Annotated in this window: 55 protein-coding genes (2 of these 55 running past the window's edge); 32 read left to right on the top strand and 23 right to left on the bottom strand. The window is 63.5% G+C overall.

Annotated features, from left to right (window positions below; all coding sequences use genetic code 11):
- The 3 genes from ssuD to VXM69_RS34510 form a co-directional block, all read left to right on the top strand.
- Positions 1–1,037: the 3' portion of an FMNH2-dependent alkanesulfonate monooxygenase gene (gene ssuD, locus VXM69_RS34500; RefSeq protein WP_069706455.1), read on the top strand. It extends 85 nt beyond the left edge of the window; the window shows 1,037 of its 1,122 coding nt (coding positions 86–1,122); the start codon falls outside the window, past its left edge; its stop codon occupies positions 1,035–1,037.
- 214 nt (positions 1,038–1,251) lie between these two features.
- Entirely contained in the window at positions 1,252–2,619 is a 1,368-nt protein-coding gene (locus tag VXM69_RS34505) for an MmgE/PrpD family protein (protein WP_226230203.1), read from the top strand.
- Positions 2,616–3,947 (top strand): LLM class flavin-dependent oxidoreductase, encoded by a 1,332-nt coding sequence (locus VXM69_RS34510; protein WP_367190608.1) that lies wholly within the window; start codon positions 2,616–2,618, stop codon positions 3,945–3,947. Before VXM69_RS34505 ends, VXM69_RS34510 begins: the two co-directional genes overlap by 4 nt.
- A 1-nt stretch (position 3,948) precedes the next feature.
- Here the strand turns inward: VXM69_RS34510 and VXM69_RS34515 are convergent, their stop codons facing one another.
- The 7 genes from VXM69_RS34515 to VXM69_RS34545 all read right to left on the bottom strand — a co-directional run bounded on the left by VXM69_RS34515 (position 3,949) and on the right by VXM69_RS34545 (position 9,762).
- Positions 3,949–4,788 (bottom strand): amino acid ABC transporter ATP-binding protein, encoded by an 840-nt coding sequence (locus VXM69_RS34515; RefSeq protein WP_367190609.1) that lies wholly within the window; start codon positions 4,786–4,788, stop codon positions 3,949–3,951.
- On the bottom strand, positions 4,775–5,560 hold the full coding sequence (locus VXM69_RS34520; protein ID WP_367190610.1) for an amino acid ABC transporter permease: 786 nt from the start codon (positions 5,558–5,560) through the stop codon (positions 4,775–4,777). Before VXM69_RS34520 ends, VXM69_RS34515 begins: the two co-directional genes overlap by 14 nt.
- Entirely contained in the window at positions 5,550–6,284 is a 735-nt protein-coding gene (locus VXM69_RS34525) for an amino acid ABC transporter permease (protein WP_367190611.1), read from the bottom strand. Before VXM69_RS34525 ends, VXM69_RS34520 begins: the two co-directional genes overlap by 11 nt.
- Positions 6,281–7,123, bottom strand: a complete 843-nt coding sequence (locus VXM69_RS34530) for a transporter substrate-binding domain-containing protein (protein WP_367190612.1) — start codon at positions 7,121–7,123, stop codon at positions 6,281–6,283. The genes VXM69_RS34525 and VXM69_RS34530 overlap by 4 nt, the downstream gene beginning before the upstream one ends.
- A 501-nt stretch (positions 7,124–7,624) precedes the next feature.
- The gene (locus tag VXM69_RS34535) at positions 7,625–8,221 is read right to left on the bottom strand and encodes an NAD(P)-binding domain-containing protein (RefSeq protein ID WP_059562196.1); all 597 of its coding nucleotides are present in this window, start codon (positions 8,219–8,221) and stop codon (positions 7,625–7,627) included.
- 27 nt (positions 8,222–8,248) lie between these two features.
- Positions 8,249–9,016 carry an SDR family oxidoreductase gene (locus tag VXM69_RS34540; RefSeq protein ID WP_034190409.1) on the bottom strand — a complete coding sequence of 256 codons (768 nt, stop codon included), beginning with the start codon at positions 9,014–9,016 and terminating at the stop codon, positions 8,249–8,251.
- Positions 9,017–9,027: 11 nt separating this feature from the next.
- Positions 9,028–9,762, bottom strand: a complete 735-nt coding sequence (locus VXM69_RS34545) for an SDR family NAD(P)-dependent oxidoreductase (RefSeq protein ID WP_367190613.1) — start codon at positions 9,760–9,762, stop codon at positions 9,028–9,030.
- A gap of 105 nt (positions 9,763–9,867) precedes the next feature.
- Between VXM69_RS34545 and VXM69_RS34550 the strand changes: the two genes are divergently transcribed.
- The 5 genes from VXM69_RS34550 to VXM69_RS34570 all read left to right on the top strand — a co-directional run bounded on the left by VXM69_RS34550 (position 9,868) and on the right by VXM69_RS34570 (position 13,872).
- A complete protein-coding gene (locus VXM69_RS34550) occupies positions 9,868–10,791 on the top strand; it encodes a LysR family transcriptional regulator (RefSeq protein WP_034190410.1) in 924 nt (307 codons plus the stop codon).
- Between the two features lie 383 nt (positions 10,792–11,174).
- A complete protein-coding gene (locus tag VXM69_RS34555) occupies positions 11,175–12,056 on the top strand; it encodes an NmrA family NAD(P)-binding protein (protein ID WP_059562193.1) in 882 nt (293 codons plus the stop codon).
- 33 nt (positions 12,057–12,089) lie between these two features.
- Positions 12,090–12,464, top strand: a complete 375-nt coding sequence (locus VXM69_RS34560; RefSeq protein ID WP_124609944.1) for a hypothetical protein — start codon at positions 12,090–12,092, stop codon at positions 12,462–12,464.
- Positions 12,465–12,536: 72 nt separating this feature from the next.
- Complete coding sequence (locus VXM69_RS34565; RefSeq protein ID WP_069706427.1) at positions 12,537–13,250, top strand: SDR family oxidoreductase; 714 nt, start codon at positions 12,537–12,539, stop codon at positions 13,248–13,250.
- A 160-nt stretch (positions 13,251–13,410) separates the two neighbouring features.
- The gene (locus VXM69_RS34570) at positions 13,411–13,872 is read left to right on the top strand and encodes a MarR family winged helix-turn-helix transcriptional regulator (protein ID WP_034190413.1); all 462 of its coding nucleotides are present in this window, start codon (positions 13,411–13,413) and stop codon (positions 13,870–13,872) included.
- Positions 13,873–13,909: 37 nt separating this feature from the next.
- Here VXM69_RS34570 and VXM69_RS34575 read toward each other — a convergent pair whose 3' ends face one another.
- Positions 13,910–14,965: an SDR family oxidoreductase gene (locus VXM69_RS34575; protein ID WP_367190614.1), complete on the bottom strand. Its 1,056-nt coding sequence runs from the start codon at positions 14,963–14,965 to the stop codon at positions 13,910–13,912.
- Positions 14,966–15,023: 58 nt separating this feature from the next.
- Between VXM69_RS34575 and VXM69_RS34580 the strand changes: the two genes are divergently transcribed.
- A complete protein-coding gene (locus tag VXM69_RS34580) occupies positions 15,024–16,025 on the top strand; it encodes an AraC family transcriptional regulator (protein ID WP_367190615.1) in 1,002 nt (333 codons plus the stop codon).
- A gap of 60 nt (positions 16,026–16,085) precedes the next feature.
- Here VXM69_RS34580 and VXM69_RS34585 read toward each other — a convergent pair whose 3' ends face one another.
- Positions 16,086–16,283 (bottom strand): hypothetical protein, encoded by a 198-nt coding sequence (locus tag VXM69_RS34585; RefSeq protein ID WP_367190616.1) that lies wholly within the window; start codon positions 16,281–16,283, stop codon positions 16,086–16,088.
- Between the two features lie 339 nt (positions 16,284–16,622).
- Between VXM69_RS34585 and VXM69_RS34590 the strand changes: the two genes are divergently transcribed.
- The 10 genes from VXM69_RS34590 (at position 16,623) to VXM69_RS34635 (ending at position 27,421) form a co-directional block, all read left to right on the top strand.
- Positions 16,623–17,930, top strand: coding sequence for an NtaA/DmoA family FMN-dependent monooxygenase (locus VXM69_RS34590; RefSeq protein ID WP_367190617.1), 1,308 nt, complete (start codon positions 16,623–16,625; stop codon positions 17,928–17,930).
- A gap of 175 nt (positions 17,931–18,105) precedes the next feature.
- A complete protein-coding gene (locus VXM69_RS34595; RefSeq protein ID WP_049036649.1) occupies positions 18,106–18,909 on the top strand; it encodes a transporter substrate-binding domain-containing protein in 804 nt (267 codons plus the stop codon).
- A gap of 4 nt (positions 18,910–18,913) precedes the next feature.
- Positions 18,914–19,648: an ABC transporter permease subunit gene (locus tag VXM69_RS34600; protein ID WP_059562182.1), complete on the top strand. Its 735-nt coding sequence runs from the start codon at positions 18,914–18,916 to the stop codon at positions 19,646–19,648.
- Entirely contained in the window at positions 19,645–20,412 is a 768-nt protein-coding gene (locus VXM69_RS34605; protein ID WP_034190419.1) for an ABC transporter permease subunit, read from the top strand. Before VXM69_RS34600 ends, VXM69_RS34605 begins: the two co-directional genes overlap by 4 nt.
- Before the next feature lie 26 nt (positions 20,413–20,438).
- The gene (locus VXM69_RS34610; protein ID WP_367190618.1) at positions 20,439–21,821 is read left to right on the top strand and encodes an LLM class flavin-dependent oxidoreductase; all 1,383 of its coding nucleotides are present in this window, start codon (positions 20,439–20,441) and stop codon (positions 21,819–21,821) included.
- 102 nt (positions 21,822–21,923) lie between these two features.
- Positions 21,924–23,474 (top strand): sugar ABC transporter ATP-binding protein, encoded by a 1,551-nt coding sequence (locus tag VXM69_RS34615; RefSeq protein ID WP_367190619.1) that lies wholly within the window; start codon positions 21,924–21,926, stop codon positions 23,472–23,474.
- Positions 23,474–24,529, top strand: a complete 1,056-nt coding sequence (locus VXM69_RS34620; protein ID WP_367190620.1) for an ABC transporter permease — start codon at positions 23,474–23,476, stop codon at positions 24,527–24,529. The genes VXM69_RS34615 and VXM69_RS34620 overlap by 1 nt, the downstream gene beginning before the upstream one ends.
- 166 nt (positions 24,530–24,695) lie before the next feature.
- Positions 24,696–25,766, top strand: a complete 1,071-nt coding sequence (locus VXM69_RS34625) for a substrate-binding domain-containing protein (RefSeq protein ID WP_367190621.1) — start codon at positions 24,696–24,698, stop codon at positions 25,764–25,766.
- A 50-nt stretch (positions 25,767–25,816) separates the two neighbouring features.
- The gene (locus VXM69_RS34630; RefSeq protein WP_049036658.1) at positions 25,817–26,347 is read left to right on the top strand and encodes an OsmC family protein; all 531 of its coding nucleotides are present in this window, start codon (positions 25,817–25,819) and stop codon (positions 26,345–26,347) included.
- A 342-nt stretch (positions 26,348–26,689) separates the two neighbouring features.
- A complete protein-coding gene (locus VXM69_RS34635; RefSeq protein WP_200088044.1) occupies positions 26,690–27,421 on the top strand; it encodes a transporter substrate-binding domain-containing protein in 732 nt (243 codons plus the stop codon).
- Positions 27,422–27,775: 354 nt separating this feature from the next.
- Here the strand turns inward: VXM69_RS34635 and VXM69_RS34640 are convergent, their stop codons facing one another.
- Positions 27,776–28,207 (bottom strand): GNAT family N-acetyltransferase, encoded by a 432-nt coding sequence (locus tag VXM69_RS34640; RefSeq protein ID WP_034190424.1) that lies wholly within the window; start codon positions 28,205–28,207, stop codon positions 27,776–27,778.
- 217 nt (positions 28,208–28,424) lie between these two features.
- The gene (locus VXM69_RS34645) at positions 28,425–28,658 is read right to left on the bottom strand and encodes a hypothetical protein (protein WP_011549124.1); all 234 of its coding nucleotides are present in this window, start codon (positions 28,656–28,658) and stop codon (positions 28,425–28,427) included.
- 749 nt (positions 28,659–29,407) lie between these two features.
- On the opposite strand from VXM69_RS34645, the gene VXM69_RS34650 reads away from it, so the two are divergent.
- A complete protein-coding gene (locus VXM69_RS34650; RefSeq protein ID WP_367190622.1) occupies positions 29,408–30,076 on the top strand; it encodes a Type 1 glutamine amidotransferase-like domain-containing protein in 669 nt (222 codons plus the stop codon).
- A 210-nt stretch (positions 30,077–30,286) separates the two neighbouring features.
- Entirely contained in the window at positions 30,287–30,856 is a 570-nt protein-coding gene (locus VXM69_RS34655; protein ID WP_367190623.1) for a GNAT family N-acetyltransferase, read from the top strand.
- A 160-nt stretch (positions 30,857–31,016) separates the two neighbouring features.
- Here the strand turns inward: VXM69_RS34655 and VXM69_RS34660 are convergent, their stop codons facing one another.
- Both VXM69_RS34660 and VXM69_RS34665 read right to left on the bottom strand, forming a co-directional pair.
- Positions 31,017–31,511, bottom strand: coding sequence for an N-acetyltransferase (locus VXM69_RS34660; protein ID WP_049036459.1), 495 nt, complete (start codon positions 31,509–31,511; stop codon positions 31,017–31,019).
- Between the two features lie 479 nt (positions 31,512–31,990).
- On the bottom strand, positions 31,991–32,890 hold the full coding sequence (locus tag VXM69_RS34665) for a LysR family transcriptional regulator (RefSeq protein WP_367190624.1): 900 nt from the start codon (positions 32,888–32,890) through the stop codon (positions 31,991–31,993).
- A 180-nt stretch (positions 32,891–33,070) separates the two neighbouring features.
- Between VXM69_RS34665 and VXM69_RS34670 the strand changes: the two genes are divergently transcribed.
- The 5 genes from VXM69_RS34670 (at position 33,071) to VXM69_RS34690 (ending at position 38,036) form a co-directional block, all read left to right on the top strand.
- The gene (locus VXM69_RS34670) at positions 33,071–33,907 is read left to right on the top strand and encodes an alpha/beta fold hydrolase (protein ID WP_367190625.1); all 837 of its coding nucleotides are present in this window, start codon (positions 33,071–33,073) and stop codon (positions 33,905–33,907) included.
- A gap of 56 nt (positions 33,908–33,963) precedes the next feature.
- The gene (locus VXM69_RS34675; RefSeq protein ID WP_367190626.1) at positions 33,964–35,310 is read left to right on the top strand and encodes an LLM class flavin-dependent oxidoreductase; all 1,347 of its coding nucleotides are present in this window, start codon (positions 33,964–33,966) and stop codon (positions 35,308–35,310) included.
- Positions 35,311–35,339: 29 nt separating this feature from the next.
- Positions 35,340–36,329, top strand: coding sequence for a zinc-dependent alcohol dehydrogenase family protein (locus VXM69_RS34680; protein ID WP_059562154.1), 990 nt, complete (start codon positions 35,340–35,342; stop codon positions 36,327–36,329).
- Between the two features lie 124 nt (positions 36,330–36,453).
- Entirely contained in the window at positions 36,454–37,200 is a 747-nt protein-coding gene (locus tag VXM69_RS34685; protein ID WP_059562228.1) for an SDR family oxidoreductase, read from the top strand.
- An 86-nt stretch (positions 37,201–37,286) separates the two neighbouring features.
- On the top strand, positions 37,287–38,036 hold the full coding sequence (locus VXM69_RS34690; protein ID WP_367190627.1) for an SDR family NAD(P)-dependent oxidoreductase: 750 nt from the start codon (positions 37,287–37,289) through the stop codon (positions 38,034–38,036).
- Positions 38,037–38,149: 113 nt separating this feature from the next.
- On the opposite strand, the gene VXM69_RS34695 is transcribed toward VXM69_RS34690, so the two are convergent.
- The 3 genes from VXM69_RS34695 to VXM69_RS34705 form a co-directional block, all read right to left on the bottom strand.
- Positions 38,150–39,331, bottom strand: coding sequence for an alpha/beta fold hydrolase (locus tag VXM69_RS34695; RefSeq protein WP_367190628.1), 1,182 nt, complete (start codon positions 39,329–39,331; stop codon positions 38,150–38,152).
- Between the two features lie 43 nt (positions 39,332–39,374).
- Entirely contained in the window at positions 39,375–40,004 is a 630-nt protein-coding gene (locus tag VXM69_RS34700; RefSeq protein ID WP_367190629.1) for a hypothetical protein, read from the bottom strand.
- A 72-nt stretch (positions 40,005–40,076) separates the two neighbouring features.
- The gene (locus VXM69_RS34705; protein ID WP_367190630.1) at positions 40,077–41,171 is read right to left on the bottom strand and encodes an NmrA family NAD(P)-binding protein; all 1,095 of its coding nucleotides are present in this window, start codon (positions 41,169–41,171) and stop codon (positions 40,077–40,079) included.
- 228 nt (positions 41,172–41,399) lie between these two features.
- On the opposite strand from VXM69_RS34705, the gene VXM69_RS34710 reads away from it, so the two are divergent.
- Positions 41,400–41,906 (top strand): helix-turn-helix domain-containing protein, encoded by a 507-nt coding sequence (locus tag VXM69_RS34710; protein WP_034190431.1) that lies wholly within the window; start codon positions 41,400–41,402, stop codon positions 41,904–41,906.
- 768 nt (positions 41,907–42,674) lie between these two features.
- Here VXM69_RS34710 and VXM69_RS34715 read toward each other — a convergent pair.
- Together VXM69_RS34715 and VXM69_RS34720 are read right to left on the bottom strand one after the other, a co-directional pair.
- Complete coding sequence (locus tag VXM69_RS34715; RefSeq protein ID WP_367190631.1) at positions 42,675–43,163, bottom strand: DUF3592 domain-containing protein; 489 nt, start codon at positions 43,161–43,163, stop codon at positions 42,675–42,677.
- Between the two features lie 163 nt (positions 43,164–43,326).
- A protein-coding gene (locus VXM69_RS34720) for an IS3 family transposase (RefSeq protein WP_088578745.1) occupies positions 43,327–44,468 on the bottom strand; the annotation gives its coding sequence in 2 pieces (ribosomal slippage) (positions 43,327–44,216 and positions 44,216–44,468; 1,143 coding nt in all).
- Between the two features lie 1,041 nt (positions 44,469–45,509).
- Here VXM69_RS34720 and VXM69_RS34725 point away from each other — a divergent pair.
- From VXM69_RS34725 to VXM69_RS34735, 3 genes are all read left to right on the top strand, one after another.
- On the top strand, positions 45,510–45,956 hold the full coding sequence (locus VXM69_RS34725) for a GNAT family N-acetyltransferase (RefSeq protein WP_367190811.1): 447 nt from the start codon (positions 45,510–45,512) through the stop codon (positions 45,954–45,956).
- A complete protein-coding gene (locus tag VXM69_RS34730; protein ID WP_124671143.1) occupies positions 45,943–46,440 on the top strand; it encodes an adenylate kinase in 498 nt (165 codons plus the stop codon). Before VXM69_RS34725 ends, VXM69_RS34730 begins: the two co-directional genes overlap by 14 nt.
- Positions 46,441–46,624: 184 nt before the next feature.
- Positions 46,625–47,272, top strand: coding sequence for a hypothetical protein (locus tag VXM69_RS34735; RefSeq protein ID WP_367190632.1), 648 nt, complete (start codon positions 46,625–46,627; stop codon positions 47,270–47,272).
- Positions 47,273–47,455: 183 nt separating this feature from the next.
- On the opposite strand, the gene VXM69_RS34740 is transcribed toward VXM69_RS34735, so the two are convergent.
- The 5 genes from VXM69_RS34740 to VXM69_RS34760 all read right to left on the bottom strand — a co-directional run bounded on the left by VXM69_RS34740 (position 47,456) and on the right by VXM69_RS34760 (position 54,531).
- The gene (locus VXM69_RS34740; RefSeq protein WP_011549124.1) at positions 47,456–47,689 is read right to left on the bottom strand and encodes a hypothetical protein; all 234 of its coding nucleotides are present in this window, start codon (positions 47,687–47,689) and stop codon (positions 47,456–47,458) included.
- A 243-nt stretch (positions 47,690–47,932) separates the two neighbouring features.
- Positions 47,933–48,337: a hypothetical protein gene (locus VXM69_RS34745; protein WP_049036671.1), complete on the bottom strand. Its 405-nt coding sequence runs from the start codon at positions 48,335–48,337 to the stop codon at positions 47,933–47,935.
- A gap of 315 nt (positions 48,338–48,652) precedes the next feature.
- Entirely contained in the window at positions 48,653–50,080 is a 1,428-nt protein-coding gene (locus VXM69_RS34750; RefSeq protein ID WP_226253903.1) for an efflux transporter outer membrane subunit, read from the bottom strand.
- Positions 50,077–53,274: an efflux RND transporter permease subunit gene (locus VXM69_RS34755; RefSeq protein WP_367190633.1), complete on the bottom strand. Its 3,198-nt coding sequence runs from the start codon at positions 53,272–53,274 to the stop codon at positions 50,077–50,079. Before VXM69_RS34755 ends, VXM69_RS34750 begins: the two co-directional genes overlap by 4 nt.
- 12 nt (positions 53,275–53,286) lie before the next feature.
- The gene (locus VXM69_RS34760) at positions 53,287–54,531 is read right to left on the bottom strand and encodes an efflux RND transporter periplasmic adaptor subunit (RefSeq protein WP_367190634.1); all 1,245 of its coding nucleotides are present in this window, start codon (positions 54,529–54,531) and stop codon (positions 53,287–53,289) included.
- 313 nt (positions 54,532–54,844) lie between these two features.
- On the opposite strand from VXM69_RS34760, the gene VXM69_RS34765 reads away from it, so the two are divergent.
- A complete protein-coding gene (locus tag VXM69_RS34765) occupies positions 54,845–55,594 on the top strand; it encodes a response regulator (RefSeq protein ID WP_175027779.1) in 750 nt (249 codons plus the stop codon).
- Positions 55,578–56,049 carry the 5' end (the start) of an ATP-binding protein gene (locus VXM69_RS34770; RefSeq protein WP_200088039.1) on the top strand. Its footprint extends 806 nt past the window's final position, so the window shows 472 of its 1,278 coding nt (coding positions 1–472); its start codon is at positions 55,578–55,580; the stop codon falls past the right edge of the window. Before VXM69_RS34765 ends, VXM69_RS34770 begins: the two co-directional genes overlap by 17 nt.

Here is a 56,049-nt window from a genome sequence, read left to right on the forward strand (position 1 = left end):
ACGCTTACCTGCGCAGGATTGCGGTCACGGCCGACGAACTCGGTTACGACGGTCTGCTGATTCCGACGGGCGCTTCCTGTCTCGATCCGTGGGTGACGGCGGCCAGCCTCATTCCGGTCACGCAGCGTATCAAGCTGCTGGTGGCGCTGCGGACATCACTTGGCAATCCGACGGCTTCCGCACGCCAGGCGGCCTCGCTGGACCAGGCCCTCGGCGCGGGGCGGCTGTTGCTGAATGTCGTGCCGGGCGGCGACGCAACCGAGCTTGCTGCCGATGGCGTGTTTTACAGCCACGACGAGCGATACGAGGCCAGCGACGAATTTCTCACGATCTGGCGTCGTCTGTTGCTGGGCGAGAAAGTCGATTTCGACGGCAAGCACCTGAAGGTGCAGGGCGCGCAGAACTTCTTCCCACCGGCGAGCCAGCCTTATCCGCCGCTGTATTTCGGCGGTTCCTCGCCAGCGGCGCACGAGTTGGCCGCGAAGCATGTCGATGCCTATTTGACCTGGGGTGAACCGCCCGATGCCGTGGCGGAGAAGATCGCCGACGTGCGTCGGCGCGCCCGGCAGTATGGTCGCGAGATTCGTTTTGGCGTGCGGCTGCATGTCATCGTGCGCGAAACCAGCGAGGAGGCATGGGCGGACGCAGATCGACTGATCAGTCACCTGACCGATGAGGAAATCGCGGCGGCACAGCGCAACTATGCGAGCATGGATTCAGTCGGGCAGAAACGGATGGCGGCGTTGCACGGCGGCAGCCGTGAAACACTGATGGTCGGTCCCAATTTGTGGGCCGGCGTCGGCCTCGTGCGCGGAGGGGCGGGCACGGCGCTGGTCGGAAGCGCGGAAGAGGTGGTCGCGCGACTCAACGAGTATGCGGACCTCGGTGTGGACAGTTTCGTGTTGTCCGGCTATCCGCATCTGGAAGAGGCGATTCGTTTCGCGGAATTGGTGTTTCCGCTGCTGCCCGGCAAAACACCGGTCACGTTGCGCGATCGGACGCTCACCGGTGGCGCGTTCGATATCCGTGCCAACTGACCCGCTTGGGGAAGCCCGGACGGATGCGATCGCGCGTTTTGCGACAGCCTGCCTCCGTCCAGGCAACGCTGATTACGCGATATAGAAAGCTCGAATACTTGGTTGGGCGCGCACGGATGCTTCGCTAGTATCCAACGCTCCCATTCGAGCGGGAACCGGACGGTTCCCGGTTGCGCCGCCCGTTGCGGCGATTCGCGACTTTCCAACTGCCGACATGTCTTCCCACTTGATTCCCGACGGCACGGCCGGCGACATCACGCGCCGGCTGGCCGAGGCGATCGCGTGCGCCGAACCCGCGCGTGATCCGTCCGCGATCGCTGCCGCGCGGCGCGGCCTGCTCGACTTTCTTGCCGCCGCGTTCGCCGGCGCTCGCGACAACGGTTACCGCAAGCTGCTGGCGGTGTGCGCTCGAGAATCGACCGGCGCGGCAGCGGTGATCGGCAGTGCGATTCCGGCATCGTCGCAACATGCCGCGCTGCTCAACGGTTATGCTGGCCACGCGCTCGACTACGACGACGTGCACAGCAGCGTGCGCGGCCATCCAGGCACCGTGCTGCTGCCGGCGCTGCTCGCGCTCGCGCAGGTGCGCGCCCGCAGCGCGCTCGAACTGCTCGATGCATACGTCGTCGGCGTCGAGACGATGGCGCGAATCGGTCTCGCGCTCGGCAGCCGCCACTACGAACTCGGCTTCCACAACACCGCGACGCTCGGCACGCTCGGCGCGGCGGCGGCCGCCGCACGTCTGCTCGGGCTCGATGCGGCGGCCACCGAAAACGCGCTCGGCATCGCCGCGACGCAATCGGCCGGGCTGCGGCTGCAGTTCGGTAGCGAGGTCAAGCCGTTGCACGCGGGCCTGGCGGCACGCGCGGGGCTGCTCGCCGCGGAACTTGCCGAGGCCGGCTTGGCCGGCGCACCGGGCGCACTCGACGGCCCGGAGGGATTCTTCGCCGTGTTCGGCGGCGGTGCGTCGCAACCGGCGCGCGTGCTGGCCGACTGGGGCGCGCCGTGGCAGATCGTGGCGCCGGGGCTGTACTTCAAGCCGTGGCCGTGCTGCACGGCAACTCATTACGCCGTGCAGGCCGCGCTCGATTTGCGCGCCCGCCATCGCATCGCGCCGGCGGACATCGACGGCATCGCGGTCACGTTCCCGCCCGGCGGCGATACGCCGCTGTCGAACCGACTGCCGGCCACCGGCCTCGAAGCGCGCTTCAGCGTGGAATACGCGGTGGCCGCCGCACTGACGGACGGGCCGCCCGGTGTCGCGACGTTCGCCGACGTGCCCGTGCGCGGCGACCTGATCGCGCTCGCCGCACGCGTGACGCGGCGCCACGATGCCGCGGCGCCGCGCGCGTCGACCGATCCTGCGACGCGTTTCTCGGTCGTCGAGATTGCGCTGCGCAACGGCGACACGCTGCGGCAACGCACCGAACGCCTCGTCGGTGCCGACGACCTTGCCGCGAAGTTCGCGGACGCGACCGCTCACGATCCCGCACTCGCGTTCGTCCCGGCACTGATCGACACGATGCGAAGCACGGCCGATCTCGCCCGGCTTTTCCACACCTTTACGCCGCTTCAATCATGAGCACCGATCGCAGCACACTTTCCCGCCGCCAGATGCGTCTCGGGTTGTTCCTCCAGGGCGCTGGACACCACGTCGCCGGTTGGCGCCACCCCGATGCCGAATCCGGCAGCGAGAACTTCGATCTCATGCGCCGCGTCGTGCAGACCGCCGAGCGCGCGAAGTTCGACATGGTCTTCCTGGCCGACGGCCTGACGAGCGGCCCCGACGCGCATCCGTCGATGGCCATGCGCTTCGAGCCGCTGAGCCTGCTATCGGCGCTCGCGATGCATACGCGGCGCATCGGCCTGGCGGCGACCGCGTCGACGACGTACAGCGAGCCTTACCATATCGCGCGCGTGTTCGCCTCGCTCGACCACCTGAGCGGCGGGCGCGCGGCATGGAACGTCGTGACGACTTCATACGACCGCACCGCCGCGAATTTCACGCGCGGCAATCATCCGGATCACGCGCAGCGCTACGAGATGGCCGGCGAATTCGTCGATGTCGTGAAGGGGCTGTGGGACAGCTGGGACGACGACGCGGTCGTCAGGGACAAGGCGCGCGGCGTGTATTTCGACCCGGCGAAGGTGCACACGCTCGATCACGTCGGACACTTCTTCAACGTGAAGGGGCCGCTCAACGCGTCGCGTCCGCCACAGGGCCATCCGGTCGTGATCCAGGCCGGCTCGTCGGGCCCCGGCCAGGAGCTAGCCGCGCGCACCGCGGAAGTCGTGTTCACCGCGCAGCAGACGCTCGAGGAAGCGCAGGCTTTCTATCGCGACCTGAAGGGGCGGCTCGCGGCATACGGCCGCGCCCGGGACGCAATTGCCGTGATGCCGGGCGTGTTCCCGGTGATCGGCCGCACCGAGCAGGAAGCCAAGGACAAATATGCGCAGCTCCAGCAATGGACCGATACGTCGGGTGCGCTGACGCTGCTGTCGGACCGTCTCGGCCACGACGTGTCGAAGTATCCGCTCGACGGCCCGCTGCCCGACCTGCCCGAATCCGACCAGTTGAAGAGCCGCGCGAAGCTGCTGACCGATCTCGCGCGCCGCGAGAACCTCACGCTGCGCGAACTCTATTATCTCGTCGCCGGCGCACGCGGGCATCGGATCGTGTGGGGCACGCCGACGCAGGTCGCGGACGCGCTCGAGGAGTGGTTCGATGGCGGCGCCGCAGACGGCTTCAACATCATGCCGCCCTATTTCCCGGGCGGACTCGACGATTTCGTCGAGCAGGTCGTGCCGGAACTGCAACGGCGCGGCCTGTTCCGCACCGAATACGGGGGAACGACGCTGCGCGACCATCTCGGGCTCGCGCGCCCGCCGAGCCGCTACGCCGCGCGTTGAGTCAGACCGCGAAGCGCGTCAGGTCCAGGGCGATCGGCGCGTCGTCGCGGCTTGCGTGGGCGCGGCCGGCCGGGCCGAGCGCATGGGCGAGGAAGGCCCGCGTGCGCGGGCTTTGCGGCGCGCGGAACAGTTGCGCGGCCGGCCCGTGCTCGACGATCACGCCCGCCTCGGTGAAGTAGACGACGTCGCTGATTTCCTCGGCGAACCGCATCTCGTGCGTGACGAGCACGCAGGTCATGCCGTCGCGCACGAGATCGCGAATCACCGCCAGCACGTCGCCGACGGTTTCCGGATCGAGCGCGGACGTCACCTCGTCGAACAGGATCAGGTCGGGCTGCATCGCGAGCGCGCGGGCGATCGCGACGCGCTGCTGCTGGCCGCCCGACAGCTCGCCGGGGTAGGCATGCGCCTTGTCCGCGAGACGCACGCGTTCGAGCAGTGCGTGTGCGGTGCGCACCGCGTCGGTGCGATCGCGGCCGAGAATCCGTACCGGCGCGACGACGAGATTGTCGATCACGCTCAGGTGCGGAAACAGGTTGTATTGCTGGAACACGAAACCGACCCGCTTGCGCAGCGCGATTTCGTCGCGCTCCGATGCGAGCCGGTCGACGCGCGTGCCGTCGACGTCGATCAGGCCGCGCCGCGGCCGCAACAGCCCGGTGATGCAACGCAGGATCGTGGATTTGCCGGAGCCGGACGGACCGATGATGGACACGGCCTGACCGCGGTGCACGTCGAGATCGATGCCGCGCAGCACGGGCGTCGTACCGTAGGACAGATGCACGTCGCGCAGGCGGACGAGCGGCTCGTCCGCGCCGCGCGGAGTTTCAGTGGAATGCATGACGTCGTTCGAGAAGGCGGGTGAAACGGGCGATCGGGTAGCAGTACGCGAAAAACAGGCCGAGTACCGTGAAATAGACGACGACGGTGAAGTCGGCACGCGCGACGGTGTTGCTCGCGACCTGCGCGGTGTCGAGGAGGTCGTGCACGCCGACCAGCGACGCGAGCGCGGTCGCCATCGCAATGCTCGCATACAGGTTCATCCACGGCGGCAGCATGCGGCGTACGCATTGCGGCAGGATGATCCAGCGGAACACCTGCACGCGGCTGAACGCGAGCGAGCGGGCGGCGTCCCACTGCGCACGCGGAATCGACTGGATCGCGCCGCGGAAGATTTCCGCGAAGTTCGCGCTCGCGGGCAGCGCGAGGCCGAGCGTCACCTTGAACCAGTCCGGAAACGGCAGCGCCGCATGGCCGAACCTGATCTCGAACGGGAATACGTAGGTCGAAAAATAGATCAGCACGAGAAGCGGCGCGTTGCGGAACACCTGCACGTACGCGCGCGCCATGACGCGTGCGATGCCGAGCCGCGACAGCGTCAGCGGGCCGAGCACGAGGCCGGCGAGCGTGCCGATCGCGATCGCGATCGCGCTGATGCCGATGTTGACCAGCATCGCCTTGCCGAGCGCCGGCAGCCACGTGGCGAGCGCGACGAGGGTCGGGTGATGGCGGGCCGCGACGGCCAGCGCGACGACGGCCAGCGCAGCCAGTGTCGCCGCGACGGCGGGCCATCGCACGACGCGCACGGGCTGTGCGCGCAAGTCAATGGCCATAGCCGGGTATCCTCAGGCGGTGTTCCAGCCAGCGTCCCGCGAGGTTGACCGCGAACGTGAGCACGCCGAAGAAGAGCAGGATCAGGATCATCAGCTCGAGCACGTTGTCGCGCTGCGTCCAGATCATGATCGACGCATAGGTGACGTCGCCGACGGCGATCGCCGAGGCGACCGTCGTCATCTTCACGAGGTCGACCAGGTTGTTGACGAGCGCGGGCAGCGCGAAGCGCACCGCGAGCGGCAGTTGCACGTGCCAGAGCCGCTGGCGGCGGCTGTAGCCGAGCGATTGCGCTGCCTCGAGCGTTGCGCGCGGGACCGCGTCGAGGCCGGCGCGCAGCGCTTCAGCATGGAACGCGCCCTTGTGCAGCGAGATCACGATGACGCTCCAGAGGAACGGCGTCAGCGGATTGCCGCCCAGATCGCGCAGTGCGGCGCTGATCAGCATGTTGACGACGAGGAATGCGCAGAACAATTGCACGAGCGTCGGTGTGTTGCGGGTGACTTCGACGAAGGCACGCGCAGGGCGCGCGAGCGCCGCGCTCGGCGATACCAGCAGCGCGGCGAGCACGATGCCGCAGGCGAGGCTGCCGAACGCGGTCGCGATCGACAGTTCGAGCGTCACGCCCATCCCGTGCACGAACGACGCGCGTTCGTCCGGGGCGAGCACGAAGCTGTAATCGAGGCCGAACGTGCGGAGTGCATCGACGGCGGCGGCCACCGTCATGTGCGCTGCGCCTTGAGCTTCGCGTGCAGGTCGAGCACGGCTTGCGACGGCGTCATTCCGTTCTTCCGCTCGACGTCGAGCAGCCAGCCGCTGCGGTGCCAGTCCTGGACGATCCGGTCGAGCGCGTTTTGGGTATCGGTCTCGCCCTTGCGGACCCAAATCACGGCCGGCGACGGAATCAGGTCGCTCGACAGCGGGGTCGTATAGTCCTTCCAGTCGAGGTTGCGCGCGACGAGCATGCGCAACGTCGGTGCGACGTGCACGGCGGCCACGCAGTTGTTGCCGCGCAGTGCGAGCAGCGATTCCGGCTGACCGCGGAAGGCCTTCACCTGCGCGCCGTATTCCGTCGCGAGCGGCTTCGTGTAGTTGCTGCCTTGCGACACGCAGACCGGCTTGCCGCGCAAGTCGGCCCAGGACTTGATAACGCTGTCCTTGCGCGCGATCAGCGCGCCGCCGATGGATTCGAACGGCGTCGGCGCATACGACAGTATCTCCGCGCGCTCCGTCGTCAGCTCCATGTTGGCGATCAGCGCGTCGACCTTGCCCTGCTGCAGGAACTGCACGCGGTTCGACGGCTGCACCGGTGTCAGCTCGGCGTCGACACCGAGCCGCTTCGCGACGTCGTTCGCCAGATCGACGTTGAAGCCGACCGGTTTTTGCGTCGCGGGATCGAGCGAGCCGAACGGCGGGCCCGACAGGATCACGCCGATCGAGATCTTGTGACGTTGATGGATGCGATCGAGCGTGCTGTCCGCGCGAGCGACACCGGAAAAAGCGGAAAGGAGGGCGGCGAGGAAAAGCGCGTGGCCCGACGTAGTGCGAAACGATCTGCTGAACATGGGAAAGAGGAACGTTGTTGGAGCGACGCGGGGCGGAGCGTCGCGCGCCCGGTTGTCGGGAGCCTGTATTTTCGGGATGTGGAACGCATCCAAGAACCAACAAATTCTCATACCGTTATCTGATCCTCCGATTTACGCAGAGGAACGCGACGTTTTCGCGGCCAAAATGGCGGTGTAGCGGAGGGCTCGCGCGAGCGGATGCTGAACGGATCTGCGCGAACCGGTCGGCCGGCCGCGCCATGCGGCGCGGCGCCAGCGATCACGCACGCGCATGCGGCCCCGTGGCTCGGGGCGATGCCCGCTGGAAGACGACTCGAGCGTGTGGCGGACAACCGTTTGAACTCGCGGTGGTTTCACTTCCCTGGGTCGACGACGACCGGCGAAACGGCGTCGTCGACCCGGAATCGGTGGAGGAGGTGATTCGTCATGCGAATCAAAATAATTCTGTCGTGGGTGCCCTCCGACTCGTCGGCTCAGGGAACATCCGGAAACCGTTGACCGTCAGTCAAACGTGATCAAGTCCTTGAAGATCAGTTTTCCCCAGTTGTTTCCGCGCGCGTGAACAAGCAGTCCACCGTCCGAAAGTCCGCCGAGTGATATCGGCGCGAAACCCAGTTTTTCCGCAAGCGCGCCGATCTCCGCCGCGGCACCGTCATCATCGCTCGCGAGGAACACGACTCTCCTGCCGCCCTGTACGGCCGGGTCCTGGCCGAGAATGGCCGCCGCCAGATGATTGAAGCCTTTCACCAGCCTGGCTCCGGTGAACGCGTGCGCGACGAACGCAGAGGAGGGAAGACCGTCCAGTTCCTCGGGCGGGGCGAAGGTGTTCGTCACGTCGACGATGATCTTGCCCGTCCAGTCCGGCAGCGCTTTCGCGACCGCCGGGTGCGACTCGAAACGGACCGCCAGAAAGATGATGTCCGCCTTGACCGCTTCCGCCAGCGTGGCGGGAATGATCGAACGCCCGATCGCTGCCGCATCGGACGCGAAGCTTGCCGGATCGCGCGTGCTTGCAACGGCCACGTCGATGCCGTTGCGGGCGAACGCCCTGGCCAATGCGTGGCCGATCTTGCCGAAGCCGACGATTGCGTAACGCATGGGTTTCTCCTTCGTTTCTCGGTGTGCTCAGAGCTTGTAACCGCCGCTCGCTTCAATCGTTTGGCCGGTGACCCAATGGCCCTCATCGGACGCCAGGAACGCCACGACAGCGGCGATTTCCGCAGGCTCGCCGAAGCGGCCCAGCGCGATCTGGGCCTCGGCCGCCTTGACGAGTTCGGGATTCTCCCGAAAGGCGGCGTTCGCATCCGTTCGCGTGAAGCCCGGCGCCACGGCGTTCGCGGTGATGCCACGCGGCCCCAGCTCGATTGCGAGCGTATGGGTCAGGGTATTGATGGCTGCTTTCGCCATCGAGTAGACGGGCGCGGCCGTCACGGGCTTCGTGGCGGCCGCGGAAGATATGTTGATGATGCGCCCGCCGTCGGCGAGGCGATCCAGTGCGGCTTGAATGATGAAGAAGGGCGCGCGGGCGTAGACCGCCATCAGGGTGTCCCAACTCTCAGGCGTCGCTTCCTTGAAGCCGAGCCAGCCGGAATTGCCGGCGTTGTTGACCAGAATGTCGAGAGTCTTGCTTCCGTTCCGCCTCGTGAACTCGTCGTCGAGTCTTTCGAACAATGCCGGGACGGTCGTCGGATCAACGAGATCGGCGTGGACGGCGAACGCCTTGCCTCCCGCTTTCTCGATGGCCACGATCGTTTCGTCCGCGCCGGATGTGCTGGCGTTGTAGGTCAGTGCGACGGTCGCCCCGTCCTTTGCCAGACGTTCGGCGATGGCGCGGCCAATGCCTCGTGATGCCCCGGTCACGAGCGCGGTCTTGCCCTTCAGTGATTGCGTCATCTTTTTTCTCCTCAGAGCTGTGCCAGGCCGCCGTCAACGGCGACCTCGCTGGCGGTCATGAAGCTGCTGTCCGACGACGCAAGAAAGGCCGCCACCGCGCCGATCTCGGCCGGATCGGCCATACGCTGGAGCGGCGTCATCGCACCGTAGGCCTTCTGGCCCGCTTCGCCCAGCGCCTCCTTGGCGAGTTCGGTCGCCGTCGCCCCGGGCGACAGCACGTTGACCCGGATGCCGGTGCCCTTCAGGTCCGCCGCCCAGGTCCGCGCGAGGTTGCGCACCGCGGCCTTGCTCGCGCTGTAGGCCGTGAATCCCGGGGCTCCCGTGGTGCCGGCGCTCGATCCGGTCAGGATGATCGAACCACCCGGGCCCATCAGCGGCAGCGCCTTCTGGACCGTGAAGATCGAACCCTTCACGTTGGTGTCGAAGATTTCGTCGATGTGCTCGGCGGTGAGCTGGCCGAGCGGAAGCGGGCTTCCCGCTCCGGCGTTGGCAAAGACGATGTCGAGGGTGCCGCGCTCCGCCTTGACCGCCGCGTAGAGCCGGTCGAGGTCGGCCGGATCGGCGACCGAGCCCTTCACCGCGCGGGCATTGGGCCCCAGCTCGGCCACCGCGGCGTCGAGTGCCGCCTGCCGGCGGCCGAACAGGTAGACGAAAGCGCCTTCCTCGATGAAGCGCTGCGCCGCGGCGCGGCCGATGCCGGTTGCGCCGCCGGTGATCACGGCAGTCTTGCCATTCAGTCTGTTCATGTCGTGCATCCTTCGAAACAAAAGTGACACGCCGATTCTGGAGCACTTGATTCATGAAGCCAATTGACTGAATATCTATAAGTACCATCTACTTTATAGATAGATATGCTGGACAACGTCACCATCAATCAACTTCGGGCGTTCGTTGCCGTGTGTGACCAGGGAAGCTTTTCCGGCGCCGCGAGGGAGCTGAGGCGTGCACAGTCGGCGGTCAGTCATGCGATCAGCGCGCTCGAGAGCGCGTTCGACGTGGTGCTGTTCGAGCGCAACACGCGCAAAGCGACGCTCACGGCCGCGGGCCGCAGCCTCCTGCCTGATGCACGCGGGGTGATCTCGCGCACCGAGGAAATGAAGATGCGTGCGGTGGCGATTGCCGAGACCGGCGTCCCGCAGGTCTCGATCGCCGTGGACACCTATTTTTCGCGGGCGCACCTGATTGAATGCCTGCACACCGTGCAGGCGGACTTTCCGACGGTTGCAATCAATCTGCGCATGACAACCATGCAGGGCGGCGAGCGTCTGGTTCTCGACGGGACGTGCGCATTGGCGGTCACGATCACGGACGTGCCCGAGCTGAGCCCGGGCACCGTGGAACGGCATCATTTATGCGATGCGCAGATGGTGACCGTCTGCGGGCCATCGCACCCGCTGGCCGCGATGGCGATGCCGATCCCGCGCGAGGAATTCGGCCGGCACATCCAGCTCGTCGTCACCGACAACCAGCCCGATGCGGAAAAGACCCAGCAGGGAGTCGCCAGTGAACGCCAATGGTGGGTGAACGACCTCGGCGCGAAGCACGACTTGCTCAAAGGCAGCCTGTGCTGGGGGCACATGCCGCGCCACATGGTCGAGGCGGACCTCGCCAACGGCGCCCTTGTCGAGCTCAAGCGGCGTGCCTGGCACATGCGTCCCCTGACGTTCATGATCTCGCAGCGGCGCGGGTACGCGCTTTCCGGATGCGAGGCGCGGCTGGTCGAACTGCTCGGCAATCGGGCGCCACAAAAGGCGGGAAGAGGGAAGTCGACGTAACGTGCGGCCGCTGACGGGTTGAATTCGCAATCGAAAGTCGCCAGTCGGAGGGCGGCTGTCGGTTGATTCCTGCCATTTTCATTTGTTCGCTCGCGCCCGCCGGATGCGCACTCAACTGTCGGCTCCAGAGATGGTGCGATCCCTTGGCCATCCCGCTGATGAGTCGCATCGTCGCTGAGCGAATCGTTGGCGAGGGCCAGCGCGAACGGCGATTTGCGGTTTGCAGCCCGGCCGAATCGGCGGGCAGGTCGAATACTCGGGCTCCTGACTGATGAACTCCAGCGCCGTCGCCCCGCCAACCAAAAAGCTTGACTGTGAGAGCATATGCTCCTATTCTTTGTCTGAAGGGAGCATATGCTCTCATTTTCGAACGGAGCGAAGCGATGAACGAGCCTGAGATTCTTGTGAGCGGTGCAACCGGACGCACCGGAGGTATGGCGATTGACGAACTGCTCAAGATGCACAAACGCGTGCGTGCCTACGTGCGCACCGATGACGATCGGGCGGCAGCCCTGAGGCGGCGCGGTGTCGATGTCGCGGTCGGCGACTTCACCGGCATCGACGACATTCGGGCAGCGATGGAAGGCATCCGATCGGCGTATTTCCTTCATCCGATCGCGCCGGGGATCATCGGGGCCGCAGCCTATTTCGCACAGGCGGCAAAGGAGGCGGGGGTCACGGCGATCGTCAACATGTCGCAGATTTCCGCGCGCCGGGCGTCGCTGAGCCACGCGGCACAGGATCACTGGGTCTCCGAGCAGGTCTTCGATTGGTCGGGCGTCGCGACGACGCATTTGCGCCCGACGTTCTTTGCCGACTGGCTCGTCTATCCGCATTTTGCGCGGGAGATATGGGCCACGAAGAAGATCGAATTTCCGTTTGGCAACGGCCGTCACGCGCCCATCTCCAGCGACGACCAGGGACGCGTGATCGCCCACCTCCTCGCCAAACCCGAAGGCCACGGGGGCAAGACCTACACGCTGCACGGCCCCGTCGAGATGAACCACGTCGAGATCGCGGACGCGATGAGCGAGGTTCTCGGCGCCCGGATCGAATACGCGCCGATTTCCATCGAGGCATTCCGAATCAAGATGGAGACCCTTTACAAGTTTCCGCCGTTCCTCACGCAGCATCTGGTCGAAGTCGCGCAGAACTACCGAGACGGCATCTTCTCGGGCACCAACGACGCCGTCGAGAAGATCACCGGAACGCCGCCGCTGTCGGTCCAGCAGTTCGTCGAGAAATATCGGGCCGCATTCGTGTGAACACGTCCCTGAAACGAATCGAGGGGTTTGAACATGTCACCCATCCAGCCTGATCGTCACCCGTTTCTCGATGATCTGACGGCCGATGCCGAACTGGTCAGCTCGGTGTTGCGCACGCCCGTGACCGGGCGCGACGAAATCCGGCTCGCCGTCGACGCCGTCGGGACCTTTTACGTCTCGCAGACGCCCACGTTCGTTCAGGCCGTCGGCTCGCGGCTCTTTCTCGAATACGAGGCCGTACTGACGAGCGGCGAGATGCTGAGCGCGGTCGTGGTCGTCGATCGCAACGCCGACGGCTCGGTGCCGCGAGTCAGCGTGCGAATGAGCCCGCTTGGCGCCGTACTGACTCTCGCGACCCATCTGCGGGAGTCGCTTTCGAAACAGTTGCCGGAACACGTCTTTCTCTGAGCCAGGCACCCGCGTGCTCATGGCGGGCGTCGACACGCCCCCGGCACGCGGCTTTTGAAACAGGAGCTTGTCATGGATATCAAGAACGCCACCGTCTTCATCACCGGCGCCAATCGCGGCCTGGGCCTCGCTTTTGCACGCGAGGCGCTGCGGCGCGGGGCGGCGAAAGTGTACGCCGGTATGCGCAACACGAGCGGTTTCGACGAGCCGGGCATCGTGCCGGTCAGGATCGATGTCACGGATCCGGCGTCGATCGCCGAGGCCGCGAAACGGGCGGCCGACACGACGCTGCTGATCAACAACGCGGGCATCGCCGCGCTGATCGACGGGCCTTTGGCGGCCGACATGCAAGCGCAGTCCGCCCGCTTGTTCGATACCAACTACTACGGCGTGGTGCGCGTCACACAGGCCTTCGAACAGATCCTCGCGGCCCAGCCGCATGCCGCGATCATCAACGTGCTCTCCGATATCGTGTGGCTCCCTCGGCCCTATCTGACGCCGTATGCCGCGTCGAAAGCCGCCGCCTGGAGCTACACGAACCAGCTTCGCTTTCACCTGCGCGAGCGCGGCATCCAGGTTCTCGGCCTGCACGTCGGGTTCGTGGATACCGATCTGACCAACGGCATCGACGTGCCCAAAGCCAGTCCCGGCGACGTCGTACGACGGACCTACGACGCGCTCGCCGCCGGCAAGAGCGAGGTCATGGCCGACGAGGGGACCGCGGTGCTGAAGAGCACGCTCGCGGCCGAGATACCCGGCTACATCACGCCGCCGGCAGGGCTTTGAACACCGCGGTCGACACGGGCCGGATTGGGCGGCGAGACACGAGGTGCGCGGATCGTGCGCCAGCGTTGTCGCTCCCGGCTATCATCGATGGATACGACCATACCCTTGCGCGACGTGTGCGTCGCGTTCGCGCAAGGAACCGAAATCAGGAGTGCCCCCGATGTTGCCCGTCAACCAGCCGCTTGGCATCGATCAATGCAACTGCTTCACCGTAAGGAAGGCGAGCAGGCAGATCTCCCGACTCTACGATAGTCATCTCGAGCCCTCGGGCTTGCGCATCACGCAATTCCTCACGCTGGCCGCCCTGCGCGAAGTGGGAAGTACGCCGGTCAACGCCCTTGCCGAACGGCTCGATATCGAACGAACGGCGATGGGGAAGATGGTTGGCTTCCTGGAGCGCGACGGCTTCGTCACGATCAAGCCGTCGCCCACCGACGGCCGCAGCCGCCTCGTTGAACTTACAGAGGAGGGACGGCGCCTGCACGAAAGAGCCTCCCCGCTCTGGCAGGAAGCGCAACGGGAGTTCGAGCAACTGAACGGTGTGGCCAATGTGACGGCGTTGCGAGAAGGGTTGAGAGGCGTGCAGATCGGCGACGTATCGATGCGCTCGTCGCAAGACTGAGCAGTCATTCGACGAAGGGCGATGAAATCCGCTGTCGTTATCGCTGGCCTGCATCGCGCAGCAGTCCGAGGCGCACGAGGCTTTCGGCGGTAGCAACAAGGGCGTCCTCGCGCGGGCGGGGCGACCAGCCGAGCAAGCCGATGGCCTTCTGGCTGGTGGCGTTCAGGTTGCGGCCGAGCAGCGGCAGCGATCCTCGCAGCGCCGGATCCCTGAGCGCGCCGATGCGCACCAGCCAGTCGGGCAGCACCCGGGTGGACACATGGCGCGCGGCATCGCCCATGCGCGTCTTGAGCACCTGCGCGACTTCGGCGAGCCACATGCTTTCGCCGGCAATGGCAATGAAGCGCTCTCCGTTCGCGGCGTCGTGGATCATCGCCCGCACATGCAGGTCGGCGACGTCGCGCACGTCGACGAAGCCGGAATTGATGCGCGGATTGCCGGGCTGGCCGTTCAGCATGCCCCTGATCAGGCGGATGGAGTGCGAATAGTCGTCGCCGAGCACGGGCCCGACAACCGTCACCGGGTTGATCGCGGACAGTTGCATGCCGTGCCCTTCTCGCGCGACGAAGTCCCATGCCGCGCGTTCCGACAACGTCTTCGACTTCTGATAAGGCCAGACATCGGCGGCCGTCAGGTTGCTCCAGTCGGTTTCGTCGAAGGGGCGGTTCATTGGCCCGTGTCCGGCGCAAATCGCACCGAAAGCGGAGGTCAGCACGACGCGCCGGACACCCGCGTCCCGCGCCGCACGCAGCACGCGCAGCGTGCCTGCCACGGCGGGCTTGACCCAATCGTCTTCACTCGACTGCGTGCCGGTGGGCGTGGGCGACGCGCCATGCACGACGTAGGCGCAGCCGGCGGTTGCCCGTTGCCAGCCGTCGTCGGCGAGGAGATCCGCCTCGACGAATGACAGACGATCTCCGGGTTCCGCGCCGCCTCTTTCGAGCTGGGCGCGCACCTGCGTTTCGCGCGCGAGCGAGCGGACGGTGGTTCGTACCTGATAGCCGCGATGCAGCAGCGCCAGGATGCAGTGTTGTGCAATGAAGCCGGTGCCGCCCGTTACGAGAACCGATTCGAGGCTGGTATTGCTGTTCATGTCGTTGAATGTCAGGGACGAAGAACCGGAAGGTTAAGGGCCGGTCTGCCGCTTGTTAATGCTTTATAGTGCGATTTACTTGCGCGACAGTACGATGATGAGCGACGATCCCTTCTCCGACATCCTGAGATTCGCGAACGCCGAATCGCTGGCAACGGGAGGCTTCTCGGCCGGCGGCGCCTGGGCCATTCGCTTTCCGGCACCCGACAAGATCAAATTCTTTGCGGTGGTGAAGGGCACGTGCTGGGTTTGCATCGACGAAGAGGAAACGCCGATCCGCTTTGAAAGCGGTGATGTCGGTCTGCTGACGGCAAAACGATCCTTTGTCCTCGCCAGTGATCCTGGCGTTCCACCCGTCGATGCGATGGCGTTGTTCTCGGGCGCCGGCAAGTCGTCGGCGACACTGGGCAACGGCGATGATTTCGCCCACATCGGAGGACACGTCCTGCTCGATCCGGTAACCGGCAACTTGCTGTCGGACGTACTGCCGCCCTGGATTCACGTACCGGCCGCATCGCCGCAGGCAGTGAGGGTGCGCTGGCTTCTCGAGCAACTCGTGGAAGAGCGTGCGGCCGATCTGCCCGGCGCGCAGCTCGTATCGGCCCAGCTCTCGCAACTGCTTTTCATTCAGATACTGCGCGCCCATCTGAACGCGTCCGCGCCGTTGGCGGGATGGTTGCGTGCGTTGAGCAACCCACGCATCGCACCGGCACTGCGATTGATGCACGGTGATCCCGCACGCACGTGGCATCTGGACGAGCTTGCCGCCGCGTGCGCGATGTCACGAACCACGTTCGCTGCGCACTTCAGGGCGAGCGCTGGCGTCGCGCCGCTGACCTATCTCGGCCAGTGGCGCATGCGGGTTGCGGAACGCCGTTTGCGCGACGAGAGCATCCCGGTCGCCCTGCTTGCGCAGTCGCTCGGCTATTCGTCCGAAAGCGCATTCAGTAACGCGTTCAAGCGCATGTCCGGACATGCGCCGACGGCCTATCGTCATATCGCTCGAACGGCTGCCGAAAACATCGGCAGTGAACGCGGCGGCGTTCGCGGGGAAAGCTGACGCTGCCGGTTCGGCACTGCCGCCGTCTCATGGCGGCGCTTCAATGAGAACCGTCGAGGTTCATGCCGGCACGGCGGGCGGCGCCGCGGCATGCACGCCAGGCAGCGCCGGCAGCGCATCGAGCAGCGACGCGGTGTACGGGTGCGCCAGCGCGTCGGCGGGCGTGTCCCTCGATGCTACCGGGCTCTTGTCGAGCACGCTCACGCGGAACGGCAGCGCAGACAAATCGGAGTGGGAGCGGATGGCGTCGAACGTCATGATGAGGCGATCGGCGCGGGTCGAAGCGGCCTGATCAACGGGTTTGGCATGCCGAATTATTTTGCGGCGCCGTTCGCACGGTCAAACAATCAAGAAGAATATCGAAAGCCGAAAATATTCGTTCCTGCCGCCCCGGGCGCTTGCGTTATGGTCAGTGGCTGCGCCCCCCGCAGCGCGTTCCCAGCGCATGCTGGACGGCCCGGCGCGAGCGTGCTCGCCGTCGCGATGCCGGCATGCCGCCACCGATCGAACGGAATCACGAGGAATGCAGATGAACGATCCACGCGAACGATACGCGACGCGCAGCGCACGCCGTGGCGCGACGAACGGAGCCGCGTCATGAGCGGCGCGCGCAGACGACTGAAGACGCTCGTCGGTGCGGCGAGCGTGCTGTACGCGCCCGGCGACCCGGACGTCGTGCACGGTGTGCGCCGCGCGGCGTCGCTCGCACGCAAGGCGGAAGCCGAGAAGATCACTGGCCTCTTTACCGCCGACCTGCTGCAGGCCGACGCGGCTGGCCTGGCCGGCACCACGGGCAGCCAGGAGCCGATCGTCGCGCTGGCGGCATTGAGCCAGGCGACCTCGTCGATCGGGCTCGTCGCGACGGTGTCGACCACGTATCACCATCCGTACAACCTCGCGCGACTGATCGGCACGCTCGATCACGTCAGCGGCGGGCGGGCCGCGTGGAATGCGGTCACGTCGTCGGTCGGCGAGGAGAATTTCGGCGACGCGGCGTTGCCCGACCCCGAACGGCGTTACGCCCGTGCGGCCGAATTCGTCGAAGTCGTCAACGCGCTGTTCGATGCGAACGATCCGCGTGCGACGCGGCGCGCGCAGGGCGGCGGCCTCTCGGTCGACCCGCGCAAGCTCGGTGCGATCGACTACCACGGCGAGCACTTCCAGGTGCGGGGGCCGCTGAACGTGCCGCCGTCGCCGCAGCGCCGGCCGGTGCTGTTTCAGGCCGGGCAGTCGGCCAGCGGCGTATCGCTCGGCGCGAGGTACGCGGAGGTCGTCTACACGTCTCAGCCGACGCAGGACGATGCGCGCGCGTTCGTCGCCGAGCTGCGCCGGCAGGACGCCGCCTTCGGTCGCGGCGACCGGCCGCCGCTCGTGATGAACTCGTTTCATTCGGTGATCGGCGAGTCCGATGCCGACGTCGCGCGACGATTGCGCGACAAGCATGAGCGCATCGATTACGAACAAGGCAGGCTGAAGCTCGCCGACATGCTCGGCGGCAGTGTCGACTTGCGCGACCTGCCGCTCGATCAGCCGCTGCCGGCGGCGTTGCTGCCTGCTATCGACAGCGTCCATCGCCGGCGAGGGCGTGTCGCCATCTTCGTCGCCTATGCGCGCCAGCGGCTGACGCTGCGCGAACTGATCATCCGCGCACAGGAGACCGGCCACTGGTTCGTCGCCGGTACGCCCGAGCAGCTCGCCGATGCGATCGAGGCGCGCTATCGCGAGGGGCTCGTCGACGTGCTGTCGCTGCACGGGCTCGGCCAGCCGGACCAGGAAGACCTGCTGCTCAACGGCCTGCTGCCCGAATTGCGGCGTCGCGGCCTGCTCGATACCGACTACGTGGGCGGCGATTTCCGCGCGAATCTGGAGCTGCCGGCGCTGCGGCGCGAAACAGCGGAGGCGTGAGCGGGCGAACGATGCACCGTGCGTCGCGTTCGGCGGTGCGCCATTCCGCCATATCGCGCGATCAGATATTCATCGAAAAAATAACCATTTGGTACACGCTTCGGCACGCATTACAGTCTCGCCTCCTGCCGGCTGCGACGCCGGTCGTTCCGACGTTATTTCAGAAATTCGCCACATGAATCGTTTGATGCGTTCCAGGGTCCGCCGTGCCGCGGCCGCGCTGTTCGTGCTCGGCCTCGTGCCGGCTTCCCATGCGGCCCAGCCGACGTTGCGCGTCGGCATCGACGCCGAGTCGTATCCGCCGTTCTTTTCGAAGGACGCGGGCGGCAAGTGGAAGGGCTGGGAAATCGACGTGCTCGATGCCGCGTGCGGCAAACTGAACGTGCGGTGCGAGCTCACCGACATTGCGTGGGACGGCCTGATTCCGGCACTGCAGAACCGCAAGATCGACGTGATCTGGTCGTCGATGACGATCACCGGCGAGCGGCAGAAAGCGATCGATTTCAGCCGTGCCTATTACGAATCGCCGACGGTGTTCGTCGGCGCGAAAAGCGACCGGCGCCGCGTCGACTGCGCGGTGCCCGCGAGCGTCAAGGGCAGCGTGATCGGTGTCGAGGCCGGCACGAACTTCTCGGCGTTCCTCGATGCCCGCTTCAAGCAGGACGCGCAGATCAAGGCATTCGACAAGTTCGACAACGCGCTCGCGGATCTGGTGTCCGGCCGTGTCGACTACGTGCAGGAAGGCAAGGGGCTGTTCACGGCCTTCCTCGCGTCGCGCGACGGCAAGGACTTCGAGGTCAAGGCGACCTGCGCGGACAATCCGCTGCTGGGCCTTGGGGTCGGCGCGGGCGTGCGCCGCGGCGATGCGCTGCGCGGCAAGCTGTCGACCGCGATCGCGCAGCTGCAGCAGGACGGTACGTGGGATGCGATCACCGCCCGCTATCCGAACCTGAAGGGCACGATCGAGAAGGGCCGCTGACCCGATGGCCGCGGACGACTCGCTGCTCGCGCTGCTTGCATTCGACGACGGTGGATATGGCCACGTGTTCGCGGGCGCGTTCGCGCTGACGTTCGGCGTCGCGGCGGCGTCGTTCTGCACCGGCGTGCTGCTCGGCATCGCCGGCGCGCTCGGCAAGCTGTCGCGCCACGCGCCGCTCGCATGGCTCGCGCGGCTCTACACGACGCTGGTGCGTGCGCTGCCCGAGCTGTTGTGCCTGCTGCTCGCGTTCTATGCGCTCGCGCCTGCCGTCGAGGTCGCGCTGCACCGCGGCGGCCTGGTGCCCGACGGCTTCGCGTTCCCGCCGTTCCTCGTTGCTGCGCTGTCGCTCGGTTTCATCCAGGGCGCGTATCTGACCGACATTTTCCGCGCGGCGCTCGTCAACGTGCCGATCGGGGAGATCGAAGCCGCGCATGCATACGGGATGACGCCATGGCAGACGTTCACGCGCATCCGGCTGCCGGCCGCCGCGCGGCTCGCATTGCCGGGCGTCGGCAACGTGTGGCTGAACGCGACCAAGGACGCGTCGTTCATCAGCGTGCTCGGCTCGTTCACGGACTTGCTGAAGGCGAGCCAGCTCGCGGCCGGCGCGACCCGTCACTACGTATTCTTCTATCTCGTCACGGCCGCGTTGTTCCTGCTGCTGAGCATCGCGTCGACGGGCATCTTCGCGGTGCTCGAGCGGCACGCGAACCGTGGCACGAGGCGCGCAACCGCATGATCTTCTCGCTGCCGTTCCTGTTCGATACGGTGATGCCGAAGCTGCTCGCCGCGGTGCCGACGACGCTCGCGCTGACGCTGCTGTCGGGCACGGCCAGCGTGCTGCTCGGCGTGCCGCTCGCGCTTGCCGCTGGTGCGCGCCATGCGCCGCTGCGCTGGTCCGCGCGCGGCTGGATCATGCTCGTTCGCGGCACGCCGCTGCTCGTTCAGCTGTATTTGCTGTACTACGGATTCGGGCAGATCGTCCCGCGCGAATGGATGCGCGACAGCTGGGCATCGCCGCTGCTGCGCGACGCGTTCTGGTACGCAATCGTCGCGTTGAGCGTGAACGAGAGCGCGTATGTCGCGACGATTCTGCGCGGCGCGATCGCCGGCGTGCCGGCCGGCGAGATCGAGGCCGGGTACGCATACGGCATGACGCGCGTGCAGGTGCTGCGCCGCATCGTCGGCCCGCGCGCGTGGCGGCTCGCGCTGCCCGCGCTCATCGGCGAGGCGATCCTGCTGCTGAAATCGACCGTCCTCGCGTCGACCGTGACGGTGTTCGACGTGATGGGAACGGCCAATACGCTGCGCTTCGAGACGTTGCGCGTCTACGAGCCGCTGGCCGGCGCGGCCGTCGTCTATGTCGTGCTGGTCGCGCTCCTCACCATTCCGGCCTCTCGTCTCGAGAGGCATGTCAATCGCCATCTGGCGCGCGCCCCCCACGCTCGCGTGCCTGCACGCCGTCGCCGCGCGTCGCCCAACGCGTGGGCGGCACCCAACTGATTCCTGCCCTGGTAACGAACCCCACGATGTCCGATCCTCGCCCCTTGCTGTTTTCCCTGTACGAACAAGCCAGCGTCGGCTGCGGCGGCGCGCCGAGCCTGTGGACCCATCCGGCCGACGAACGGCTGCGCGCGAATACGCTCGCGTTCTGGTCGGATCTCGCACGCACGGCCGAGCAGGCCGATCTCGACATGCTGTTCTTCGCGGACGTGCTCGGCCTGTACGACGTCTATGGCGGGTCGGCCGACGCGGCACTGCGATGGGCGGTCGAGGCGCCCGCGAACGATCCGATGATGCTGATTCCGGCACTTGTCGCGCAGACCGAGCGGCTCGCGTTTGGCGTGACGGCGAGCACGACCTACGAGCATCCGTTCGCGCTCGCGCGCCGCTTCAGCACGCTCGATCATCTGAGCAACGGCCGGATCGGCTGGAACATCGTGACGTCCTACCTGACGAGTGCGGCGCGCAACTTCGGGCTCGACCGGATGGTCGGCCACGACGAACGCTACGCGCGCGCGGAGGAATTTCTCGACGTCGTGTACAAACTGTGGGAAGGGAGCTGGGCGGACGACGCGGTCGTGGCCGACAAGCACGCGCCGCGCTATGCGCGTGGCGACCGCGTGCGGCCGATCGCGCACGAGGGCACGCACTATCGCGTGCAGGGGCCGCACGTCTGTGCGCCGTCGCCGCAGCGCTCGCCCGTGCTGATCCAGGCCGGCTGGTCCGGGCGCGGGCGCGAGTTCGCGGCGAAGCACGCGGAGGTGGTATTCGTCGCGAAGTCGAATCCGCACGAGATCCGCGCCGGCCTCGACGAGATTCGCCGGCTGGCGGCCGAACGCGGCCGGGCGGCGGACGACGTGAAGTCGCTGACCGTGCTGCGGATCGTGACCGCGCGCTCCTCGAGCGACGCGAAGGAGAAATACCACGCGCTGCAGCAGCACTACCATCAGCACGCACAGCTCGTCAGCTATGCGGGCGACACCGGTATCGACATCGACCGCTACGCGGACGACGAACCGCTGACGACGCGCACGGAAGGGCTCACGTCCTACGTCGTGCGGCCCGACGGCGGCGGCAAGCCGCTCACGGCCGGCGACGTGCGGCGCAAGTTCGCGAGCGTTACGCGCGGCACCGACCTGATCCTCGTCGGCGCGCCGGACGAAGTCGCGGATCAGCTCGCCGAGCATGCACGGCAGTCGACCACGAGCGGCTACATGCTCAATCCGCTGATCAGCCCGGGCACGCTGGACGATTTCGCCGAACTGATCGTGCCCGAACTGAAAAAGCGCGGCCTGTACCGGACGACTTCGCCGGCCGGTACCTTCCGCTCGCGGCTGAGCGGCCGCGACCGTCTGCCGGACACCGCGCATGGCGCGTCGTTCCGGCAATCCGCATCCGACGAACGGTGACGAGCCGGGCGATACCGAGCTGCTACCAGGGGAGGTACGTGACGTGAATCACGACGTGCTGTTCCGGTTTCAACCACGCCGTGCCCGACAGGGGTATCCGGCATGAATGCGACGGCGAACGGGATTGCCGGTGCGACGCGCGAAAGTCGATCACATCGATCGGCATCGCCACCGGTCCTGCGCGCGGCTGGCATCGCGAAGCGTTTCGACGCGACCGTCGCGCTGTCGGCGTTGAATCTGTCGATCGACGCGGGCGAAGTCGTCGCGCTGATGGGCGCGAACGGCGCGGGCAAGTCGACCTTCGTCAAGATCCTGAGCGGCGCGCTGCGCCCGGACGGCGGCACGCTGACACTGCGCGGCGAACCGTATCGACCGGCGTCGCCGCACGCCGCCAAGCGGCTCGGTGTCGCGACCGTCCACCAGTCGGTCGTCGACGCGGTCGTGCCGACGCTGTCGATCGCCGACAACCTGCTGCTCGACCGGCTGTGCGATCGGGCGTCACCGTGGCGTGCGACGCCGGCCGCACGGCGTGCCGCGGCGCGACCGCTCGCCGAGCGGGTCGGGCTCGACGTCGACCTGGCCGCGCCGCTGGCGTCGCTGTCGCTGGCGGACCAGCAGCGCGTGACGCTGGCGCGCGCGCTTGGCGGACAGCCGTCGCTGCTGATACTCGACGAGCCGACCGCCAGCTTGTCCGCACCGGAGGCCGAGCGGCTCTTCGCGCTGCTGGACGCGTTGCGCCGCGATGGCGTGGCGATCCTGCTGGTGTCGCATCGGCTCGGCGATTTGCGCCGCATGGCCGACCGCGTGGCGATCGTCCGCGATGGCCGGATCGTCGCGGATCTGCCCGCGCCCGTCGATTTCGATGCGGCGGTGGAAACGATGATCGGACGGCCGTTGCCGAAAACGCGTGAGCTGGCACCGGCCCGCGCCGCGGCGCGCGAGTCGGACGCCGCGTTCAGCATGCGGCGTATTCGGCTGACGCCGGCCAGCACGCCGTTCGACCTCGATGTCCGGCACGGCGAGATCGTCGCGATCGCGGGCCCGGTCGGCGGCGGCAAGTCGCGTCTTGCCAACACGATCTTCGGCGCCGCGCGGGCGGTGTCCGGCGACATGACGCTCGACGGCCGCCCGTGGCGCCCGCGTTCGCCGGCCGATGCGATTCGCGCCGGCGTCTTCCTGGCCGGCGAGGACCGTTGGCGCACGTCGCTGTTTCCCGACAGCGTGCCGTTCGCGTCGATCGCGGGCACGATCGGTTTTCCGTTTCTGGCGCGCTGGTTCGCGCGCGGCCCGGTGGGCAGGGCGCGTGAACGCGCGGCCGCCGCGGAGGCGATCGCACGGTTCGGCATCCGCTGCACCGGCCCGGACGATCGCGTGGTCCGCCTGTCGGGCGGCAATCAGCAGAAGGTCGTGCTCGCACGCTGGCATGCCGAACCCGCGCGGCTGTTGCTGCTCGACGAGCCGTTTCAGGGCATCGATGCCGGCGCGCGGGCCGATATCGTCGATACGCTGCGGCGTCACGCGCATGCCCGTGCGACGATCGTGTTCGTCAGCGATGTGGAAGAAGCTGCCGAGATCGCCGACCGTATCGTGCGGTTCGATCGCGCGACGCTCGATGACCTGCCTTCGACATCCTCCACCCTGAGCGCCCCCTGATGAAAACCGTGACTTCTTCCGCCGAGCACGATGCCGCACCCGTCGAACGGCCGCGCGCCGCGCCGGCCCGCATCCGCGACGCTCTCGAGCGCACCGGCATCCTGCTCGTGCTGGTCCTGCTGGTGATCGGCTTCGCGCTCAGGGAACCCGCGTTCCTGAACGTCGACAATCTGTTCAGTATCCTGCAGTCGGTGTCGATCGTCGCGTTGCTCGGCGTCGGCGTGACGATCACGCTCGCGGCCGGCGGTTTCGACCTGTCGGTCGGCAGCGTGGCCGCGACCGCGCAGATGGCCGCCAGCTATGTGCTGGTCGTGTGGCACGGCAGCACGCTGGCGGCGGTCATCGCCTGCGTGACGCTCGGCATGGCCGCCGGGTGGTTCAACGGCGTGTTGATCACGCGCCTGCGCGTGCCCGACCAGCTCGCGACGCTCGGCACCTTGTTCCTGATGGCCGGCCTGCAATTGATTCCGACCGGTGGCCGTTCGCTCGCGACCGGCTCGGTGCTGCCCGACGGTACGGATGCAACCGGCGTGTTCCCCGACGCGTTTCTCGCGCTCGGCCGGTTGCGCGTGTTCGACGTGGTGCCGTTGCCGGTGCTGCTGCTCGTCGCTATCACGGCAGTCGCATGTGTCGCGATGGAGGCGACCCGATGGGGCCGCGTGATCTATGCGATCGGCGGCAACGAAACGGCCGCGCGGCTTGCCGGTGCGCCCGCCGCGTGCTACCGCGTGGCCGCGTATGTCGTATCGGGTGCGATCGCGTCGCTGGGCGGCGTATTGATCGCCGCGCGGGTCGGTCGAGGCGACGTGAGCGCCGGCCACTCGCTGCTGCTCGATGCGGTAGCCGCCGCGCTGATCGGCTACGCGGTATGGGGCGCGAAGCGGCCCAACGTGTTCGGGACCGTCGTCGGCGCGGTATTCGTCGGTGTGCTGCTCAACGGGCTGACGATGCTGAATGCCCCGTACTACATGCAGGATTTCATCAAGGGGGCGCTGCTCGTGCTCGCGCTGGCGTTCACGTTCGGCATCGGGCGTCGGACGGATGCGCGCGCGTGACGCACGTGCCGTCATGCGTCGCAGCGGCTCGCATGGATCGGCCGGCTCGCGGAACGGTAACGGTTTGCCATCCGAAGTGATATCCATTTTCGAATCGCTCGGTTTGAGTTTGCATGCGGCGCTGATAGATTGAGCCGATATTGTCCAATGTGGAGACAGGCTCGCCATGCGCTCGTTGCTTCGCCGGAAATCGCGCGTCGATCTGAAGATCGGTGCGCTCGTGCTGTGTTTCGCGACTGCGCTGGGCGTACCCGCCGTGCAGGCCGGTCCGCTCAAGGGGGCGCCCGCGCCGTTCGACAAGGGCGGCGTGAAGATCGCGCTGGTCAACTATCTGTCCACCGGCGACTTCTTCCAGGCGTACGAGGCCGGCGCGCAGAAGCAGGCGCGTGCGCTCGGCATCGACCTGCGCATCTACGAGGGCCGGCAGGATGCGGCCGAGCAGCGCGAGCAGATCCAGCAGGCGATCAGCGTCGGGGTGTCCGCGATCATCGTCAATCACGGCCTGCCGGAGTCGCTGAAGGACGTCGTGCAGCGTGCGCTGGACAAGGGCATCAAGGTCGTCGCGTTCGACGTTGATCTCGGCAACCCGAAGGTGCCGCAGATCGAGCAGAACGATAGCGACCTCGCGAACCTGCTGCTCGGGCAGGCCGTCAAGGACAACGGCGACGCGTTTTCGGCCGGGTACGTCTACGTTGCCGGTTTTGCGCCGCTCGACCGGCGCGACGCCGCGTGGCGCGACTTCAAGCGCGCGCACCCGAAGGTGCAGGAGAAGGCGCGCTGGGGCACCGTCGACACGCCGATCGCGCAATCGGTCGCGAATCAGGCGGCCGCGGCGTACCGAGCGAATCCGGATATCCGCGTCGTCTTTGCGCCTTACGACGAGTTCGCGCGCGGCGCGAAGCTCGCCGCGGACGAAGCGAAGCTGTCGTCGAAGATCCGCATCTACAGTGCCGACATCTCGACGGCCGACATCGAGGCGATTCGTGCGCCCAACAGCGCGTGGGTCGCGACGGCCGCGACCAATCCCGCGGTCGTCGGCGCCGTGTCGGTGCGCGCGGCCGCACTGCTGGTCGCCGGCCAGAACCCGGGCGCGCGCATCGCGGTCAAGCCGACGCTGATCACGCGCGACGATCTCGTGAAAAACGACATTCGCACCGTGGCCGAGCTCGGCGCGAAGTTCCCTGCATTCCGGGCAAGCGACGCGGCGACTGCCGCATGGATTCCGGCGGTCGACTGATCGCGTGCGAATGCAGCGAGCGATCCGCGCAATCTACCCATGATTCGACCATGACGACTCTCAACGACTATCTCGTACAAAAGCGCGATGCGTGGCACGCGAAGCAGCAGGCGGCCCGCAACGATCCGGAATTCAAGGCGACGCCGCTGAAGGCGACCGTGCGCGCGCTCGGTCGCAGCGGCGTGCGCGAGATCCGGATTCGCGACTTCCAGGTGATCAGCGACAGTCCGCCGGACTTCGCGGGCTATAACCTCGGGCCCGCATCGCCGGAGCTGCAGCTTGGCGTGCTCGGCAGTTGCCTCACGCATATCACGTTGATTCAGGCCGCGGAGCGTGGCCTGAAGGTCGACTCGATCGCGGTCGAGGTCACCGGCGACCAGCATCCACTCGCACAGCAGCCGGGGTTCGAGCATGTTCCGGTATTCCCGCACAACATCCGCTATACGCTCGACATCGTGTCGCCCGAGCCGCCTGAAGCCATTCGCGCGTTGCACCAGGCGGTCGAGGCGGTCTGTCCGATCTTCAACTTGCTGAGGCTGCCGCAAGATATCGGCGGCGAATTGAGGCATACGCAAGGTTGACGCGCCGGACTGACGATTCGTTCATGCAGCTTCGCGGCATTCGCATGCGGGTTTCATTGTGGTTTCGCGTTTCGTCGTGCCGGGCGCGGCAAACATGGTGCGGATCGAGTCGGTGTGTCGGCCTTCGATAGGCAACCGTCGAGGCATGATCCATATACGATTCGGTATGCGAATCGTTAAGGAGAAGCGTCGCAATCCGACCCACCTGGGAGGACTGTCGGGCAGTATTGGCTTGGCTTTTACTGATGGATTCCGCTCAGGAACGAACATCCGTGTGTATGGGTAGAATCATGACCAATCGGCGCCAGATGCGGTGGCCGTCCCATTTCGCGAGACATGGCGATGAAGGTAACGATTGCGTACATTGACGAACCCCCTTTTGGATGGACGGAACCCGGAGGAACTGCTTCGGGTGCCGATATTGAACTGGCCGGTGTCGTTCTTCGGGCGATTGGCGTCACGCGGATCGAGCATCGCCTGACGACATTCAGTGAACTGCTGCCCGGCGTTGCAACTGGACGCTGGGATATGAACGTTCCGCTCTTCATTACGCCTGAACGCGCCAGATCGGTCGCATTCAGCGAACCTGTATGGGGGATCGGCGACGGCTTTCTGGTTCGGGCCGGTAACCCGAAGGGCCTCAACAATTACACGTCACTCGCCAAACGCTCCGACGCCCGCCTTGGCATCATTGCCGGACAGGTTCAGCACGACTCGGCAAAAGAGGCGGGCATAAGCGATGACCAGATAGCCGTCTTCGCGCACCAAGCCGACGCGATTGATGCGGTTCTCTCCGGCACGATCGACGCGTACGCGAGTACGGCGCTGGGAAATCGCATTGTTGCGGATCGGATTGGAGCCTCAGCGCTTGAGGCCGTGCCGCACGAGCCGGAAGCGAATGGCAAGCAACAGAGGCCCCCACTCGGCGCATTCTCGTTCGACCCGCAAAACAGCGAGTTGCGCAATGCGGTAAACCGGCAACTCCGTTCTTATTTGGGTTCACCGGACCATCGGGCCAGAATGGCGGTATTCGGCTTGTCGTCCAACGAGATCGATCCTGCTCTCGAGCGGTGAGCATGGCGGCTGTCAACCGATAATCGCCAGTCGGGAGAGCTTGATGGATTGCCGTCAATTCTCGGGCGCCCGTCCAACAATCGATCTCGAACCGATCGAATTGAATGGCTGCCCGGGAGGAAACCGCATGGCCGCTTCGGGTTGCGGATTCAATCGGTCATGATGGGCTGCAGCCGGCGCCACAAGCGGCCGTTCGGCACGAGCAGCCAGATTGTTGACAATCAGCGCGTGTTGTTTCGCTGGGGGGCGGGTTTCGAGCGGATCGTTTGCGGAAGTTCGACGACGCGGGACGAACGACGACCGACTGCGGCGGTCGGAGGCCCGGGTTCGACATTCCTGCGTCTCGTCGCTCGACTAGAGCACTTTTTTCATCGACGGTGCGGTGTGAAGCACAAAGTTCTGACGCTCATAGAAGGAAACAGCTTCTGGTCTCGCGTCGAGAAACACGGCACTCATGTCGCGAGCCCGTGCGTCGGCTTCTGCATATGCCATCAACGCGTGACCTGTACCGCTTCCCCGAGCTTTGGCAGTTACGACAAGATCATCGATGTGCAGATGCGCTCCGCGCGCCAGCGTGTGGACCGGCCTCATCCCCATGACGCCGAGAAGCTCGCCGTTCTCGAACGCTCCCACGAGCTCGAAACCAGAATGCGATTGCCGCTGCACTCGCTTCAAGAACTCCGCTTCGTCCAGTGAGCGCAATTGGGAAATGACTGGAAAGGCTTGCGCCCATTCTGCCGGGGTAAGCCGTCGAACGTTGACATTGGTGCGACGACTCTGACTCATGGCGTGTGACCCGGGTTTAAAGGATGTGAATTCTTACACACAAATCCGCCTTATCTCACAGCCCGATATCCGCTAGCGAGAAAGACGAAGGACTGTTGTGGGTCGATCTCCGCCGGTCGCGTATCACAAGGCGTCGGCCGGCCACGTTCGGCCACGAACGGCCGTTCGACACAGCTTTTTAGATCGTCGACAATCGGTGCAGGTAAGGGCGTAGCTTTTAGCGGTTACCGTCGATCAGATCGTTCAGCAGCGCATCGAACGCGGCCTGTGCGTCTTCAAGTTCCTGCAGGGCGGCATCGAAGGTTTGCAGCGCGAACGGCGAAGGCTCGCCGCTGCCTTGCGGCGGAAATTGCTTCTGCATCGAGGCGAACGTACTCTGCACGCGCAGCGTGGCGGCCACCATGCGCTCCATCGCCTGGGTTTCTTCGGCTCGGGCCTGTTCCGGATTCATTCCACTCTCCTTGGATGGTTTTCTTGAAGACCAGATCGTACACGCTGTGTTCGTTCTTGCCGCCCTTGGCAGAACGACTCCGTTGAAGGTTCCAACGGCACGCTGCGCGAGAAGCGATTTAATCGGGAATGGTTCCGCAGTCGCGTACTCATCGAGCGTGGCTACAAAATCCCGCCTCAGGTCAGCGCCGCCTTGCGTCGAAGTGACGCTCTGAGCAACGTCTTGCGACCGGGTGGCATGATCGGGTCGCAAGACGTGTGCTGACCACGGAGCCACTAACACCCCGACGAACCAGAGGTTTTGAACGACCGCTTTGGCGTAGAGCAAAATAATTCCGTCACTCCAGAATTCTCATGGATCAAGGCCTCCGTCCCGCGAATTGACGACTTTATTGACGGTCGCATCAAAATAATGCCGTCAACTCGCCTACGTCCGCATTAAATTTGTCAATTCGCGTAGTGGAGCAAGGGTTCCGGTGGTAACGTCCTGATTTCTGGACCGATTCCCGGCCCACCGCGCGGCCGGTCGAAGCGCTGACTTCAGACAGGACGCTCTCTGTCTCAAGCTCGGTCATCTATGCTGGAAAAGCGGTGTTGCGGGACATTCGGGGTCAACTGCGTCCGCCTGCTCCCGGCCACTAAGAGCCATTCGACCGAAGTGTTAGGATGAACGACACTTCACGGTGACGTGAGCGCGCCGCGTGCCTCGGCAACAAAATCCAACCAGTTCGAAACGAATTCGGGAACCGCATGTCCTTTTATCGAAAACTGGCGTTATACAGTGACCAGGAGATTCCAGCTAATGAAGAAATGGATGATCGCCTTCTACGGTTGATCGGGCGACCGCAGCCAAGGATTGGGTATATCCCTGCGACCAGTGATCTCGAGCGCGCTTACTTCCAGCGTAAAGCTGACTACTATGCTGGGATCGGTGCGAATTTGGCTGTGTACGTAGACCCTAGTCAAGAGACATCGGAAGCAGAATGGAAAACTCTGTTGTCATGTGATGCGATCCATCTCTCAGGCGGAAATACGTTCTCGTTCTTATCGTGGCTACAGCGAAAAAACGTACTGCCGATCCTGACCCGATACGTATCGGAAGGAGGCGTGCTGGTCGGTGTAAGCGCGGGTGCTATCTTGATGACACCAAGCGTGGATTCGGCGTTACTGTGTGGCGACGTTCGGGATGAGCCGTTAATCGATCATGCGGGACTTGGCCTTGTTGATTTCCATTTTTGGCCACACTTCAATTCTGACAGTGTTACCCAAGATCAGTTGAGATTGTCTTCTACAATCCCGGATCTCTATGCATGTCCTGACGGTGCAGGGATTGTCATCGATGGCAATGAAGTCGAGCTATTCGGACAGGTTCATCGATGCGATTTCGGAGAAATTCGTCCTACGTCGCATGAGGATTGAAGTTGCCCCTTCTCTCGCATCAATTGTGCGGATGGACCGTGTTCGGTTTTTGAATGTTTGCTTCGTAGAAAAGCGACTGTTCCTTGCGGGTCGATCTCCGCCGGTCGCGTATCACAGGGTGTCGGCCGGCCACGTTCGACCATTTTGAGACGCCCGCCGCCGCCGATTAAACTGTCGACAATCATCTTTCCCAGACACGCACCGATCAGCATGAGCACAATCAAACTGTTGAGACCGACGACCGCTTTGCTGCCGAGCTACGTTTCGGCGCTTGAGGCCGGATGGTCGCCCGACAACGTGCGTAAGGAGATCGCTGCGCGTGAACAATTGGATGCGATTGACATAGATGCTGAGCGATTCGTGGACGGACTGGACGATCCAGCTGCATCGGGTGGTCCAATTCCTTTACCTGATGGCTCGATTGTCGCGCGGCTCCCGAGCATTGTCCGTTGGATATGGGACGGTGATTTCAGCGGTGCAATCGGATTTCGTTGGCAGGTCGGAACCGCCGAATTGCCATCATACGTACTCGGACATATCGGCTTTTCGGTTGTGCCATGGAAGAGGGGTAACGGCTACGCCAAGCAGGCGCTCAATTTGATGCTGGGCGAAGCAAAGGGGGAAGGTCTCCCCTATGTCGAACTAACAGTTGATCCGGAGAATATCGCCTCGCAGAAGGTAATCGCTGCGTGCAATGGCGTATTGATCGAGCGTTTCAGAAAACCGTCGGCCTACGGATTCGCCGAGACGCTTCGCTATCGCATCGAATTGGACGACTGAGCAAGCTGTCAGACCCTTTTCGGCCGGGAGCGGCCGGTCGAGGCCGCCTCCACTTTGGCTAACCAAGGCCACGTCAGCCCTCGCTCAATAGTCGTTGTTCGGCAGCTAATTGCCGCCTGCACTGCCTCAAACCGCCACCCGTTTGAGCCATTCGACGCAGCTACCGAATGGGGCGCTCCATGACGATCAACTCTCCGAGAAATCGCGGATTGGTCGTCCGTCGGATTTCCTCAAATCCCTCGCGCTGCCAAAATGCGAACGCACGCGGATTCGTCGAAACGGCCGCGAGTTGCGCCCTGCGGAAGCCCCACTCACGCGCCAGGGCATCGAGCAACGCTAACGCGGTCTTTCCGTAACCACGACTCCGGTAGGCATCGGAAAATAACAGCAGTCCGATCCAGATGCAGTCGTCAGTTGGATATGCGCGAATCACGTCGGCACAGCCAACCATGTCTGGCCCGACATAAAACCCGAAGACTGATTTATCTCCCCCATCTTTACCTGCAGGCTTGCCGTGGAAGAAATCATCAACATCTTCTTTGGAGGGCGACCGTCCTTCGACCAGTTGAGTATAAGAGGCGGCTTCGATAAAGACGCGCGATACATTCGCGTAATCGCTATCCGAATCGATGCTGAGAGGGCGGACTGTGACCATCTGGCGCTTGTTCGAAGTGTGAGGCGCAATTCTAAGTCGATTTACCCATGAACACACGCAGCACAACATGGCGCTAGCATCCGCTTCATGGGAAGTTGAAGGTCGCTTCCGGGTCGGATAGCGGCCGCCGGTAGAGGCGCACACTCAATCTCCCTTTGCGTGAAAGGAGATTGTCATGGAAATCGAGCGTGTTTTCGTTGGCCACCAGATAACCGGGGTATCGATGTCTCATGTGCCGCCGAGGTTTGAGCCGCGAGCTGACTAAAACTTGGGCGCCGTCCAGTAATCAGAAGATAAACGGAACCTGACGAAGCGCCAGGCGATGCTCTATTTTTGCTCGTGAACCTTCATGCGGCCGCGCCTCGCGCCGGGGAGCATTGACGTCTGAACGTTTCCGGGCCGCTGTGCTCTTCGACGAGCGGTAACCCAACCCTTCACGTATCGACACGCGGCATACGCATGACGGAGATGCAGCGACATCATCCGACGCGTGTCACGTCGACGCCTTCGCTAAATTCTTCCAGCAAGAAATTGATGAAGGCACGGGCCGCCGTCCGGGTCGCACGGCCGAGGGGGAAATAGGCGTGCACCTTGGTGCCGACCATCGACCAGTCGGTGAGGATCGGCACGAGTGATCCTTCCTCCAGCTCCCTGCGGCACGCCCAATATCCTATCGAAGTAATACCCAAGCCAGCCTTCGCAGCTGCAACTGCGCCCTCGTTGTCGCTGAACGACAGGTTGGGTTCTATCGGCACGTTGGTGGTGATCTCCTTTTGCGTAAATGTCCAGGCGGTACTGACGGTGGCCGCGGGCCCATAGACGATCCGGTGACCGACGAGCGCGTCCGGCGAAACGGGCGTGCCGCATCGGGCGAGATATGCAGGGGAGGCGACGATCAGTCGTGCGTAGCTCGTGAGCAGACGCGCCGTCGCGTTCGAGTCCGGGAGGGTTCCGATACGGATGGCGACATCGACTGCGTCCCGGACAAGGTCCTGGCGACGGTCGTCGAGCACGATCTCGATCCGTAGCAGCGGATGACGTTCAGTAAAACGGGGAAGTCGGGGAATGATTTCCCGCACGCCGGCACTCGTCGGCATCCCAACGCGAAGCGTTCCACGAAGCTCGTCCTGCCGGACGCTTTGTCCTGCATCGTCGAGCTGATCGAGCACCCCCTCGACGCGAATGAGATAGTCGGCACCCGCCTCGGTCGGAATCACGGCGCGTGTGGTCCGGGCCAATAAAAGCGTGCCCAACTCGGCCTCGATATTGGCGACAGCGCGCGAGGCTTGCGATTGCGAGATCGACAGCTCCCGCGCGGCGGCCGAGAAACTTTGCAGTCGAGCCACCCGGCAGAAAATCCGCAACGCGTTGATGTCCATTGTATTCCTCGTGGCGCCTGACGTTCTATCTATGCAATTTCCGGATAAATCATAACCGGGTTTCATGGCTAGTGCACGGCGTGCCCGACCTCTATATTGACTCCAACGCAGCAAGAAACCGTCAATTCCGGCAGGCTGCCACCACCCTGGTGAGCGCGTCGGTGAACAGAGGATTGAACCATGAACAGCATCAGTCACGATACGGCACCGACGCAGTTCGTCGAGGCCAACGGCATCCGCTTCGCCTACCGCCGGTTCGGCAAGCCGGGCGGCTTGCCGCTCGTCTTCAATCAGCACTACACCGGCACCCTGGATCACTGGGATCCGGCAGTGACCGACGGTTTTGCCAAGGATCGCGAAGTGATCCTTTTCAATAATGCTGGTGTCTCCAGCTCCTCGGGCGACACGCCGACGAGTTTCCAGGAAATGGGGGCCAATGCGATTGCGTTCATTCGCGCGCTGGGCCTGACTCAGGTCGACGTACTCGGCATTTCGATTGGGGGCTTCGTTGCGCAGGAGATCGCGCTGCAGGGCGGTGACCTTGTCCGCAAGATCATCCTCGTCGGCACCGGGCATCGTTCGCAGGACATGTCGGAAAGCCGCTCCGCGGAAATCTTCGCCGGCAGCTATGACCCGCCCGAACATCTGTGGCTTGCTGTCCATTTCGGGCCTTCCGAAGCCAGCCAGAAGGCCGGCCTTGCCTTTCTCGAGCGCAAGCTGCGTCGTCAGGATCGCGATCCGCAAGTGAGCGTGCAAACCATTGCCGCCCAAGGCGAGGCGATCGGCAAGTGGCATGTGCCGAACGATAGCGCGCTGGCGTATCTGAAATCGATCCGGCAGCCCGTGCTGGTCGTCCAGGGCAGCAACGACGTCATTATTCCGACGAGGCATTCGTTCACGCTCCAGCAGCATCTGCCGAACGCGCAGCTGATCGTCTATCCGGACTCCAATCACGGGTCGATTTATCAGTATCCGGACACGTTCGTCGCCAATGCGACGACGTTCCTCGACGCCTGAAACCAGCCGCTGACCCGTCAATCGGGCCAGCGGCACCTGACGCGACGGAGCGACAGATGGCTCGTCATCGCCCACTCCACCTCGGTGCATTCATGCGCCCCGCAGCCATCCACACGGGCGCGTGGCGCTATCCGGGCGCCGACCCGCAGGCGAATTTCAGCCTCGACCAGATGCGGCGCTCGATCCGGCGACTGGAAGAGGCGAAGTTCGATGCCTTCTTCATGGCCGACCATCTGGCGTTATTGAATATGCCGATCGCGGCGCTCATGAGGAGCCACACGGTGACGTCATTCGAACCTTTCACGCTGCTCTCGGCGCTGTCGGCGGTTACCGAGCGGATCGGGCTGATCGCCACAGCCTCGACAACCTTCGATGCGCCGTATCACATCGCCAGGCGGTTCGCGTCGCTCGACCACATCAGCGGTGGCCGGGCCGGCTGGAACGTGGTGACGACGGCGAACCCCGACGCGGCCCTGAACTTCGGCTACGAGGCCCAGATGGATCATGACGAGCGCTACGAGCTTGCACGCGAGTTCGTGGATGTCGTCACCGGTCTGTGGGACAGCTTCGCTGATGACGCCTTCGTCAGGGACACGGAGAGTGGGGTCTTCGTCGATCCGGCACGCATTCATGCGATTGGTCACGAAGGCCCGTTACTGACAGTACGCGGCCCGCTCAACATCGCACGGCCTCCGCAGGGCTGGCCCGTGATTGTTCAGGCCGGGGCGTCGCCGGCGGGCCGTCAGCTCGCGGCGGAAACCGCGGAGGTCGTTTTCGGCGCTCCGCCGACGATGGAGGCCGCACGCAGCTTCAATGCCGATGTTCGTGCGCGCATGGCTGCGATCGGGCGCACATCCGACAGGCTGCGTTACCTGCCCGGTGCTTTTGTCGTCGTAGCCGACAGCATGGATGAGGCGCTCGAGCGACGCGCGACGCTCGACAGTCTCGTCCACTACGACAGTGGTATCGGCTCCCTGAACTCGATGCTGGGATTCGACGTTTCCGGCCATGACCCCGATGGGCCACTGCCGGAGATCCCGGAGACGGAAGCCGGTCGTTCGCAGCGCGAGCGCATGGTCAATCTCGCCCGGGAGAAAGGTCTGACGATCCGGGCACTCGCGCAAGCCGCCGGCAGTTATTCGGGCTTCGCGTTCGTCGGCACCGCGACGTCGATCGCCGACGAGATGCAGGAGTGGCTGGAGACAGAGGCCTCCGATGGCTTCAACGTCATGTTTCCGTGGATTCCCGGCGGCCTCGACGAAGTGGTCGACAAGCTCGTTCCGGAGCTTCAGCGGCGCGGTCTGTTCAGACGCGAATATGAAGGGCGAACACTAAGGGAGCATCTCGGCCTTCCGCGGCCGTCCAACCGCTTCTTTCCGTACGAGCCCGGCGCGGTTGTCTGATTTTTCATTTTTCGATAAAGGATTTCTCCATGGCACGCATCGTCACCTTTGCTGAATATGGCGCCCCCGATGTTCTGAAGATCGAGGAAGTCGCATTGCCGGAACCAGGGCCGGATGAGATTCGCATTGCCGTCAGGGCGATCGGATTGAACCGTGCGGAATCGATGTGGCGCACGGGCGTCTATGTTGAACCGGTCAATCTCCCCGGCCGGCTGGGCTATGAGTCCGCGGGCGTCGTGGAGGCCGTGGGAGAAAACGTCACGCACCTCGCGGTGGGCGATGAGGTTTCCACCATGCCGGCCTTCTCGATGAACGACTACGGCCTGTACGGCGATCATGTGCTGGCGCCAGCAAGTGCGGCAGTGAAGAAGCCATCGTCCATTTCATTCGAAGAAGCGGTTTCGATCTGGAATCCCTTCATCACTCCATGGGGCGCATTTATCGAAAGCGGCATCGTCACGGACAAGGATACCGTGATCATCACTGCCGGTTCGAGCAGCGTGGGCATCGGTGCGATCCAGGTTGCGAAGCTTGCGGGCGCGAAGGTCATCGCAACGACGCGCACCAGGGAAAAGGCCGCGCAAATCGGCATGGCGGGCGCGGACCATGTCGTCGTCACCGACGACCAGGACCTGGTGGGCGAGGTCGAACGGATAACCGGCGGTGCGGGTGCGACTGTCGCGTTCGATCCGGTCGGCGGTCCCGCTTTCCCCAAGCTGATCGACGCCCTGGCGCCGGGTGGCACCGTCATGATCTATGGCGCGTTAAGCGACGAAGTGACGCCGCTTCCCATGCTCCGCGCGCTCGCAAAGGAGGTCGTGATCCGAGGCTATAACCTGTTCTCGATTACGACCACCCCGGCCCGTCAGGCCAAGGTTGCCCGATTCGTTTACGACAATCTCGAAGCGGGCAAGCTGACGGCAACCATCTCGAAGTACTTCCGGTTCGAACAAATCGTCGACGCGCATCGCGAGCTGGAGAAGAACCGGCACATCGGCAGGATCGTCGTCACGCTGTAGCTTGCGGTAGCCACTTGTAGCGAACTTCCGCTCGACGAAGTTTCAACTTGTAGTTCTGGCGTTATGAAAAACATCCGGGCGATCCAGGTGCCCGCGACTCATCCTCTACTTAATGGACAAAATCATGGCAAGTACACTTCAAGGAAAGATTGCGCTTGTGACCGGCGGCTCGCGCGGTATCGGCGCCGCAACCGCCATCCAGCTCGCTGCGGAAGGCGCCACCGTCGCGCTGAGTTATTCCAGCAGCGAGATCGCAGCCGGAGAGGTCATTGCAACGATCGAAGCGTCCGGTGGCAAGGCGATTGCCCTGAAGTCCGACCAGGCGGACGCAACAGCGGTCAAGGCATTGATTGCGGAAGTTGTCGAACGGTTCGGCCGGATCGACATCCTTGTCAATAACGCCGCCGTGTTCGTGACGGGCACGGTGGCCGAGACCACCGATACATCGGGCTTCGAGCGACAACAGAAGATCAATTACGAAGCCGTGGTAACCGCTATTCGAGAAGCCTCGCGGGTGATGGCGAGCGGCGGCAGGATTATCTCGATTTCGTCGGCGCTCGCCTGGCGATCGACATGGCCCGGCCTTGCTGACTACAGCGCAACGAAGCGCGCGATCGAGGGCTACAGCAAAGGCGCCGCGCGGGATCTGGGCCCGAAGGGGATTACCGTGAATGTTATCGGTACCGGTTCGACGAATACCGAGATGAATCCTGATAACAGTCCCTTTGCCGAGGCGCAGGCAGCCGCCACTGCGCTCGGACGCTTCGGTCGGCCTGAAGAGATCGCCTCCGTGGTCGCCTTCGTCGCCAGCCCTGCGGCGAGCTTCATTACCGGCGCGATTATTCCTGTCGACGGTGGCTACAGCGCGTAACGCAATACGAGCCACGTGACGCAATGCTTGCCGTTTCGTGGCTCCGATAACAAAGAATTTTTATGGACTGCAAAAGGAGTCGGAAAATGAATGATTCGCCCGTAGTACTCGTGACGGGAGCGCTTTCTGGAATTGGTCGCGCAACCGCGATTGCCTTCGCGAAAGAGAAAGCTCGGCTGGTCATCTCGGGCCGTCGACTCGAAGAGGGCAGGAAGCTCGCAGACCAACTGCGTTCGTCTGGTGCCGAAGTGGAATTTGTGCAGGCAGACGTGCGCTTCGAGGACCAGGTCCAAGGCCTGGTCGACCGCGTCATTTCCCGCTTTGGCCGCCTGGATATTGCGGTGAACAGCGCCGGTTACGAGGGCGATCCGGCACCGATAGTTGAACAGAACGTCGATCAATACGCTTTCGTTTTCGATACGAATGTGCTCGGCACGTGGCTGGCGCTCAAGCACGAGATCCGCGCCATGGCAGCCCAGGGCGGCGGGAGCATCGTCAATGTATCGTCGACGATGGGTATTCGCGGCGCCCCCAGGAACGCACTGTATGTCGCCAGCAAGCATGCGGTCGAGGGTCTGACGAAATCCGCCGCGCTCGAGACAGCCGCATTCAATATTCGAGTCAATGCAGTCGCTCCGGGGCCCATCCAGACTGAAATGCTCGACCGCATAACGGGCTCCGAATCGAGCAAGGCCTCGATGCTCGCCACCGTGCCGCTTAAACGTGCGGGAACGCCTGAAGAGATTGCGGACGCAATCATTTTTGTGGCGTCGGAAAAAGCGAGTTTCATGACCGGAGAAGTTCTGAGAGTTAACGGCGGACGAACTGCTGCTTAACCGCTCCGGCCCGGTCTTTCCATGGACACGTTCATCTGTTGCATAGACGTTCGGACACGGTTGTTGCAGCCTCCCACCGCGTGGATTACGTCATGGCCTGGATGAATCGGCTATCAACCGGGCTTCGTACTGCCCGGTTGCAAAGGCATGTCACCGAGCCACTGCATGAATTCACCCACGTGTTGCGCCCAGAGGTCGGGACGCGTCATGGTGAAATGGCCGGTCGACGATGACGTGCCCTGTTGCACCACGTACCGGCCCTGCGGAAGCGTTGGGACGAGTCTCTCGAGGACTTGTAGCGTGTCGGGATTGAACTCGTCGTCGGAAAAATTCAGGGCGAAGAGCCTGGCCTTGATCCTTGAGAGCGCTGGCTCGGGATCGTAGCTGAATGACGACTTCAGCGAATACAGGATGTCGTTCGGGTCGACGTGCTCCGCCTGGAAGCGGGTGGCCGCGAGAAACTTGTCCGCTGCCACGCCGTCCGGAATTTCCTGCTGCAGTGCGGGCGCACTGTCGATCATCATCCGCAGCACCCTGAAACCATCGACCCAGCCGCGTGGCGTTTGCGTGTAGTCGCCGCTCTTCCAGTCCGGATCGGAGCGGATGTCGTCGATCACCATGCGTCGCCACAGCAGATTGCGACCTGAGACCGAAATCGGCAGCGAGACCACCGGCATCACGCCGTCCATCATGCCGGGATAGGTCTCCGCCCATTGCCACGCGTTCATGCCACCCATCGACATGCCGAGAATCGCATGCAGATGCCCGATGCCCAGGGTTTCGGTGACCAGCTTGTGCTGAAGATCGACGATGTCGCCGTAATCGTAGTTCGGAAATTTCGCCTTCAGTCCGTCACTGGGTTTGCTCGACTGCCCGTGGCCCACGTTGTCGGGAAAGATCAGATAGTAGCGCCGCGCGTCGAGCGGACGCCCCGCGTCGAACAGCGCCTTCGTGTAAGTCGGGCTCAGCAGCGTGCGGCTGTCCGCACCGGTCCAGTGCAGGACCAGGACGGCGTTGTCGATGGCTCCCTGTGCATCGCGATGTGGCGTGCCGAGCGTCGCGTAGTGAAGCTTTAGCCGGGCCAGCGTCTCGCCGTCCCGGAACCTGTAGTTGTCGAACCAGGCATCGCTCTGGACAGCCGCCGGATTCACGCGCTGGTCCCAAGGCGTGGCTCCGTTGGCGGAAGCAGCGGACGGCACGTTGGACTGGGCCGCTGCGGTACCCGCGCACAGGGAGCTTGACAGCAACAAGCCAAGCAGCGTGCCGGCTGCGGCACGGGTAAGACGAGACTTCATGATGATTTCCTGGTTGAAGAGGGCGTGTGCGCCCTGGTCCGGCTCAAGCCGTTGGATTGGCATGCTTTACCGCGGAGTCCGGCACGACGGGCTGGCGACGCAGCAGGTCGAACGCCATGATGTGGCTCGCCCCGGAAATACCCACGCCGTAAAACGGGATCAATGCCATCGGCAGCGTCTGGATGCCGGACATGCGTGGATCGTTGAGCAGGAAGCAGGTCAGCCCGGTACCGACCGCGACGACAAAATCGGCAAACCCGAACAGATGGAACGCCAGATATCGGTTGCGCGTCTTCGGCAGCAGCGTGACGCCGAGGGCCAGCCATCCGGCGATGAAGTCGCCCCATCCCGCATTTCGCACGAAGGCTTCCGGCAAGAGGTCGTGCGCTCCGTACCAGAAGAAGACCAGCGCGGCCGCGATGCGCCAGATATGGAATGCCGTCAGCGTTCGCAGCCCAATGGTCTCGATGTAGGCGCGAAACCTTCCGGACAGTGCGTATACGACGACCGGTGCCACGATGCCCAACGCGATCAGCCCTGCGAGCCACAGCGGGTAGACGGCACGGAAGATGCCGAATTTGGCGGCGACGGCAACGGCCAGCCCCCAGACGAGCAGTACGCCCAGCAGGACGCGCGTTCCGCGGCTCTTTTGCGTTTCAATTGGCTGATCCATTTTAACTTTCTATTAGTTAACCTAATTTTCGAGCTTGCTTTCAGGAAAAGATCCGAATGCGTTGCCCAAGCGTTACAGCGCGCCCTTTCCGCCGTCTTCGGACAGCTTCAGAAGCGGTGTCGACTTGAACAGGTTTTCCGGCTGTACGCGCTCCCAGAGGCTGCCTATCCCTTGCTGCCGGCCGCGTTCGTCTTCACGGCGTAGCCACTGTTCGACCGTCCTGATTCGATTCGGATGGATTTCATCGAGCAGCTCGTAATCACGCCGGATCACACCGTGCTTCCAGATGTTCCAGAACCCGGTGAAGTTGTCGCGGAAGCTCATCGTGCTCTTGTCATTCGGATCCGCGTTGTATCCAGCGGGCCGGCTCGCGGCCATCTTGAGCGGGCCGTTCCAGTAGGTGTCCAGATCCGTGTCGATATAGCGCGCCGGATGCCCGGTCACCCGCTCGAACGCCTCGGCCAGTTTCTGGTACTCGACCTGCTCGATCGCGACTTCGAGGTCCATGCCGTTCGCGCGCTCCGGATGGTCGAACAGCCAGCGTGCGTAATAGCCGCAATCGTCCAACGCGACATGCGGCACCGCGCCGTTGCCGAGCGGCACGCGCCAGGTCACCACGCCGTCCTCCACGAACGGCGTCATCGGCGTCATCGCCGAGATCGCCATCTCCATGTACGGCCCCGTGGTGAACACGGCGGCGCCCATACGGTCCCGGTTCGTCTGGTTCTGGAACAGGATCCATTCGCCGATGCGGCCTTTGCCGTCATAGTGGCCCGCGCGGAAACGGGAGTCGTAGCCGGCTTTCTTGAGTGCGTAGTCGAGGTTGCCGTACACGAAGAACTGGATGCCTTCCTCGAGCGCGATTTCGTAGCAACGGATCGCCCAATAGATCTCTGTTTTCTCTCCGGTGTTGAATCCGTCGAGATTGATGTATGCCCCGTCGCAGCCGCGGAAACCTTCTCGCAGGATGGCTTCGTCGGCGAATGTGCCTTTCAGGATCGATACGTTGCCGAGTGCAAGCAACGCCTTGGCCCGCCGGGAATCGGGGTTCCGACTCAAGGCCCGGACGAAATACTTGCCGTCGGCGACGAGCGCGCCGACGACGGGCAGCCCCTGCGCGCCAGTGCCGCCCACGACGAAAATCCTGGAAGTGGCGTGGGAAGTCATGTTCGTTTCCTCGAGTTTGATTGAACGGGCATCCGGACCGGCGTCTTCCAATCCGGGGCAGGCCAGTAACTCTTATTATGAGAGTTACTGGCCTGCCCGACAAGTGCTTTTCGGTTCCCGGAAGCAGGGCGAGGCCGTGGTGCCCGCGGGATCGTTCTGTCGAGGCGTTGTTACTCTTATAATGAGACTTACCCGACGACGATCGTCGGACTATTTGGGATACAGCGCATGCGCTCGAAGGGTTTCGATGGAATGGTGTGCCCGATCGCCGGAGCGATGGCGGTGATCGGCGACCGATGGGCTTTGCTGATCCTGCGCGATCTCGTCCTTGGACTCAGCCGATATGACGAGTTTCGCCAGTCGTCGGGCATCACCAATGCGACACTCAGCGATCGGCTCAAGCATCTGGAGGCCAACGGCCTCGTCGAGCGCAAGCGCTATCAGGTCAACCCGGATCGCTTTGAATATCTGTTGACCCGGAAAGGTTGGCAGATCGCTCGAGTCATGCCGGTGCTCGCCGAGATAGGAGATAGCTTGGGGGTTTCCGGAGCGTCGGCGCCGCCGATGAAGTTCGTGAACCGGAAGACCGGCGCCGAGATACGGTTGGGCTTTATCGATCAAAACACGGGCGAGGAGGTCGGCACCGCTGATCTGATCATCGAGGAAGGCCCCGGGGCGGACGATTTGCTGCGTTGGCGCTTGGCGCAAGGTGCGCGCCGCCGCCAGCGGGCATGATGAAGACCAACCCGATCTCTCGCGATACACGCCGGCTCCGTTGGTGGGTCGGCGCGTAAGTGCACCGAGCCCGCGCCGGTTCGAGACTAGCCGGCTCAAAGGAGCTGCACCCTGGGAACCGGCCTTTACGAATGCGCGGGTTCGAATGGCAACTGAGGGGCGATCTGCGCTCGGCGCGCGTCTCGGGGCGGCGGCCGGCCGCGTTCGGCCATGAAGCGTCGCTCGACGCGATTGCCTGAATCGTCGACAATCAGTGTCGATGGATGACTGGGGCGTTAGAAAAGTGAAGCTCTACCGAGTTACAGCGGCAATCGATGATGTGTCGGGCGCGGCAACGACCCGAACAAGGTTCGGGACGAACACGACATTCAATGCCACCATAGACGGTCAGCGACAATACGCTGTGCAGATTCTCGGAACTGTTCGAGTTGAGAGCGGAATGATCGTAACCGCAGTACTCCGGAATCCGAACGATTGGCAAACATTGGAGGGTTGGCGCGACCATCAGAGTGGGCGCATTGAGGGCGTTGCCTCAATAGCGTCTCTGCGATTTGCCGCCATTTTGTTTGGTGCGCTTTTCGCGTCCGTCGTCGTTTTAGGGTTTGTTTGCAGGCCGGTTGCGGGCGAGCATCTACTTGCCGTTTCAATGATTTTAACTTTCGGCGCGGCGACACTGATACCCATTGTCGGTTGGTATCGGGGAATGCAAGTGTGGCGTGAGCTCCGCCTTGATCGACGATGACTGCCTCTAAACCGGTTGCGCGTAGTCTACCCGTCCCTCTTCGAATCGGCCCGCCAGAAGCTTTGAAGCCCCTTCGCAACTGAAGCGAGCAGCAGCAGAAGAAGAACCAGCGTGACCCAGTCCTCTCCTCGCCACGTTGCTCGGTCCAAGACCGAGTGACTGGCATCGGCCGGGTCGAAGTAAGCTGGCAGCGTGTAGCCAGCAGGGCGGGATAGCGCAGCTCGCTTGGCAAGTTCTTGCGATCCGTACCATGTCGCGTTGTAACCGTAAATGGTGCTGCTACTTTGACTCACATATCGACGACCGTGCACGATATACGAGTATGTCCACGACGGTGTCCAGATCCTCCCGCTCTTCTGGGATCGAGAAATTGTTTCCGATGATAGAACGGTCGCGTCGGTCGAGGACCATGACCGCTCTACTATCACGAAATAGACTCGCGACGCGGTCGCGTTTCCGATCCAGACGATGACACTCCCCGCCAGAACTAGAGTTGTCCAGACGATGATGGACATCCGCGTATTTGTCCTTGTTTTCACTTGTAATCCGTTGTCTCGGTTGAGATCGCTCTTTTTTGGCCTGGTTGAAGTCGTACACGGGGACAGACGGGCCTGACCCTGAACCAGAATTAGTCCCGGTCGGAAGTGGAGATTTCCGGCTTGTGACCCTGAACCAGAATTAGTCCCGGTCGGAAGTGGAGATTTCCGGCTTGGTTGAGTTGTCAGGCGAGGCGGATTCCCTTGCCTGACGGGCGAATTCGGCGGGCGTCATCCACTGCAATGCAGAGTGGGGACGCACCTCGTTATAGTACGTGCGCCAGTCGTCGATTTTGCTCTGCGCGTCGGCCAATGACAAGAACCAATGCGCGTTCAGACATTCTTGCCGGAAGCGCCCGTTGAAGCTTTCGACCTTGGCGTTGTCAGTAGGCGTGCCCGGCCGGCTGAAATCCAGTTCGACGCCATGTTCATACGCCCAGCGATCCATTGCCTTCGAGATGAACTCGCTGCCGTTGTCGACCTTGATCGTGGCAGGGTGCCCGCGCATGGCGGTGATACGCGTCAGCGCTTCGACCACATGCTCTCCCTTCAGGCTTTGTCCAACCTCGATGGCCAGGCATTCCCGTGTGTAGTTGTCGACGACGGTCAGAGTCCGAAGGCGTCGCCCATCGAACAGTGCATCCGCAACGAAATCCATGCTCCAAATTTCGTTGATCGCGGTCACGATATGCTTGGGCTGTCGCAGCCGAGCCGATTTGTTACGTCGTGGTCGCTTATGCCGCAGTGAAAGGCCCTCCGCCCGATACAGCCTGTAGACGCGCTTGCAGTTATCTCGCCAGCCTTCCCGTCGCAGGACCACGTGAACGCGCCGATACCCATAGTGCACGCGCGTGGCGGTGATTTCCTTGATACGCATGAGCAGCGCCGACGAATCGCGCGCAACCGACTGATACCGATACAGCGAACGAGACATGCCAAACAACGCGCAAGTCTTCGTCAGGCTGGTTCGATAGCGATCACGCAATTCATCGATCAACATGCGCCGACGGGCAGGCTTCAGAGCTTTTTTGCGAGTACGTCCTGCAACATGGCCTTGTCCAGGCTCAGGTCCGCCACGAGCCGCTTCAGCTTCGCGTTTTCCTCTTCGAGCTGGCGCAAGCGGCGCAGCTCAGAAGGCCCCAACCCTCCGAATTTCTTCTTCCAGTTGTAGAAAGTCGCCTCGCTTATTCCGAGTTTGCGGCAGATCTCTTCGACCTTCGTACCCAGCTCGGCTTGCTTCAGGGCAAATGCGATCTGCTCTTCCGTAAACTTGCTCGTCTTCATGGCATGGCCTTCGTGTCCGCTTGGACACATCATGCCGAATTTCTCTACTTTTGCACCGGACTATTTCTTGGGTCAGGGTCAGTACTGCTGCATCGTTGGGGTGACGGTTGCAGGTGCTGCTGCGAGTTAGGTGCTCATGTGAACGGAAAAAGTTGCTTTGGCCGGCCGAGTTTACCAGTGGGCCGGACGGGATCGCACGAAGTTCGCCATCCGGCCGGTAGCGGCCGGTTGCGCGTCACAGGGCGGTGGCCCGGCCGCCGGCCGAGGTCGGCCATAAAGAGACCGTCGACGACGGCCTCTATATCGTCGACAATCCCCGAATCGTCAAAGTAACCTTCTCATGTAAAAGGTCCGGCGATGCAAAACTCGACCCGCGAGCGTAGCGCGCAACTTTGGAAGTGCACACTGTCCGACAGCCGCCATCGGCCTGTTGCGTTGTCAGCCGTTGTCCGCCACGTACAGCCTGGTGACGTACCGGCGCTCGGGCTGCTTTTCTTCGCGGCCTTTCATGGAACGATCGACGATGCTGGACACACTGAAACTCAGTATGCGTTAATGGCAACAGCGATTCTTAGCGGCCGGTATGGCGAATGGATCTTCGAAGCATCGTGGATAGTTGAGCAGACGGACGGTCTCCAGTCAGCGTGCCTCGTCTGCGACTATCAGCCTTATGGATGTCCGGTAATAGCTGTTGTGGCCACAGCACCCGCCAATCAGGGGGCAGGCACAGCCGGAATGTTGCTTGACGCCGCAATGGCTACATTATCCGCGCTCGGTCATTCCGAATGCTGTGCGATAGTTACCCAGGGAAATGTCGCTTCGGAGCGTTTATTCGGAAGTCGCGGATTTTTTCCTCGCGCCGACGTCCGCGGTTCGTAACGTGGTGTCCGCTTCATTTCGACCAGAAACTGACAATCGACGCACACGGATGAATCGTTGGCAATTTGGCTTCCCGAACGTCGGCGTATCAGGATGAACTCATACCGTATTCGACTCCGTGAGCACGCGCCGTCTGATGCCGATCGGTTCTGCGAATTGCAAATGAGCTCTCCGGTTGCACGTTATGTGTCATGGCTCCCACGAACGCGAGAGCAATGCGAGAGGGCTCTGGCTGACGCGATAGCACAGCAACGTTCTGCGGAGCGGGTACGGTTCTTCTATGCCGTTGAATTTCAGCACGTGGACGGGATGATCGGAAGCGTCGGATATACAGTTCGGGATGCCGGTTCGGCTGATTGTGGACGGTTCTTGTTACCCGCCTTTCGGGGAAATGGCTATGCGGCTCCGGCGGTTCGCGAACTGCTGCAACGGGCGTTTGGCTCTGGCGGGATCGTAAGCATGGCAGCCTCATGCTCGGTTGGGAATCGGGCCTCTGTTCGGGTAGCGGAAAAATGCGGATTTCGCCTGATCGCAGAGATTCATGGGCGCGCACACTTTGAAATCCGGCTGAAAGACTTTCATGCACTTGCACCGAATGGACCTGACTAGAACGCTCGTTATCGGAAATTCGGGTTCCGGCAAAAGCTGGCTGGCGGAGCGCATCGCCGGCCATTCCGGTGCCGCCTACGTCGATCTCGACCTGATTCATTGGCTTCCTGGCGGGTACGACGTTGCTCGAGAGCGCACGGAAGCGATTCGCCGGTTGCAACTTGCTGCCGAGGCCGATCGCTGGGTGATCGAAGGCATCTACGGATGGCTCGTCAGCGAGGTTCTGGCAGACGCGAGCGCGTTGATCTGGTTGCGCCTCGACGAAGCCGAATGCGTGGCGAATATTCGTCGGCGAGGCGTTCGCCGCAACGGATCCCCGGAGGCTTTCGACGCATTGCAAGTGTGGGCCGCGACTTACCGATCCCGGACCGGGTCAAGCTCGTATGTTGCCCACCGGTCTATTTTCGATCGCTTTAGTGGAGACAAGAAAATTCTTTTGTCGCGTGATGCAGTAACTGAGTTCATCGGTCAGTTGCCGCTCTGACGAATGTCGATTTCGTGATGTTCCGATCTCCCGCCTGTGGCCGCCTCTTCTGGGGTGACAGTCGTCCATCTGGCGGATAGCGGCCACAAGCGGTCGGTCGACTTCAACGTCCAGATCGTTGACAATTGCGTATGGGTCTTTGGCCACTCCCAGTCACAAAACCGTGTGAGATGCCTAGTCATACATGAACTACCCTCCACTTGAACTTGGTGCTGTTTTCCAAACGGACTGGACAGAGCATCCTATTCGCGTGATCGCGTTTGATGCAGATGCGGTCATGTATGACGCTTGGTGGCCACACAAGCAAGCCTGGGGCATGGAGAACCTGTCCGGCACCTTTAGCTACTACCGCGTGCGACGCACCTTGTTCTTGTCACGAGCGCATTATCTGCGAACCGATGAATACACTGAGCTCGAGGCTAGCATTCACAGGCCAGATCTTCCCTTGGGCTACGCGCAGTTCGAATCGTTGAACTGGTATGACCAAAGGCCCGAATCTCTATCGCAACTGGCTCAACAGATCGCCCAAGCACGAGGCCATCAAAACCCGAGCGATGATGCTTCGCTTCTAGAAACATCAGCCATCTACCTCGCGCCTTTCGGTCCAAAGGGCAGCCAGAAGCCGCCGACGGTATGCTATGCGCAGGACGGCTATGCGTTCAACGAATCAGAAGTTCTATGGAACGCGTGGCAATTGCAGGCCCCGCACCTAGGTGATCACCATCTCACGAGCGGCATCGGCATCTATCGTTTAGGGGTTCGGCGGCGCACCCCGACTTTCTATATCTGGGGTTCTTTGAGCCAGCTGAATGGAGGAACGAGTAGCTCGTAAGAAAGGGGAGCCACGATTGCTCCTGTCGCTGCTCTGCGTCCCGCGAACGGCTGCTTCCGGGATAGCCCGATGGCTGCTTCGGGTCGGCTACGGCCGGCCACATCTGGCAGCATTCGGCCACGAACGGCCGTTCGACACAGCTTTTTAGATCGTCGATAATCGGTGCAGATAAGGGCGTAGCCTTTAGCGGTTACCGTCGATCAGATCGTTCAGCAGCGCATCGAACGCGGCCTGTGCGTCTTCAAGTTCCTGCAGGGCGGCATCGAAGGTTTGCAGCGCGAACGGCGAAGGCTCGCCGCTGCCTTGCGGCGGAAATTGCTTCTGCATCGAGGCGAACGTGCTCTGCACGCGCAGCGTGGCGGCCACCATGCGCTCCATCGCTTGGGTTTCTTCGGCTCGGGCCTGTTCCGGATTCATTCCACTCTCCTTGGATGGTTTTCTTGAAGACCAGATCGTACACGCTGTATTCGTTCTTGCCGCCCTTGGCAGAACGACTCCGTTGAAGGTTCCAACGGCACGCTGCGCGAGAAGCGATTTAATCGGGAATGATTCCGCAGTCGCGCCGAGGCCAAGATACTCAGCGAGTGTGGCTGCAAAATCCCGCCGCGGGTCAGGCCCATACTCGTTCAAATGCAGACAATTCCCTCTCGGTCGATGGGGTTACATGCTCGCTGCGGCTGCGATTGGCGAGCATTTTCCGTTCGCGATGTAGTATCGCAGTCGCTCCCAAGCGTCCAGGTAGCGATGCCACGGGATGGCGGCCAACTGCTCGTCATGGATGACGAGGATCTGCTCGACGATCGCCAGTTCGTGATCGAGCAGCAGGCAGCGCTCCCCTCGATCCACACGCGTGACGCATGCATTGAGCGCTGCTTCCGCGCGCCGGTACAGATCAAGGTCCGTGCCAGTCGAGGTCGCATCCCGCAGATAGAACGCGAGGTACACCACGCGAACCAGGCAAATGACCTGGTCGAGGTCCCCGCGCCCACCCCGCACGGTGGCCAGGGCGAGGTGGTTCTCCAGTGACAGCGCATGGATCTTTTCCGTTGGCAACGGCAGAAACATTTCTCTCGTTAGGCGCGATCGACCGACTCGTCGCATTGATCGTCTCTTGTTTTCCAATTTGCTCGCTCGTGACTGAATCGTGTCTCTCGTCATGCCAGATCGAGGCGGCCTGATCGCACACTAGGAATCCGTACACCTATCCGTTCGACATGCAGCGATGCCCCGTGAAAATCAACGATGCCCGATCACCCGCTCGGCGGCCGGCTGCCGAGACCGGCCCGGTAAACGGGCCGTGGAATCGAGGCAGGATCAAGGCGTGTGGGCGAATCGGATGGGTCATTGTCGAAGCAAACGACCCATCGACCGTTCGTATGACTATCGTTGCGCCATCGCGCTCGTCTCCGACCAGCCGCCGCCCACCACCTTGTACAGCGTGATGAGGTTCGACTGCTTGGCGAGCATGTCCGTGATCAGTTGCTGTTGCGCAGTGTAGAGCGTGCGCTGCGCGTCGAGCAGGGTCAGGAAGCTGTCGGTGCCGCTGCGGTAGCGTGCCTGCGCGAGGTCGTAGTACTGCTGCGCGGCGTTCACGTAGTCGCGGTCCGCAGCCACCTGCGTGACGTACGTCGTGCGTCCCGCGAGTGCATTCGACACTTCCTTGAACGCCGTCTGGATGGCCTTCTCATAGTTGGCGATGTCGATATCCTTCTCGACTTTCGCTACGTCGAGCGTGGCGCGGTTGTAGCCGAAGTCGAAGATGGGCACCGAAATGGACGGCGCAAATGTCCACGCACCCGTGCCCGCCTTGAAGAGGTTCGAGAGGCTGCTGCTCGTGGTGCCCGCGGAAGCCGTCAGCTCGATCTTCGGAAAGAACGCGGCGCGCGCTGCGCCGATGTTGGCGTTGGCGGCCTTCAGCGTGTGCTCGGCTTCGACGATATCGGGGCGGCGCGTGAGCAGATCCGACGGCACGCCTTCGCCGATGTCCGCGAACATATTCTCGCTTTCCATCAGCGCACCGCTTTGCGGCAGATCGGTGGGCAGCGGCGCGCCGATTTCGGCCACCAGGTTGTTGCGGTCCTGCGCCACCGCACGCGTGTACGAGGCCAGGCTCGAGCGCGCGCTGGCCAGCGAGTTTTCGGCTTGGCGCACGTCCTGCAGCGACGCGCTGCCGATCTTCATCATGCGCACCGTGAGGTCGTAGGTGTGCTGGTCCGCATCCACGGTGTTCTGCGTGACCTGCAGCGTAGCTTCGTCGGAGAGCAACTGTAGATAGTCGGTAGCGACCGTCGCGATCAGGCTGAGCTGCGTGCTCGTGCGCGCCGCGTCCGTGGCGAGGTATTGCTCCAGCGCCTGGCGCTTGAGGCTGCGCAGGCGGCCGAAGAAGTCGATTTCCCACGACGTGAGCCCCACGTTCGCACTGCTCGAACTGGATGAGCTCGTGGAGCCTTCCACGCGTTCGCGCGTGACCGAGCCGGATGCGCTGATGGCGGGCCCGATGTTGGCGCGCGCGATGCGGTACTGCGCTTCGTACTGCGCCACGTTGAGCGCGGCCACTCGCATGTCGCGGTTGTTCGCGAGTGCGACTTCGATCAGCTTTTGCAGGCGCGGGTCTCTGAAGAAGTCGCGCCAGCCGAGGTCGGCACCCAGCGGTGCCTCAGCGGTGGGCTGTGCCGCTTTCGGTTGCGTCGGCGCGGGGACGGTGGACCAGGCACTGTCGACGGGCGCGGCCGGGCGCCGGTACGTCGGGTCGAGCGTGCAGCCTGCCAGTGCGACCGCGCAAAGAAGGGCGATCAGTGTGCGTTTCATGCGTTGCCCTCGTTGATGTCGGCGGAGTCCGTGGCGTGACCGTGTTCCTTGAACAGTCTGCGCACCACGACGAAGAAGACCGGTACGAAGAAGATCGCAAGCACCGTGGCCGCGATCATGCCCCCCGTTACACCCGTGCCGATGGCATGGCGTGCGCCGGCGCCGGCACCCGTACTGATGACGAGCGGCAGGACCCCGAACACGAACGCGAGCGAAGTCATGAGAATGGGGCGCAGCCGCATGTGGGCGGCTTCGAGTACGGCGTCCACGAGGCGGTGCCCCTGCGCTTGCAGATCCTTCGCGAACTCGACGATCAAAATGGCGTTCTTCGTGGAAAGCCCGATGGTGGCCAGCAGCCCCACCTTGAAGTAGATGTCGTTCGAAAGTCCGCGCCCGTGAGCGGCAAGTAACGCGCCCAGCACGCCGAGCGGCACGACGAGCAGCACCGCGAGCGGAATCGACCAGCTTTCGTAGAGTCCCGCGAGGCACAGGAACACGACGACGAGTGAGATCGCATAGAGCGTCGTAGCCTGGGAGCCGGCCTGCTTCTCCTGGTAGGACTGTCCGGTCCATTCCAGAGCGAAGCCGGGCGGCAGTTTGTGCGCGAGCTGCTCGACCGCGTTCATGGCCTCGCCGGTGCTCACGCCGGGCCGCGTGGCAGCCGAAATGCCCGTGGCGAGCTGCCGGTTGTAGCGCTCGATCTGCGGCGGCCCGAACGTCCAGTGACTCTTGGCGAACGACGAGAAGGGCACCATCGTCGAGTCGTAGCCTGTCGTGCTCGTGGCGGTGCTCGAAGACGATAAGGATGACGAACCCGACGAACTGCTGCTTGCTTTCACATACCAGTCGCCAAGGTCGGCAGGCATCATGCGATACGGCGCGTCCGACTGCACGTAGACTTTCTGCACGCGCCCCGTGTCGATGTAGTTGTTCACGTAGGACGAACCGAACGCGGTCTGCAGCGTGTCGTTGACGTCGGAGATGGAAAGCCCCAGCGCGTTGGCTTTTTCGCGGTCGATGTCCACCTGCAACTGCGGCGTGTCTTCGAGGCCGGACGGGCGCACCATGGCAAGCGTCGGTTCCTTCGACGCCATGCCGAGAAACTGGTTGCGCACCGCGAGCAGCTTGTCGTGTCCTGCGCCGCCGCGGTCTTCGATCTCGAAGTCGAGGCCGCTTTGCGTACCCAGTTCCTGAATGGCGGGCGGATTCAGCACGAAGATGCGCGCGTCGCGATTGCCGGCGAAATGCTGGTTGGCGCGCGCGATGATGGCCGACGCGCTGTCGCGCGAACCGCGCAGGCTCCAGTCCTTGAGCGTCACGAACGCGATGGCGTTGTTCTGCCCTTGACCGTTGAAGCTGAAGCCGTTGATGGCGATGACCTGCTTGACGCCCGGCTCGTCTTTCAGCACGTACTGTTCCACCGTCTCCACCGTCTTCAGCGTGCGCGAGGCCGGCGTGCCCGCGGGCGCGCTGATCGACACGATGAAGTAGCCCTGGTCTTCGTCAGGCAGGAACGAGGAGGGCAGCGTGACGTAGAGCAGCGCCACGACGCCGGCGATCACGCCGTAGAGGAGCATGTAACGCGCGGGCCGCGCGACCACGCGTGCGAGCGAGGAACTGTAGCCCGCATTGCTCCTCGCGAACCACCGGTTGAACCAGCCGAAGAAGCCGCGCTTTTCGTGGTGCTCCACGTCGGCGCGCTTGAGCAGCGTGGCGCACAGCGCCGGCGTGAGCGTGAGCGCGAGCATGACCGACAGCAGCATCGCCGAGACGATGGTGATGGAGAACTGCCGGTAGATCGCGCCCGTGGAGCCCGCGAAGAACGCCATTGGAATGAAGACGGCGGTGAGCACGGTGGTCACGCCGACCAGCGCGCCGGTAATCTGCCCCATCGCCTTGTGCGTGGCTTCCTTCGGGCCGAGTTTCTCCTCGCTCATGATGCGCTCGACGTTTTCCACCACCACGATGGCGTCGTCCACGAGCAGGCCGATGGCGAGCACCATCGCGAACATCGAGAGCACGTTGATCGAAAAACCGATCATCGACATCACGCCGAACGTGCCGAGCAGCGCAACGGGCACCACGATGGTCGGAATCAGCGTGGCGCGTACGTTCTGCAGGAACAGGTACATCACGAGGAAAACCAGTACGACTGCTTCGAGCAGCGTCTTCACGACCTCTTCGATCGAGATGCGCACGAACGGCGTGGTGTCGTACGGATAACTGATCGCTACGTCCTGCGGCAATTGCAGCTGGATTTCAGCGAGCTTCGCGCGCACCGCGTTGGCTGCGTCCAGCGCGTTGGCGCCGGTGGCGAGCTTGATGGCGAGTGCGGATGCCGGTTTGCCGTTCAGACGCGACGAGGTGTCGTAGCTGTCGCCGCCCACCTCCACGCGCGCCACGTCCTTCAGCAGCACGCGCGAGCCATCGCTGTTCTCACGCAGCAGGATGTTGGCGAACTGGTCGGCGGTTGTAAGCAGACTCGACGAGCGGATGGTTGCGTTGATGGCCTGCGAGTCCGTTGCCGGCGAGCCGCCTACCTGCCCCGTGGAAAGCTCGACGTTCTGGTTCGTGATAGCCGTGGTCACGTCGGAGGGCGTGAGTCCGAAGCTGTGGAGCTTCACCGGGTTGAGCCAGATGCGCATGGCGTGCTGCGCGCCGAACAGCGTCACGTCGCCCACGCCGTTCAACTGCGCGAGCGGATCTTCGATCCGGGTCGCGATGATGTTGCCGAGATCCACCGAATTCCAGGTGCCGCCCGGCGACGAGAGCGCGACGATCATGAGGAAGCTCGTCGACGCCTTCGCCACCTGCACGCCTTGCTCCTGCACCGTTTCGGGCAAGGTAGGCGTGGCCTGCGTCACCTTGTTCTGAACCTGCACCTGCGCGATGTCGGGATTCGTGCCGGGATTGAACGTCAGCGTGATGGTGGCCTGCCCGGCGGAACTGCTCGTGGACGACATGTACAGCACGTTGTCGATGCCGCTCAGCTTCTGCTCGATCACCTGGGTCACGGTTGCGGCGACGGTGTCGGCGGAGGCGCCGGGGTAGGTGGCCGTCACCTGCACCGAGGGCGGCGCGATGGTGGGGTACTGCGCGACGGGAAGACTCGTGACCGCCGCCGCACCCACCAGCATGATGACGATGGCCATCACCCACGCGAGAATGGGACGCTTGATGAAGAACTCTGCCATGCCGTTCTCCGCCTAGCGTTGTGCCGACACGGACGAGGCCGTGTCTGTCGCGGGTGCCGCGTTCGCCTGCGTCTGCGGCGTATCGGCCGCCACCTTGACCGGCGCGCCCGCATGCACGCTCTGCAGGCCGCTCACGATCACGCGGTCGCCGGTGTGCAGACCCGACGTCACGATCCATTGGTCGCGGAATGCGTTGTCGGCCACCACCTGCACCTGCTGCGCGTTGCCGGTCGCGTCCGCCACGTAGACGCTCGCCTTGCCGTCCGATGTGCGCGTCACGGCCATCTGCGGCACGAGTATCGCGTTGTCGTTTTCGCCTTCTTCCAGACGGGTGCGGACGAACATGCCGGGCAGCAATTCGCGTTCGGGGTTCGGGAACGTGCTGCGCAGCGTGACCGAGCCCGTCGTGGCGTCCACGGTCACGCCGGAGAACTGCAGCGCGCCGGGGTGGGCGTACTCGGTGCCGTCTTCCATTACGAGCGTGACGGCGGCGCTGTCGCTGCCCGTTTTCTTCAGGCGCCCCGAAGCGAAGGCCTTGCGCAGCTTCAGCCATTCCGTGCTGGGGCGCGTGACGTCGAGGTACATCTGGTCGAACGCCTGGATGGTGGCAAGCGCAGTGGTCTGGTCGGAGGTGACGAGCGCACCCTCGGTCACGCTCGATGCACCGATGCGCCCGGAAATTGGGGCGCGCACACGCGTGTATTCGAGGTTGACGCGCGCAGATTCGAGCGACGCCTCGTCGGCCGTGACGTCGGCTGCGTCTTCGCGAACGGCGGCGACGGCATCGTCGTAATCCTGCTTGCTCACGGCGTTGATCTTCACGAGTTCCGTGTAGCGATCCGCTTTCGTTTTCGCCGAGGCCAGCGTGGCGCGCGCTTTTTCGAGCGTGCCGCGGGCCTGGTCGTAGGTCGCCTGGTAGGTGGCCGGGTCGATCTGGTAGAGCACCTGACCCGCCTTCACGTCGCTGCCTTCCACGAACAGGCGCTTCAAGACGATACCGCCCACCTGCGGGCGGACGTCGGAAACCTTCAGCGAGGAAAGGCGGCCGGAGAGTTCGGTGGTTTCGACGATGCGCTGCGGCGCGAGCGTGAGTACGCCGACCGCGGTGGTTTGTGCGGCAAAGCCGGAGGGCGCGCCTGTCGGCTTGTTGCAGCCCGCGGTGCCGAGTATGGCGAATATCGAGAGCGCGGAAAATAAGCGCCGCGGCCTGCACATCGTGCGGTGGTGCGCGTGGTTAGAGAGGATTGACGTCTTCATCTTTGACCTGTTTGGACATCGCGATGCGGGAACGGGATGGCACCGAGCGCTTCAATGGCAGCTCAGCGGAACCGGTGCTGGGCAAGGCGTAACGCTACCGACGTCGCCTATTTCCGTGCTTACGGAAACTTACTGTCCGGTGACCCGAGAAGACAGACGAAAGAGACGGGGATGCTTGCTGCGTACGAAACGAAACACCAGGCGGTGCGGCACATACATCTGGCGAGCGCCAATACTCAGTAATATTTCGAAAGCCAGTCGAGCCTTCTCCGGGCTACCATCAATCCGTTCTCATCCCACCCGAATACCCGAAGTGCACGCACCCCCCTTTCCCGATTCCACGCTGCAGGTCCTGCTCGTTGATGACGACGCCGAGCTGCGCGACCTGCTGCGCAAGTTCTTCCAGCAACGCGGCAGCGCGTTCTCCGTCTTGCACGACGCCACCAATCTGGCGCGGCGGCTCGAACGCGAGCGGCCGTCCATCATCGTGATGGACCTCATGATGCCGGGCGTGGATGGCCTCACCGCGCTCAAGCAATTGCGCGCGCGCGGCGACACGATTCCCGTCATCATGCTGACCGCGCGCGCCGAAGGCGTGGAACGCGTGCTGGGGCTCGAACTGGGTGCGGACGACTATCTGGGCAAGCCGTTCATGCCGCAGGAACTGCTCGCACGCATCCACGCGGTGCTGCGCCGCCAAGGCCAGCCGCCAACCACGGTAATGCAGGAGAAGCGCGCCCCGTGCCGGTTCGGCCGTTTCGAACTGGATTTCTCGACGCGCACGCTGCTGAGGGAAGGCACACCCGTGAAGCTCACGGGCGGCGAGTACGCGCTGCTCGAGGTGCTGGCCTCGCACCCCATGGAGACGCTTTCGCGTGCGCGGCTCATCGAGCTGCTCCACGGTCCGGATGCCGAGGTGACGGAGCGCGGCATCGACGTGCCGGTATGGCGCCTGCGTCGCCTGATCGAGGACGATCCGTCCAATCCCCGGCGGTTGCAAACCATGCGCGGCGTCGGCTACATGTTCATTCCCGACATCCCGGCCGATGAAGAATCCATTTGATTCGATGTTCGGCCGGCTCGTCATCACGACGGTGGGCCTGCTCGTGCTGGTTCACCTCACGTCGCTGCTGCTGATCGACCGAACCCGCGCGAGCCTCACCGCTTTCCATATTTCGCGCGTCATGGAGGCAGCCGCCCGCATGGGCGATCACGATGGCGGCAGCGAACGGTCTGTGGCGAACATTCTCGGTATTTCGTTCGTGGACCTGAAGCAACTGCCGGCCGCCGAAGCGCAGCGCTTTCGCATCGACACGCTCGGGCCCATCGAACGGCAGCTGCGGCACGTGCTGCCGTCGGGCATCCACGTGGCGATGGATAGCGACGGCACGCTGCGCGTGCTCCCCGCAGGCAGCACGCGTGGCATCGTGCTCCCGCGGGCCGAGGTGCCACTGAGTCGTTTCACCGGGGTGCTGGCGTTGACGCTGGTGTTCGCTATCGTGGTTGCCGTCGTGCTTG

The sequence above is a fragment of the Burkholderia sp. Ed8 genome, from assembly GCF_040761425.1.
Classification (GTDB): Bacteria; Pseudomonadota; Gammaproteobacteria; order Burkholderiales; family Burkholderiaceae; genus Burkholderia; species Burkholderia seminalis.

Excerpts from the sequence above, each read along its gene's own strand:
- VXM69_RS34505 (WP_226230203.1), top strand. The coding sequence starts at position 1,252 with ATGTCTTCCCACTTGATTCCCGACGGCACGGCCGGCGACATCACGCGC.
- VXM69_RS34510 (WP_367190608.1), top strand. The coding sequence starts at position 2,616 with ATGAGCACCGATCGCAGCACACTTTCCCGCCGCCAGATGCGTCTCGGG.
- VXM69_RS34515 (WP_367190609.1), bottom strand. The coding sequence starts at position 4,788 with ATGCATTCCACTGAAACTCCGCGCGGCGCGGACGAGCCGCTCGTCCGC.
- VXM69_RS34520 (WP_367190610.1), bottom strand. The coding sequence starts at position 5,560 with ATGGCCATTGACTTGCGCGCACAGCCCGTGCGCGTCGTGCGATGGCCC.
- VXM69_RS34525 (WP_367190611.1), bottom strand. The coding sequence starts at position 6,284 with ATGACGGTGGCCGCCGCCGTCGATGCACTCCGCACGTTCGGCCTCGAT.
- VXM69_RS34530 (WP_367190612.1), bottom strand. The coding sequence starts at position 7,123 with ATGTTCAGCAGATCGTTTCGCACTACGTCGGGCCACGCGCTTTTCCTC.
- VXM69_RS34535 (WP_059562196.1), bottom strand. The coding sequence starts at position 8,221 with ATGCGTTACGCAATCGTCGGCTTCGGCAAGATCGGCCACGCATTGGCC.
- VXM69_RS34540 (WP_034190409.1), bottom strand. The coding sequence starts at position 9,016 with ATGACGCAATCACTGAAGGGCAAGACCGCGCTCGTGACCGGGGCATCA.
- VXM69_RS34545 (WP_367190613.1), bottom strand. The coding sequence starts at position 9,762 with ATGAACAGACTGAATGGCAAGACTGCCGTGATCACCGGCGGCGCAACC.
- VXM69_RS34550 (WP_034190410.1), top strand. The coding sequence starts at position 9,868 with ATGCTGGACAACGTCACCATCAATCAACTTCGGGCGTTCGTTGCCGTG.
- VXM69_RS34555 (WP_059562193.1), top strand. The coding sequence starts at position 11,175 with ATGAACGAGCCTGAGATTCTTGTGAGCGGTGCAACCGGACGCACCGGA.
- VXM69_RS34560 (WP_124609944.1), top strand. The coding sequence starts at position 12,090 with ATGTCACCCATCCAGCCTGATCGTCACCCGTTTCTCGATGATCTGACG.
- VXM69_RS34565 (WP_069706427.1), top strand. The coding sequence starts at position 12,537 with ATGGATATCAAGAACGCCACCGTCTTCATCACCGGCGCCAATCGCGGC.
- VXM69_RS34570 (WP_034190413.1), top strand. The coding sequence starts at position 13,411 with ATGTTGCCCGTCAACCAGCCGCTTGGCATCGATCAATGCAACTGCTTC.
- VXM69_RS34575 (WP_367190614.1), bottom strand. The coding sequence starts at position 14,965 with ATGAACAGCAATACCAGCCTCGAATCGGTTCTCGTAACGGGCGGCACC.
- VXM69_RS34580 (WP_367190615.1), top strand. The coding sequence starts at position 15,024 with ATGCTTTATAGTGCGATTTACTTGCGCGACAGTACGATGATGAGCGAC.
- VXM69_RS34585 (WP_367190616.1), bottom strand. The coding sequence starts at position 16,283 with ATGACGTTCGACGCCATCCGCTCCCACTCCGATTTGTCTGCGCTGCCG.
- VXM69_RS34590 (WP_367190617.1), top strand. The coding sequence starts at position 16,623 with ATGAGCGGCGCGCGCAGACGACTGAAGACGCTCGTCGGTGCGGCGAGC.
- VXM69_RS34595 (WP_049036649.1), top strand. The coding sequence starts at position 18,106 with ATGAATCGTTTGATGCGTTCCAGGGTCCGCCGTGCCGCGGCCGCGCTG.
- VXM69_RS34600 (WP_059562182.1), top strand. The coding sequence starts at position 18,914 with ATGGCCGCGGACGACTCGCTGCTCGCGCTGCTTGCATTCGACGACGGT.
- VXM69_RS34605 (WP_034190419.1), top strand. The coding sequence starts at position 19,645 with ATGATCTTCTCGCTGCCGTTCCTGTTCGATACGGTGATGCCGAAGCTG.
- VXM69_RS34610 (WP_367190618.1), top strand. The coding sequence starts at position 20,439 with ATGTCCGATCCTCGCCCCTTGCTGTTTTCCCTGTACGAACAAGCCAGC.
- VXM69_RS34615 (WP_367190619.1), top strand. The coding sequence starts at position 21,924 with ATGAATGCGACGGCGAACGGGATTGCCGGTGCGACGCGCGAAAGTCGA.
- VXM69_RS34620 (WP_367190620.1), top strand. The coding sequence starts at position 23,474 with ATGAAAACCGTGACTTCTTCCGCCGAGCACGATGCCGCACCCGTCGAA.
- VXM69_RS34625 (WP_367190621.1), top strand. The coding sequence starts at position 24,696 with ATGCGCTCGTTGCTTCGCCGGAAATCGCGCGTCGATCTGAAGATCGGT.
- VXM69_RS34630 (WP_049036658.1), top strand. The coding sequence starts at position 25,817 with ATGACGACTCTCAACGACTATCTCGTACAAAAGCGCGATGCGTGGCAC.
- VXM69_RS34635 (WP_200088044.1), top strand. The coding sequence starts at position 26,690 with ATGAAGGTAACGATTGCGTACATTGACGAACCCCCTTTTGGATGGACG.
- VXM69_RS34640 (WP_034190424.1), bottom strand. The coding sequence starts at position 28,207 with ATGAGTCAGAGTCGTCGCACCAATGTCAACGTTCGACGGCTTACCCCG.
- VXM69_RS34645 (WP_011549124.1), bottom strand. The coding sequence starts at position 28,658 with ATGAATCCGGAACAGGCCCGAGCCGAAGAAACCCAGGCGATGGAGCGC.
- VXM69_RS34650 (WP_367190622.1), top strand. The coding sequence starts at position 29,408 with ATGTCCTTTTATCGAAAACTGGCGTTATACAGTGACCAGGAGATTCCA.
- VXM69_RS34655 (WP_367190623.1), top strand. The coding sequence starts at position 30,287 with ATGAGCACAATCAAACTGTTGAGACCGACGACCGCTTTGCTGCCGAGC.
- VXM69_RS34660 (WP_049036459.1), bottom strand. The coding sequence starts at position 31,511 with ATGGTCACAGTCCGCCCTCTCAGCATCGATTCGGATAGCGATTACGCG.
- VXM69_RS34665 (WP_367190624.1), bottom strand. The coding sequence starts at position 32,890 with ATGGACATCAACGCGTTGCGGATTTTCTGCCGGGTGGCTCGACTGCAA.
- VXM69_RS34670 (WP_367190625.1), top strand. The coding sequence starts at position 33,071 with ATGAACAGCATCAGTCACGATACGGCACCGACGCAGTTCGTCGAGGCC.
- VXM69_RS34675 (WP_367190626.1), top strand. The coding sequence starts at position 33,964 with ATGGCTCGTCATCGCCCACTCCACCTCGGTGCATTCATGCGCCCCGCA.
- VXM69_RS34680 (WP_059562154.1), top strand. The coding sequence starts at position 35,340 with ATGGCACGCATCGTCACCTTTGCTGAATATGGCGCCCCCGATGTTCTG.
- VXM69_RS34685 (WP_059562228.1), top strand. The coding sequence starts at position 36,454 with ATGGCAAGTACACTTCAAGGAAAGATTGCGCTTGTGACCGGCGGCTCG.
- VXM69_RS34690 (WP_367190627.1), top strand. The coding sequence starts at position 37,287 with ATGAATGATTCGCCCGTAGTACTCGTGACGGGAGCGCTTTCTGGAATT.
- VXM69_RS34695 (WP_367190628.1), bottom strand. The coding sequence starts at position 39,331 with ATGAAGTCTCGTCTTACCCGTGCCGCAGCCGGCACGCTGCTTGGCTTG.
- VXM69_RS34700 (WP_367190629.1), bottom strand. The coding sequence starts at position 40,004 with ATGGATCAGCCAATTGAAACGCAAAAGAGCCGCGGAACGCGCGTCCTG.
- VXM69_RS34705 (WP_367190630.1), bottom strand. The coding sequence starts at position 41,171 with ATGACTTCCCACGCCACTTCCAGGATTTTCGTCGTGGGCGGCACTGGC.
- VXM69_RS34710 (WP_034190431.1), top strand. The coding sequence starts at position 41,400 with ATGCGCTCGAAGGGTTTCGATGGAATGGTGTGCCCGATCGCCGGAGCG.
- VXM69_RS34715 (WP_367190631.1), bottom strand. The coding sequence starts at position 43,163 with ATGTCCATCATCGTCTGGACAACTCTAGTTCTGGCGGGGAGTGTCATC.
- VXM69_RS34725 (WP_367190811.1), top strand. The coding sequence starts at position 45,510 with ATGAGCTCTCCGGTTGCACGTTATGTGTCATGGCTCCCACGAACGCGA.
- VXM69_RS34730 (WP_124671143.1), top strand. The coding sequence starts at position 45,943 with ATGGACCTGACTAGAACGCTCGTTATCGGAAATTCGGGTTCCGGCAAA.
- VXM69_RS34735 (WP_367190632.1), top strand. The coding sequence starts at position 46,625 with ATGAACTACCCTCCACTTGAACTTGGTGCTGTTTTCCAAACGGACTGG.
- VXM69_RS34740 (WP_011549124.1), bottom strand. The coding sequence starts at position 47,689 with ATGAATCCGGAACAGGCCCGAGCCGAAGAAACCCAAGCGATGGAGCGC.
- VXM69_RS34745 (WP_049036671.1), bottom strand. The coding sequence starts at position 48,337 with ATGTTTCTGCCGTTGCCAACGGAAAAGATCCATGCGCTGTCACTGGAG.
- VXM69_RS34750 (WP_226253903.1), bottom strand. The coding sequence starts at position 50,080 with ATGAAACGCACACTGATCGCCCTTCTTTGCGCGGTCGCACTGGCAGGC.
- VXM69_RS34755 (WP_367190633.1), bottom strand. The coding sequence starts at position 53,274 with ATGGCAGAGTTCTTCATCAAGCGTCCCATTCTCGCGTGGGTGATGGCC.
- VXM69_RS34760 (WP_367190634.1), bottom strand. The coding sequence starts at position 54,531 with ATGAAGACGTCAATCCTCTCTAACCACGCGCACCACCGCACGATGTGC.